Raw genomic sequence first — 57671 nt, forward strand, 5'->3', positions numbered from 1 at the left:
AAACGAAAAAAAAAAGCCGGTTCCATATGGCGATTCCCATCCTCTACACAAGGTAACGCCTAGCCTGCCAGACCGCCCGGGGAAGAATTCAGTGTGCCCATTTTCCAGTATCATACCGCGCTCCTTATATCGGTAACCGTTACTCCCTCCAGCATAAGCGACTGAAATTTCTGAGCAGCCGAAGTCGTTGCACTTACTCCAACCTAGGCTGAGCAGAGCCGCTGGCCTAAGCATGCCCTTCATAGCGAACCGCCAGGGCTGAGCAGAATGGAGAGCTGATTGGCGGAAGTATTCAGCCGCTTTAAATGCTGACTGGCGGCCTGGTAGATCTCGCCGAAATGAACGGGGGAAGACAGGAAAAAGTAATGCGCGGTGATGGGTACATCGACCTGCTGGCGCAGCCAGGCCAGGTAGGGCTCCACTAGCTCGGAGGGGTATGAGCAGAGCAGTTCGACGCTATCGAAGGACACCGTGTTCAGCGTCGCCAGAATCGGGCCTGCCTCAGCACCTGCAACTGCCTTGAGATCATTCCCGCCAACCCAGCTGGCCAATACGCACTGCTTCTTTACCACTGTCCCTGTACTCCCGACCTCCCTATTGCCCATCAACGGGCAGGAGAAAAAATGTGCTCTGGTTCGCGCCTTGGATAGTAACCAATACGCTGATCCGGGTCTTTAACTGCCTGACTGGATGTTCAAGTTGCGCTTTGCCGACAGTGGAACCGTTGATCCAAACGCAGCTCGGCGGGTGAATGGATCACGCTCGCCGCTGCCAGGGGGAGAACAATGAAGGGGCCTTTCGGCCCCTTCTGCACTTAGTTAGCCAATAAGCTTTCAAGCTTCTCGATCAGAAAGTCCAGCGGGCTACGGCCCTCCAGGCGCTTTTCGAACACTTCGTTGCGGTGGTAGGCGACCCAGGTCTCGAGGGCATGCCGGTTATCCTTCTCGTAGCCGGAGCCGAGGACGCAGATAAGCTCGGTGCCATGGGGGTTCTCAAGGTAGTGACTCATAGCTGAAGCCAGATGCTTGAGGTACTTATGCTCGCGGGCCTCCATAGATGGATGCAGAGGGGTCACGTTGTCGCATTTGATCAGTTTCATGATGGAACTCCTCAGGCCTTGAGATTGGCTTTGATCAGGTTGTCGAAGGCACTGCCATCACGGCGGGTCAGGTTGGGCACATAGCGCGAATAGACACGGAACAGCATCTCGGTGGTGGTATGCCCCATCTGCCGGGCGATCCACTCCGGGTTTTCACCAGCCGCCAACCACAGGGTCGCGGCTGTATGACGAGTTTGGTAGGGGCGCCGCCGCCGCAACCCCAGGTGCCGCAGCAGCGGGTACCAAACCCGGTCGTTGATGTTGCGGTATGCGTGCGGCGTACCTTCGCGGGTGCAGAAGACGAACTGCCCACTGCCGGTTTTCTCGCGATGGCCGATGAGCGCCTGATAAACCGGCTCGGACATATCGATCTCACGCTGCGAACCGTCGTTCTTGGTGTAGTCGAGCTTGCCGCCCACCCAGGTCTCACGGATCAAAATCTGCCGCCGCTGAAAGTCGACGTACTTCCACTGCAAACCATCAATTTCGGCCGTCCGCATGCCGGTGAAGAAACGCACCGTGTAGTAGTTGCGGAAATCGTCACGCACTGTGCCGAGGATCTGCAGCACCTCATCCAGAGTGAAGGGCTCCACGTCTGTCTTGGGGACTTTCAGTGATTTGATGTTGAGGTATGGCGAGGTAAACTCGAAGCGGTCAGCTGCCTCACTAAGGATCATGCGCAATGGCGTCATGATGTGGTTGATTCGCGTCGCTGTCAGACTCTGACCTTTCTGCCCGGGGACTTTGCCGAGTGCCGAGCGGAATGACAGAAGTTCTGCTTTGGTGATGGCGCTGACCTCTTTCTTAGCGAACTCAGGCAGCAAATGCTTATCAAGGGTAAGGCGCACGGTTTTGGCGTGCGTATCACGCCATTCGACCCTCATCTCCTCAAACCACAGTTCTGCAAAATCCTTGAACAGTGGTGTTTTCAGCGATGCACAGCCAGCCTGCAGCCGACTGATCTCTAGCACTTTGCTGCTTTGGGGGAAGTAGGTGGCGTAGTCGAAGCTCCCAAGGGTAATTTCCGCTTCGATGCGCTCCAGGATCTTCTCGAGCTTTTTCCGGTTAGCGGGCGTATCAGGCAGCGTGGTCTGCTCGCGGCAGCGCTGATCCAGGTAGGTGAAGTCAAAGAACAACTTCTCGTTGTCGGCGCGGGCACGAATCTTACCCATGGCAGATGCCCCCGCCGGCCATAGGAACCAGCCCGGAAGTCCGCGAGAATTTCTGCATGTCTTCTTCGACGGCTTCCCAGATGAAAAGGATCTTGCGGCCGCCAAAGGGGCGGAAGTAGTGGATCCCCTCGAGCAGGACTGAATCTTTCAAGCGATTACGGATGGTGCGCGCGTCGTACTTCATGCGCGTGGCCAACTCTTCGGTAGTCAGGTATGTGTGAGACATGGCTATGCCCTCTCTGCTAAATTGAACGTCAGCGGATTCTTATGAGCTTCTGAAAACTCATAATGATCTCCTGCAGATCAATATAACGCTCATTTTGAGCTTTGCAAGGGCAAAATGATCTTCTGAAGATCATTTTTCGGAGATTAGAATGGTCAAGTGCCATTTATCTCGCTTACTGGGCGAGCGGAAGCTGAAAATCAGTGACGTAGTCAGGGACACAGGGATGAATCGCGGAACCCTCACGCGGCTCTATCACGAGACCGCGCAGCGGGTGGAGCTCAAGGACCTAGAAACGATCTGCCAGTACCTGAACTGCCAGGTGGGCGATTTGCTGGAACTGCAGGATGATCCGGAGGGCTGAATGCCCACCCTTTCATGCTCGGAAATGCCAGTCGATCGAAGTCATCAGAAAGAGGTAGCGCAATGCTGCGCCGGAATGATGGTTCCTTTCCTGATCAGTGAAACCCGCACCTGTAAGGCGTAGCCTAGCGCGGATCCCGAGGTGCATATTCTCAACAAGCCTGTTCTCGGGCACCTGCTCTATAAACTTCAAACGGGGCTTCCGTAACACTTTTCGCCAAAGGCTTTTGGTTCGCTTGGGTGTGCGCTCATCGTAAATGATGAACTCAATATCGGCAGAAGGAATGCGCAGCTCAGACAGCACCCATAGGTACTCTCGAACGCTCTGCTCATCCTGCCCAGAGTGGAATCGCAGCGTGGTATCGCTCGCCCAGCAGCGCTCGACGAAGTCATCCAGAACCCTGTTAGTTTTTGCCTTATATCTGCCGTCAAGCAATCGGTAGAGCCGGTCAGCGTAGGCAGCTACGCCAGCTAAACCTCCGTGTCTGGGCGGCCTGGGCACCAGCTCAACTTTACCGTTCGGGTCGCAAGTCGCCGAACCGCTAAGGCGGTGCTTACCAAGCTGACGGATATACCTTGCCCGCTCCAGCATGGCCGATCGATCCGCATCGGAAAACTCCACCCAGTCCATGTTGACCGACTGTCCTGATGCTTCCGCGTACGCTTGGTATGCGAGCATGGACGAGATGTCATTCATCCTTGTCAGAGCCCTCCCTTCGCCATTCGATTCTATGGGGCTCATCGGGTAGCTGACTTTGCGACGTTTACTGCGTTTGTATACCCCGATACGACCGATGATGCGCCGCATATGGCGGATCTCAGCTGGCAACCCTGGCGCAGCCAAATCTTCTGGCTTACTTGGCAGGCTGACCCCGGCAATTTTTGCGATGACATGGCCAGGGGGCCAAAACTTGGGCTCCCATTGCCAGCACAACGCCGATAGCCAAGACATGCAGTGCACATAGTGCAGCAGCGACGTCTTGGGGCTCGCATGGCCGAGCACAGCGCTGGTGATATGGATTACACGGCGGGTGGCGGCTTTCCGGGAATGGAAAAACGCATTATTTAACCTTTCTGCATCCAGCAACCACGCCATCGTCTGAGATTGCTCACCGAAGAGAAGTCGAGCGTTCTCGCATGCCCCTAACGCTGTGGCGGCCAGCTTGAAGGTGAGCCAGGTTGCAGCCGAGTGCCGCAGGTGGTGGTAGTGCATATCGGAGCATCTTGTAACCCGGCGGAGGGAGGCATGAATTGCAGGTAACAAGGTGGATTCGGAAACCCATCGTGTCTGCAGCTCGGGGATACAGAACAGAAATTCCGAATATGGACTTTTCTCCTCTTCGTCATCACGCAACCGCGCCAGGCGCTCTATCAGCTGCAGCTCATCTGGCTCGAGCAACACATGGAGTGGCAGCGTACGCGTTGAGTTGCGCGTTTTGAGCGCACGCTGAGAATGGGGGCGAATATGCAGAGCCGCGGGAAGGTTGAGCGCGGTTCGCTGCTCAGCCGATAGCGGCTTCAGGTTCGGATGCCGTCTACGCAGTGCAGCTGCACGTGCGGCAGAGAGCGTCGGTAACTGCAGATCGCGGCGCAGCAACTTCAGCGACTCATTACGCCGCAATCCCAGTCGGTATCCGAAAATCACCACAGCCTGCGCGACCATAGCAATACGCGGTGAGCGATGGCTTAGCGGGCCTGTGGCCAGGTCTCGCAGCACCTGACGATATTGCTCTTCATTGATGATCTGGGCATCAACGAACTGAGGCGTTTTCCCAATACCCAATGCGGCATAGGGGCTGATTGGTGGATAGGAGAAGCTGTTTTGCAGGTATCCATGAAACTCCAGCAGGCCCTTGGCTAGGTTTCTCCTCATTGGCGCCGTGGGTTGTACCTCCAGCAGCGTTTCATACAACTCCTCTAACGCGTCCGGCGGAACATCTAGAATCGACCCAACAGACAGCAAATTGTCCAATCCTATACCGACGTCTCTAACATAGTTGGCAACCGTTTTGGACTGCAAAGGGTTGCCATAGAACGAGCGGCCATGAAGCAGAAACGATGCCCAACCGGTGATCAATTCTTCTAGCGTCGTAGGTACCTGCTCAACCTCCAGTACCGAAACCCGTCCTCTACGGACCTGCCGACATAACGTCGTCAGCCATCCCGGAACTCGTTGTTCGGGCCTACCCAGCCGATGCTTTTTACGTTTGCTTTTTTGTTCATGATTTGAAGACGATCTGTCACCTTGCAGATGCAGCCATGAGTCCGCCAAGACAGAATGCGTCACGTAACCGTATCTGGTGGTGTAATTGATCAACAGCTGCGGTAGCTGCGTTTGGCGCTTGATACGCAGCAGCTCAAACAGTCGACTGAGAGACGCGGGTTGGCTCTGATTATCTACCCCACCTACGGCCAATGCCGCCTGAATACAGTGAAGTTTTCCGTCCCTCTTGGACAGATAAGGTCTCAATTCACTTAGATCTGGAGCGCAACGGGACAACAGTGCCAGTGTCATCGGATCTGGGAACCATTGCCTACTCTCAGCCTCGGATTGCCCACGGATTGAAAGCTTGAGCCGGAACTCTGGTATCCCAGATACCCAAATAATCTGACCTACATCAAGCTGGGTCAGCGCATTTAGCTGGGGGATGTCCATCAGCGCGCCATAGTAGGCGGCGCTCAGCAGGAGTAGCCCAACCCGGCAGTGGGGGGTGAGTTGCTCCAGGTCGTGTCTCAGCGCCCGTTCCAGCGAATCGATCACGTCTCGACTGGCTGAGATGTTCTCTGCTGTATACAAGTCGGGATTGATTGGATTTGCGGGACGCCGCGTGTCGATCGCTATGTGGGCAAGCGGCAGGCTCGGGTTGAATCGCCGCGCCCGGCTTGTTACGTCTCGCAGTGCATTGCGTAATGTCGAGCTTTCAAGCTGATTCTCAAGCTCCCGCATCTTTTCGACAGGAAAATTTCTCAGCGAACGTTTACCGCAGAGCCATTCTCCGATGACATTGTTGGAGTCTCTGCAGCGCTCCTTGAGCGTCTGAAGAAATTCGCTCTTCCATTCTGGATCGTATTTTTCAGGACTCCAAATTGCTGACAGCATTTCCTCAGAAAGGGTCGAAATGGTCATTTAGCCTCCTTAACTAGGTGGCTGTTGCGAACCATCCAACCGAGCTCTCTCATCAGCGGCAATAAATACGCATGGAGGCTCTGGACATAAGCGCCAGGACAAAAGCTTGAGAACGACTCTTGGGGCGCCTCGCCATGCAGCCAGTGCCCCATGAATGCGGCAAGCGTTTCAGGCGGGCACCCACGCTCTGCGAGCTCGGTCCTCAGCAACTTGCGGAAACCGTTCACTGGATGGGGTGTAAAACCAACCACCTGCCGCATATATGCGTCGATATGTGACGGACGGATTTCCTCGTAGTACAGCCGATTGTCATCAGCAAACCACAGGAAAAAACCGGACCTAGGAGGAGTCTGTGCAGGTAGGCCGTATTTGAACTTCACACGAATTGCACAGCAGTGCGCGTCGTATGCCTCTAGCTGCCGACGCAGTAGCTCAGGCATCACTACCAGACGGCTCATGTGACCGTCATCTGCGCCTTTATCGCCCAGTGCGCCGTGGCCACTTCGTTGCTCGAACTCTTCCACTGCTTTTAGCGGGTTGCGGATGGCTCGACACGCGGTCGCCATTAGGAACATGAGGATGGTCCAGAGCGTCAGGCAGTTGTGCCAATGAATCAGCTCTTGAATATCTTTTCGTGGGCGTTTGCGCAGCACTGCGAGCAATGCTTCAAGATTGTTTTTCACAGCGCTAAGTTTCAGACAATTTCGGGCACCAACCGCCATCTCTGAAGAGCTAATGACGTTAGTAACTGGCGCCTCCAAACCTACTGTGCCGTAAATAGCGGTTAATACATTTCGCACTGAATGACAATAGAGGCTGCGTAGGTGATCAACGCTGTATTGGGTGTAATAAAGCGCAGTATTAGCCGACAGGCAAGGCAGCCCGGACAACATCGTGGCCGCAACCACATCGTGTGTATCGGTGATTATTTGGCGATGTAAATAGGAACGAATCTTGTGAACTGTATATCGCGGGTCACCTCCCCCCAATTCTTTCAAGAGGACACGAACTTCGCTCTCAATTTTCTTAACTTTCCCGGCAAATACGGCCGTTCCGGTCGTAGATGGCAGCGCTCTGACTCCCAATACTAACGTCGCGGCTCCCACCATATCCGGTACTGAAACTGCCGCCCCCCTCTTTCGAACCGTTTCAGGGGGCAGTTGCTCCTCCGCAGCGTAATCTGGTGTAGGTATTAAAAACCTGAACTCAGCAGACTCCAAGTCTTTAGCAGGTATAAGCTCAAACGCCACCCGCGGGCGCGCGCCGCCCTCAGAGATCTGTAGTTTTGTGCAATCCTCAAGTGACCTGCCGAACCAGAGCATGAGATGTAGGGCGAGTAGCGCCTCCATGCGCGTACGGATGCCTACCTGCTCTGGCAGTGGCGCTGTGCGGAACCGCTCCCGGCACTGCAGAAATTCATCAGTGACGCTGAACAGGAGATTTGCTAATTCGGGCAACGTCAGCAGGTTGAATCCGAACGGTAAGAACTGCCGAGCGCGGGCAATATGGGCGAGGATTCCCTGATGGCTGAGCAACTCGGCGACATAGGGCCTGACTTCGCCGCCGGTATCGATCAAACAGAGTTCATCTGGCGCAGTGATTTCGCCGTCGGGCAATTCTTCGTCGAAATCATGGTCTAACCGTGGAACAACAAAACTAATATGGCCTGGCAGTAGATCGGGATCGTCCGGATCATCAAGAGGGAACTTGGTTACCCCTTGACTTACTACCACACCTAATCCGGAGCGGACTGGCATCCTGCCTCGATGATTGCCACCACCACCACGACGCTCAGGTGGCTGATCGCCCCCGCAATAACGAACTAGCCGGGTAACAGCAGGAAAGGCATCAGCATGGACGTCGACTGAAATACTGGGATCGAAAACTGTGCAGCTCCGCATAAATATGGCTGGACTAGACCAAATATTTAGCTCTGCAGGGACGGTCAGTAGTTCCTTCGCGCAAAGCGTACGCAGCTTGAGATATGCATTGTATTTCTGGCCGCGAAGGTCCGATGCACCAGAGCTCTCCTGATGCGCCACCAGTAGCTGTCCTACAAGCCGGTAGTAATCTGGCGCGCCATCAACATCGGCCGGCTCATGCCATAACATTGCATACGGGAAAGCGTAATCCTGGACGCCCTGTCCAATGATTGGATTACGCCTGCGCGCCTCATCTCCGGAAAAAAAACGAGGGCCCAGGGCTGAGATGAACCGCGGATTGCTCCTATTAGAAATTATCCAGTGACACTCATGCCGCCAGACCACGGGATCAAAATCACCGACGAACAGAACCGGCGGCTTTTCCATTTCATTCAGCGCGTTTAACAACCCTTGGATTATTCGGGGAAAATCTATGAGCTGAGGATGAGCATCTATAAATTTCAGAATCTCTGTTATGACAGTTACGTCACGCCCGGACCCTGCTGCCAGCTGTAGCAGCTCTTTGAATGTGGTTTCGCAGCCGGCATCCCTTGGCTGGCTTAGTGAGTTCGACATCAGCTAGTCCTATCGTGTGAGTACTAGCTAATAGTGCTAAGCCGAAGTCCCCCAATTCGGGCATGCCATGGAAATCCAGAAGCTGGTTCTGATTTTTCAGAATCGGCTGACACCACACCTGGTTTTCCGCGCATGCGCGGAAAACCAGGTCGATACGCCGAGTATTCTCACACGGATTCCGCGCATGCGCGGGTTGGAAGCGCTGCAGCTTCCAAAGTCGAGGCCATCCCCCTCCAGGCACTAGACATAGGGCCGCCCGCTCACTATTCGATAATATTTTCGGTGCCTAGGCATATCGAACTGGAATCGGTGCACTTGCTCTGAGCACTACCTCATAGAGCGGTGAATTTCTCGCCTGCTCAAAATGGAGGAAATGCACATGCGTAAAAGCGACTGGAAAGCCCAGGTCGGCCAGTTCAGCGACCGCGAAATAGCGAGGAGGTTTGGGGTGGGAGCGACTACCGTCCGCCGGTATCGAAAGGCCAACGGTATCGCCGAATTCAGCTTCAAGCTAGAACTTACACAATCGCTGATTGAGCGGCTGGCAGTACAGACGGACTACAGCCTATCCAAAGACCTCGGTATTCCCGCAAAAAGCATTAAGGAGGCTCGAACTGAGTTTGGTATTCCGGAGCCAAAACCCCTCCGGCCTAAGTTCCAACCACTTGAGGAAATTTGGAACGAGCAAACGATTGCGCTTCTTGGCACTATGCCCGACTACGAGTTAGCCGATAGGCTAAAAGTTAGTAACTACCCGATCAAATCCAAACGAAAAGAGCTGGGAATAAAAGCGTTTGAAAAACCATATCCAAAAATCACTGCTAAAATTGCAGCCGAGTTTGGTTTGACCTCTGACCGAATTTTAGCCGAGCGCCTAGGCGTTTCCCCAAGCTATATCCGTAGGGCGAGACTCAGATGGTTGGCAAAAGACGAATGACCTGTATAATTTCCATTAACTAGCTAACCCCAAAGCGCCGTATATTATGCTTTGCATAGCGGCGCGACTATCAGGTTATCCAGCCCTCTTCAGGAGCACCTAGTTTAAAAATTAGCGCCCTGGCTTATGCAGGTACAGTGCATCCATTAATGTCGAGGCAGTTTTAATGAAGATCAAGCCGATTCGTACTGATGGCGACCTAGCTACCGCTTTGGCGCTTATGGAGCAACTGTGGGGTGCCCCGATCGGTACGCCAGAGAGTGATGCGCTAGAAGCGCTCGCAGCGTTGATCGAGAAATATGAAGACGAACACTATCCGATCCCACCTTCTGATCCCGTCGAGGCCATCAGATTCCGAATGGAACAGCATGGGCTCGGAGTGATCTAGCGCTCCCTGGGTATTCGCTCCAACCGACGCCATCCAGCCGCGCGAATCCCGCAATCGACAAGATGCTAGAAGCCTAGGGTTCGTAAGCCTCGCGATGGAGTAACAGGCTGATCACGACGTCCGTGATGACATCCATTTGATGTTCTCACTTCAAAGCAACCTACGGCTGCTTTCGGCCAAAAGCTGCCTGTCGTTGAGTGCAATTTTTGACTCATGGCTGCCAGCAACGGCAGCAGTTAAAATGCTCAGAGACGATCACTCAACGAGCAATAGACCTAGTTTGTTCGACCGAGCTAGATTAGTAAAAGCTCTTTCACTTTTTGCTTGATTTCAGCAGGGCTTTCTTCAAATCCGTATTTACCGGCATTATCTTTAGAAGAGTTATATCCCAAGAAATAACCATTGTATTGAAAGTAGTTAGTGTCAATTTTTCGCCTGCTTGGCTTGCCTTTTTCCAGCATATCCAGAAGCGTTTTTAAGTGTGAGCGTGTTAGCCAGAATTTTAGAAGTAATCCGCTCCCTAGCACTTCAGTGCCGATCATTGGAGCTGCTTGAAAGCCCAAGGCCTAGCTCAGGGCTAGTCGTCTACACCAGTTCCGCTATGTATGCTGAAGGGGGCCCAACCACTCTACCTGACCAGCAACCTCAAGCGCTTCGGCGAATTCAACCTCAAGCTAAACCGGCCACCGGAGCCCTGGATCAAGGACTCGGTGTTCCAACAAGCTGCCGGCTCGCTGCGGGTGATCAGACCTAGCCAGCTAGATACCGAGAAAACGCCATGATCAACATTCCTCCCGCATCCTTCCGCCTTACACCGTACGGCGAAGTGGACGCCGTGGCGTTGGAAAACCTGCGCGACAGCTTCGACACCTCTCAACTGCTCCGGCTGGTTGATCGCTTGGACGTCTGCTTGGTGGAACTGGGTGGAATCACCTCCATTCGCGACGAGCTACTGAGATTGCATGCGATGGCTCTGACGATAGTTGAGGGCATCGCTCTTACGGTGCCTGCCGAGAGTGCTTGTATCTGGACAGAAGCCCAATCTCTACAGATGGATCTTGAGGCACTGGTTTCTTGGGCGCGCTCCGCTCAGCTCATCATTGCGCCGCTGATCAATCTTGCTCCACAGCACGAGGCATGAGCGCTCTCGCCGATTTCGACGAGGCTCAACTGTTTCTGACCATGGCTGGAATCGCCCGTAAGTAGATCAATTCACCAATCAGTTCTACGAGTGTCTGAGTAATCACAGCCGCCGCGGCCAGCGCGCGAATGGACTCCGGGAGCGCTAGGGCCAGGGGAAGCACTACAAGCGAGTTGCGAGTGCCTGAGCTAAAGGCCACTGCCCGTGCGGCAGAAGCCTCCAAGCCAAATAGCCGGGAGCTGAGTACGCCGAGGGCGGGAGCGAGTAATAGAAACGCTCCGTATACCGGAAGCAACGGCGCCAGGATGTCCAGTTGGTACACTACGGCCGCGATCTGCGAACCCACCACCACGATTAGAACCAGGGCCATCGCAGGCACTGGCAGCCAGGCCCAACCTGCGTTCCATGCGCGAACCAGCTGAGATCGGCGCCCGCCAAATTCGGTGAGCACAGCCGCTACCAAGGGTAGGACGATCAGTAACAGGAATGCTTCTGCGAAGGGCCACAGCTCGATCACTGTGCCGGCTTCGGAACCAAGGATTAGCTGCAAGTAGAGGGGCAGCAGCAGAAGCTGGAGCAACAGCAGCAATGGCGTCGCCGCGAGCACCAGACGAGAGTCCCCTTTGCCCAGGTGGGTGAAGACCACCACGTAATCGATACAAGGCGTCAGCAGGACAAGCAGCGCGCCGACCAACAAGGCCTTGTTCGATGAGAGCGGCCACGTCACCAACCACACCATTAATGGCACCAACAGGAAGTTGGCCAGCAACAAGGCACCGACGAAGCGGCGGTTGGCAAAAGCTTCTCGCAGCTCCAGAAAAGGAATCTGCAAAAACATGGCATACATCAGCACGGCAATCGCCGGTGTGATGGCTATGGCCGTCAGTCCGGTGAATTGCGCAGAGCTCAAACCTGCAATGGCAGCGGCCACCACCGCCGCGAAATAAAATGCTATCTGGTGTTCTTCCAGCCAGTCCCGCGACATCTGATATCTTCCCTTGTTGCGCAAGGGCGACATTCTCGCACTGGCATCGGATTTAACCCAGCGTTGAGGCTGGTTACGCAGCGGGCTGCCTGGTTGCTTTTCGCTTGTGCCAGTGGGCGAAGGTTTACAACGCTCCAACAAGTCCTACCGAGAAGAGGAAGCATGGTGTTTCGAAAAAACCGGATGGCGGGTCTGACGCAAGTGTTCTTCACCGCCAGGAGCTAACCGAGATGAATCCTCAACCTTCAGGCATGACCTGGAATCTCCTGCTGCTAACCTGGCTGGTCGCACTGATATCGACCCTGTCCGCGCTGTTCATTGGCGAGGTGATGGGCCAGGCACCCTGCGTGCTGTGCTGGTTCCAGCGAGCCTTCATGTTTCCGCTGACGGTGATCCTGGCCATCGCCTGCTACCGCTCGGATTTCACAGTCTGGCGTTATGCCCTACCGCTGACCGTTATCGGTGCGGCGCTGGCATTTGTTCATACGCTGCTCTATGCAGGGCTGATTCCACAGCCGATCCAGCCCTGCACGGCCACCGGTCCATCCTGCTCAGGCGCCGGAATGACCCTTTTCGGCGTAGTGCCCCTGCCGGCGCTCGCCTTGTTAGCTTTTATCCTTATCGGCATCCTGCTCATTATTATCCGTCGGAGAACCGCCCCATGAATCGCCGTTCCGTGGTCCTGATCGTCAGTGTCGTGATCCTGGCCGTCTTTGCTGCCGCTGCATTCTTCTATTCCCCCTCCCAGTCGCCTCAACAGGCCCAGGCTCCCGGTTCGACCGCCCAAGAGGCCGCGACACAAACCAAACAAGGCGGCGGCCAGTTGGTTCGCTTCCACTCACCGGTGTTCGGCCCGGCGCAGGCCCCAGTAACCATCGTCGAATTCTTTGACCCTTCCTGCGAGGCATGTCGCGCCTTCCACCCCTATGTGAAGCAGATCCTCGCCGAGAACCCGGAAGACGTGCGTTTGGTGCTGCGCTATGTACTGTTCCATCAAGGCTCCGAAGAGGTGGCGCGGATGCTGGAGGCGGCGCGTAAGCAAAATCTCCATGAACAAGTGTTGGAGGCTGTGCTGGAGGCCCAACCCGGTTGGCACGATGACCCCAAGGTAACGCAGGCATGGGCTGCCGCAGAGCGCGTCGGTTTGAACTTGGAGCAGGCCCGCCAGGACATGCATACGCCTGGCGTCAACGCCGTGCTGGAAACGGACATGCAGGACGTTAAGGCCGTTGGGGTTCGTGGCACGCCGACCTTTTTTGTCAATGGTCGTGCGCTCAGCGAGTTTGGCCCGGAGCCGCTGCGCCAGTTGGTGAACAGCGAAGTGGCCAAGGCACGGAAATGACACTATGAGCGCGCTGGAAAACCGCGTGCCACCGCTGCTCGTGGCGGGCCTGATGGCTGTGCTGATGGGTTTGTCGGGAACCAAATTGCCGGGCTTCGAACTGGCATGGACCGCGCGCCTGACCTTCGCTTTGCCAATACTGCTCCTGGGGCTCGGCGTGTGCCTCGCCGGCGTCCTGTCGTTTCGCCGCGCGCGTACTACGGTTAATCCATTGCAGCCGCAGCAGGCTTCTGCATTAGTGGAGGCTGGCATCTACCGGTACAGCCGCAACCCCATGTACTTAGGCTTTGCCATTATCCTGGCGGCTTGGGCGCTGGTCTTGGCCTCGCCTCTAACCCTGCTTGGCGTAGTTGCTTTCGTGCTGTACATGAACCGTTTCCAGATCCCAGCCGAAGAGTGGGCGCTGGAAACATTGTTCGGCGAATCATTTGCCCGCTACCGTGCACGAGTCCGCCGCTGGCTCTGAGCGTCCGCGGCGGTAGCGACTGGCGGGGCTTGCTCGTCGCGGCAGCCTGCCGAAGGTGCCACGACCTAGCCTGATCTCCTCGTGACGAGCTGCTTTGGCCACATGCCGCTAGCATGTCTCTGGTCGAAGACATAGCGCCAACGAGTGATGTCGCAAGTTCACTCCGTTGATATCGAGATAACTGTCTAGCAACAGCGGTGAGCGCAAAGCAGGCTTATGCTTCGCTGCGATGACTGTCGGCCTGCCTGGTGTCGATACAAACACTGCCGTCTAGCTCCATTTCAAGTGTCGAGTGGCTGACTTTGAATCGCTCATGAAGTACACGTTTTAAATCAGTCTTCACTCGTTCAATTTCGGGCAGGCTAGCCTTCTTGATGACAACGTGAGCTTCCAATGCAGTTGAATGTTCGGCAATTTCCCAGACATGTACGTGGTGAACACTCACAACGTCGTCCACTTGCTCCATGACATTGATTATATCAGTGATGGAAACTCCTTCTGGTGCGCCCTCCATTAACAAGTGAATGGTTTTAGGTAGCATGCTAAAGCCCTGCCATAGCACGTAACCAGCAATCATCAGCGTCAGTACAGTATCTGTCCAATACCAGTCATACAGAAGGATTAATGTTCCGGCAATAATAACACCGACGGAGGCCAGCGCATCCGACACATTGTGCAAGAATGCCGCCTTTATATTCATGCTATTCTTAGACATTGTGTAGGTGAGCAAGGCCGTGACGACATCTACAATCAAGGCTATTCCCGCCACCACGACCACTGTCCATCCTTCAATGGGCTGTGGGGCAAAAAACCGACCTATAGCTTCGTAGATGAGGTAGAGACCAACGATAATCAGCGTGACCAAGTTAATCAAAGCCGCTATGGTTTCACTGCGTCGGTAGCCGAAGGTTTTAAAAGCATCTGGCGGTTTGCGACCGATTTTACGTGCGATGAGCGCAATAACCAGTGATGCGGCATCGCTCAAGTTATGTAGCGCGTCAGCTATGAGCGATAAACTGCCAGAAAGTATTCCTCCAACAACTTGTGCCAGAGTTAGCACAGTATTAACGCCAATGGCAGGGCGGTTTCAGGAGCTGAGTGCAACACGGTTATTGAATTGAAGCTGGAGCATCATGCCGCATAGCCATGGCTTCTTGCATCACCTCGCTCATGACTTCAATCGGGCATTTGAAGTCGAAGCGCTTGCGCGGGCGCATATTCAATTGCAGTGCAATGGCATCCAGCTCTTCCTGGCTGTGTACCGACAGGTCTGTGCCCTTGGGCAGGTACTGGCGGATCAAGCCATTGATGTTTTCGTTGCTGCCGCGCTGCCAAGGACTGTGCGGGTCGCAGAAGTAGATCGCCACCCCGGTCTTCTGGGTGATCTCGGCGTGCCGCGCCATCTCCCGCCCCTGGTCGTAGGTCATGCTCTTGCGCATCGCCAGCGGCATGCGATTGAGCGCCGCGCTGAAACCTTCCATCGCCGAGGTCGCCGTCGCGTCGTTCATCTTCACCAGGATCAGGTAGCCACTGGTGCGCTCTACCAAGGTGCCTACGGACGAGGCGTTGGCCTTGCCCTTGATCAGGTCGCCTTCCCAATGGCCCGGCATCAGTCGGTCTTCGATCTCCGGCGGGCGCACGTGGATACTGACCATCTCGGGGATCTGGCCGCGCCGATCTACACCGCCAGAGCGCGGCCGGCGGGCCGTCTTGCCTTGGCGCAGGCAGATGATCAGCTCCTTGCGCAGTTCGCCGACCGGCAGGGCATAGATCGCGTTGTAGATCGTCTCGCGACAGACGTAGGCATCTCTAAGGCTGGAAATGTTCATGCTGCGCAGCTTGCCGGCAATCTGCTCGGGAGACAAACGCTCACGCAGCATGTGGACCACCAACTCGAAGCGCTCACTGCCCGGCAGCAGCTTGCGCTTGGGCCGGCAGGCTTGGCGCCGAATCCTCATCTGTTGTTGGGCGCTACGGGCCGCGTAAGCACCAATGCCGTCTTGATTGCGTCTCAGCTCGCGGCTGATGGTCGAGGGCGATCGGTTGATCAGGCGAGCAATCCCGCGCAGGCTGAAACCTTGGGCTTGACCGAGTTGAATGGCGGCGCGCTCTTCGACGCTGAGTTCGGAATAGGACATGGGGCAACACCGTACCGGAAAGGTCAGGTGTTGCACTCAGTTTTTGCGGCCGCCCAGCGATTAAACGCTTATCGCCTATGGCTTCGGTGTTATGGTTATGTTCGTGAGCCATTGGTTTTTAACCGTCCTTAAATAACATAAGACAAGGATAGGGAGCCCAAAAAAGTAATAGATAATACTAGCACCAATACCATCTGGCCTTCCAAACCACACTGACAGAAATGCGACCACTCTCAAGCGAGTTCGTGCATTATCGTCTGAAACTTGCCGATAACTGGCCGATCCCTCTCAAACGTTAAACGACGTTGCTCGCTAATGATAGATGATGCGGCGTCAATCCGAAGATGACAAAATTGTAATCTTCCAATCATTCTTTTCGTAGGATAGGCCCTTGCAGATTGGTGCGCCTCGGTGCTGACATGACGAAGCAAGGCGCTCATGTCACCGCGCAATGGAAGCATTACATTTCAATAATGTAATGCTTGGCTCATGCTGCTGTTAACTTCAATCACGCAAAATTCATTCGAACCTGCAGGGCTCAGCGAGAAAGCTCAGCAAGCCACCTTTGAATTTAGCGAGGACTGCCCTATGAATCTGTTGAAAGCTATTGTTGTTGGTTTGGTAATCTGCGGCTCCGCATTGTCTTATGCAGAAGATGGTTACGACCGCTCAATTAAATTTAATGAAAAATTCCGAGCAGATCAAAAACGAATTCACGGAACCGAATCCGCCAAACGAAAAATAGACGAATTACAGATTAAGGATACCCGCCAAGATCAGAACAATACGGAAAGCAAGAAAGAAACCAAAGCTGACTAACCGCTTCATATCTGAACGATATTCGCCTCCGGCAGCTTCCAATCTCCTTTGGAAGCAGTTGCACTCTAAGCGCCCTTCGGGGCGCTTTTTTGTTTCCATAACTTGCCCGCAACATCGCTACCAGCGAATCGCCCGGAATTTATATAAGCCGTTTCGTTTAAGTCAGGCCGCCATTGCCTGATCTGTTGTTATTAGCCTTCGCAAGGATCATGTCCGAGTGAGCTGAACAGACGCTGTGGCGTACAGCGCACCCATGTCTGGGTCGCTATCTCAAAGGCCTCACGGTTCGCCCATGATTGACGGTGTCAGCTCGGCCTTGCACAGCCCGCTGATCGTTCCAGCCAGGGCTTTGTCGTAGCTATCGCCCTTTGCTGCCGACCGGGGCAGGTCAGTCGCTGTTTGCATAATCCTTCGTCAGCTCACCGTGGGTGAAAGCCATCAGGTCAAGGACGCGTATGTAGCGAAAGTCATACGCACTAAGCGCTGAGCAATTTTTTATTTACCGCTTAGATGCATCAGACTGCGCCACAAAGGCTGTGCTGTCCGCTGCGCCGCTAATGAAACTGCGCTCCGATAATTAACGCGCCCCGTTCTCGCTAGCTAGCAAGAACGGGGCGTTGTGTGCCGCCATCCAATCTCTAGCTTGTTCTGTCAGCGGCCAACGCGATTTCTTGCTCCTCCAATTCGTCTTCGCGTCGATGAGCCATCTGGTAGAGCAACGGCAAAACTAATAGCGTTAGCACCGTTGAGGAGAGAATCCCCCCGATCACCACCGTCGCAAGGGGACGTTGTACCTCTGCACCGGTACCCACATTCAAGGCCATTGGAACGAACCCGAGTGAATCCACTAAGGCTGTCATCAATACCGGTCGTAGCCGGGTAAGGGCACCTTCGCGGATCGCAGTGTCCAGAGGTAAACCTTGCTCCCGTAGGCTACGGATGAAGGAGATCATTACCAGGCCATTTAGAACGGCGACGCCTGACAGAGCAATAAAGCCAACACCTGCTGAAATGGACAATGGGATATCTCTGAGCCACAGCGCAACAATGCCTCCGGTGAGCGCAAATGGAATCCCTGTAAAGACCAACAAACCGTCTTTGACATTGTTGAACATCATGAAAAGCAGAATGAAGACCAGGAGCAGCGCCACGGGGACGACAATCTGCAGCCGCTTCGTTGCCGATTCAAGCTGCTCAAAGGTACCGCCCCAGTCGATCCAATAACCTGCCGGGATATCTACCTGGGCCTGGATTTTCTGTTCTGCCTCAGATACGAATGATCCAATGTCACGACCACGGACGTTTGCACTGACGACAATTCGCCGTTTCCCTTCTTCTCTACTGATCTGATTCGGACCGGGGGCCAAATCCAGGGTGGCCACCTCGCCGAGGGGGATATAACTTATGGTGCTGTTTAATTCCCTTGGAAGGGCAATTGGAAGCCGCTCAATTGCGGCGAGATCGCTGCGTATCTCGTCCGGTAAACGAACCACGATATCGAAACGCCGATCTCCTTGAAACAAGGTGCCTGCCTCTCGGCCACCGATAGCTACTGCAACCGCTTGCTGGACGGTATCTAGACTCAGGCCGTATCGTGCGATCTGATCGCGATCGATATCAATCGTGAGCATGGGAAGGCCAGTCGTCTGCTCGACCGTAACCTCTGAAGCGCCTGGTACTTGTCCTAGCACCTCGGATACTTCCGCCGCCGTGCTGTTAAGAACGTCCATGTCATCACCATAGATTTTCACGGCTACCGCGGCACGAACTCCGGAAATCAGCTCGTTGAAACGCAGCTGAATCGGCTGGGAAAACTCGTAGTTATTGCCCGGCAACTCAGCGGCGGATGCTTGCACCTCGCTTAAGAGCTGATTACGCGACTTGCCTGGATCCGGCCACTGTTCTTGTGGCTTCAGCATGACGTACCCGTCAGAGATATTTGGAGGCATAGCATCCGATGCCACTTCCGCAGTGCCAGTTCGCGCAAATATGCGTTCAATCTCCGGAAACTCATCCATAAGCTTTCGCTCCAGCTGCTGCTGCATCTCTACAGACTGACTAAGACTGGTAGCTGGTACACGAAGGGCTTGGATAGCGAAGTCTCCCTCGTTGAGGCTAGGCACGAATTCACTGCCCATACGTGACCCTACGAGGCCAGAAAGTATGACTACAACTACCGCAAAGGTGAGCACTGCTGGCTTGTTGGCCATTACCGCATCGAGCGCAGGTGCGTAGGCCCGTTTAGCATTGCGGATTAGAAAGTTTTCCTTTTCCGTAACCCGCTTACCGATAAAGAGCGCAACGGCCGCCGGGACGAACGTCACCGAAAGGATTATCGCCCCGAATAGCGCTGTCACTACGGTAAACGCCATGGGCGTGAACATCTTACCTTCTACCCCTGTAAGGGCGAATATCGGCAGATACACGATCATAATGATCAGCTGCCCATACAATAGAGGCCGACGCACTTCCTTTGCCGCAGCGAATACTTCATGAAGCCGTTCGGACAGTGTTAATGCCCGTCCGTGATGGGACTGAGCGTGTGCAAGTCGACGCACGCAGTTCTCAACAATCACCACGGCTCCATCGATAATGATGCCGAAATCCAATGCGCCTAGGCTCATCAGGTTGGCGCTGACCTGATTGGCTACCATGCCGGTGAACGTGAAGAGCATAGAAAGCGGTATCACAAGCGCGGTTAGGATCGCCGCCCGGATATTGCCTAAGAAGAGAAAAAGTATAACCACAACAAGAATGGCACCCTCAGTGAGGTTCTTCTTAACGGTGGATATAGCTTTGTCTACGAGTACAGTTCGATCGTAGACAGTAATTGCCTTTACGCCTTCCGGAAGCGAAAGGTTTATCTCTTTCATCTTGTCGTCGACAGCCCTTGAAACTACTCGGCTATTTTCACCGATAAGCATGAAGGCCGTACCTAGTACCACTTCGCGGCCATTCTCGGTGGCTGCGCCAGTGCGGAGCTCCTTTCCAACCTCGACCGTCGCAACGTCGCGGATACGCACTGGGGTACCGTCAACGTTGCTAATAAGGGTATCGCGGATGTCCTCCACAGACTGCATTTGTCCTGGAGCGCGAACAAGATACTGCTCGCCGCGCTTTTCAATATATCCGGCACCTAGATTGTTATTGTTTTGCTCAACCGCCTCGATCAAATCTTGTAGTGTTAGTCCAAACGACCGCAAAGTGTCTGGGTTGGGGGCGATCTGATATTCCTTTGCATATCCTCCGATCGTATTGATCTCAGTAACACCAGGTACATTTCGGACTTGCGGTTTGATGATCCAATCTTGAATCTCACGCAAGTCAGCAGGGGTATACGGCGTACCGTCCGATTTGGTGGCACCTTCCTCAGCTTCAACCGTCCAAAAATAGATTTCGCCAAGCCCAGTGGAAATAGGGCCAAGTGTTGGAGTGACGCCATCTGGGAGCTGATCTTTGGCCCCTCCCAGGCGCTCGTTCACAAGTTGGCGGGCAAAATAGATGTCAGTGCCTTCCTCAAAAATAACTGTGATCTGAGAAAGTCCATATCGAGACAAGGATCGTGTCTGCTCGAGCTTGGGCAGCCCAGCCATTACCGTCTCGAGCGGGTAGGTAATACGCTGCTCCACTTCCAGCGGGGAATAACCTGGCGCCGCAGTGTTGATTTGCACCTGTACGTTGGTGATATCCGGGACAGCATCGATAGGCAGCTTTTGGTAGCTGTAAGCTCCTAACGCTGCCATGCCAAGCACGGCTAGCATAACCAACCAGCGATGCTCGATAGAAAAACGAATGATACGTTCGAACACGATTCTATAACTCCGTATCAGTGAGCATGCGAGGCGCTGGCTTTGCCAAGCTCGGACTTGATGATGAAGCTGTTATCCAAGGCATAGCGCGCTCCGGGCTGGAGGCCTTCCTTGATTTCGACCGCGTCACTATCGCTGCGGCCACTCACGATTGGCTGAGCAGCAAAGCCATGGTCGGTCCGTACAAACACCACCGGCTTTTCTTCCAATGTGTGGATCGCATCAGGACTTACTGCGACTGGCACGGATGCTTCGCCAGCGCCTACCTGCACTTTGACGAACAGGCCGGGGCGCCAAACCCCTTCAGGGTTGGGAAGTGTGACCCGGGCGGTAGCGGCGCGGCTTTGCTGACCAACAAGTGAGCCGACATAAGAAACGGTTCCATTGGCACTGGACTCGAATGCTGTGGCCTCGATAACGGCATTGCTGCCTACTCGTACCGCGCTGAGTGCATTGGCAGGAACGCTGATATCTGCCCACACGGTGGAGAGATCGGAAATGATGAATATCTGGTCATCGGTATTGACTGACTCACCGAGCGTGATGTCCTTCTCAACGATCATCCCATCGAACGGCGCCCTGAGTTCGTAGCGGCTCAATGCGTCTGGCTTGCCAGCATCACTGCCAAGCGCTTGTAGCTGTGCGTTTGCATTCGCAACAGTCAGCTCTGCTTCCCGTAAAGCCTGTTGTGCCTGTAAATAATCCTGTTCCGCAGAAATACGCTCTTCCCATAGCTCCTTTTCGCGTCGATAGGTTTTTTGAGCCAATGCAAGACGTTTTTGCGCCGCGTAGAACTCGCTTCTACGTTCCGACAGGTCTGTACTCGCGATCACAGCAAGTACTTGCCCCTGTTTCACCTGTTCGCCCAAATCGACTTTGACCGCTTCAACGACACCTGAGAGACGAGGCACAACTTGCGCTGTGCGGTCTTGGTTGAATGTAATTTCGCCAGGCAGCTCAATTGCGCTTTTTATCTTTGCGGGCTGAGCAGTTGCCAGTGAGATGCCGGCGGCTAGGATTTGTGTCTCTGAGAGTTCTACCTCTGCTGTTTCAGTATGCTCCGCTCCCTCGGGCTCATCTTCATGCTCATCTTTCTCTGCCGCACCGACCTCGTGATCGCTATCGGCGCCTCCTTCATCATGGCCATGATCTCCTTCGGCTTCTGCATCCTCATCCGAATGCCCTTCATCCTCATGCTCCGATTCGTCACCATGCTCGCTATGTGCGTCGCCCGCATCGGGCACAGCTGGACTACTGCGAAGAAGCAATCCGCCAAGCATAAGTGCCACGCTTAATATGACGACGATCCAAAAAATCTGCTTCTTGTGACCAGCCAAGGAAGATGTATTCGATTTACTTTTCATATGGATTCCTATGGCTGAGTGGCCGAGGTGATAACGGCCGACCCATCTCCGACAATTCGCGAGATTTCTGCCGCCGCCTGGTTAGCTTGTGATAGCGCAGACAGGTACTGAGATCGGGCTTGGAAAAGCGTGCGTTGAGCATCCAGTACGTCAAGGAACGTGAATTTTCCAAGTTCGAACCCCTTGCTGGCAGCTTCATAAGCGCTTTGGGCACTGGGGAGCATATCGTTGCGCAACAGTTCAAACTGCTGGCGAGCAGTGCGCAGCCGCATGTGCGCTTGGGAAAGTTCGCTTTTCAGGCGTATATGGACGGCGTTGAGCTCGTCCTGCGCCTGGTAGGCCCGTTCCTGCGCTGCTCCGATGTTGCCTTGGTTTCGATCAAACAACGGCAGGGGCATCGAGATACTCACCAATCCCAGCGTGCCGTTATATTCATCTGAGCGTTGGGCACCTACGCTAACCGTCACGTTAGAAAAGCGATTCGTCCTTTCCAGCTTTAACGCAGCCCGACGTCTTTCAGCCTCCCGACGCGCGCGGGTTAGTTGGGCGGAATCGTTCAAACGGCTATAAAGCTCAGCTAGCTCGGGAAGAGGAGGCACTGCCTCTGCCGGCTCTTTTACTCGCTCAAAGCGTGGCTGTGGATTTCCCCAGTTGGCCGCCAGCCGAGTGCGCGCAGCTTCGAGTTCAGCTGTGGCCTGGGCAAGCTCTACTTGCACTCCAGTAGCCGCAACCCGCGCCCGGGTTTCCTCTACGGGAGAAACCATGCCGGCCCTCACACGTCGATTGGCCACGTTCACTGCTTGCTTCGCAAGCTTTGAAGCAGCCTGAGCGAGGTCCAGCCGTTCTTGAGCAGTAAGCACATCGTAGTACGCGCCCATCACTGCCCCCCTCAGTCGAGCTTGGGCGTCCTGTAGGTCAGCAGCTGCTACGTCCAAGGCTCGTTGCGCCGCCTCAATACGAGCCGAACGTTTACCACCCAGCTCTATTTCTTGGCTCAGTTCAAGCGTGGTCTCCGGGGCATCGCCCCGGATTCCCTCCTGGCTAGCGGACAATATTGGATTCGGACGTGCTCCGGCTTGGCTAATTAATGCGCGAGAAGCAGCCAGCTCACGTCTTGCAACAGCCAGTTCAGGGCTTGCAGAGCTAGCGAGTTCCAAGGCGCGTAGAAAGCTTATGGATTCGACAGACTCAACGGGGAATGTATTTGACACACCGACAGGTAAGGTCTGTGTGAAGGTCGGCAACTCTAAGGGTTGCGCAAAGGCGAGATTGCACGACAACGTCGTCAACCCCAGCGAGAAAAGAGCTTTTCGCACCGAAATCTCCTAAAAAAAGGGAAGGTTCGGTGAGACGTCAGATACAGATAAATGGCGCTTACTGGTTACTTTGGCGTCCCACCGGTTTTGCACCGATGCGCCAATTAGGTTTCTCAGGACGCCCCGCTTCAGCCGATGCGTAGCTAGCAGAAGGAAACGGTTTCAAGCTCATTGATAATACCGAACCAGGACAGATCCCTTTCGTTATAAGCGGCTTGATATGGTCGCCATGAAAGACACAGTCTCCATCCAGACTGATTTTTTTTGCGGCTTTTGACGATCCTTCCTCGTCAGTACCCAGAGACTCGTGCGGATGTTCGTGATGTCCAAGATGATTTGCTGCCGAACCATCCTCATGACTGCAGCTCGTGCTAACAACTGCCCATGATGATTGCAATGGGAACAAGGCTAGCAACATCAGCAAAACTATTTTTCTCATCCAAGGCAAAACGATGACTTCCTGGTTTAGATGTCGAATCCAATCATAAGAACTACCCCCGCCAAGACGCGAAACACATGCGCCTCTACTGCGATAGTGATTCGCCCTGAATTTAGTAGACAAATACACGAAAGCGTTTTTATCAGCCTTGCCAAGCCGGCGAGATAGCTGATGGCTATGGGGTGGTGACTTTAAATAAGTGTGGATAACGACCTGGTGACCGCAACATTACAAATCTGTAATCGAAGGAGTGCGCGATTGGGCTTCCTCAGATTACAAAATAGTCATTTGCCGCTAATCCTGCCGTCATCTCTAGGGGAAGAACATGGCCAAGCGCTAAAAACAAAAAGGCGAAAGGCGTCATTCGAGCACTGACCTGCCGTACATAAGGAGCATCATCATGAGCAAAAAGGCCGTTTTTTCGCTGACAGCCCTTTCACTGGCATTGGGCAGCGCCCCGGTCTTTGCCCAATCGGAAACAGCCGAGGGCTTCATCGAAGGCAGCACGCTATCGCTGATAAATCGCAACTTCTATTTCAATCGGGATTTTCGCGACGGTGAGAGTGCCGCCGGCAATGGCTACTCCGAGGAATGGGCCCACGGATTGATGGCCTTCTTCGAGTCCGGATATACCCAAGGCTCGGTAGAGATTGGCTTCGACGCTTTCGCCATGCTCGGCCTCAAGCTCGACTCCGGTTCGGGGCGCTCCGGTGTGGGCGGCAGCATCGACCTGCTTCCCCACGACAGCGCTGGCGATCCTGAGGATGACTTCACACGGGTGGGGGGCGCGGTGAAAGCACGCTTGCTGGACACCGAGATCAAGGCCGGCGATGTATTTCCCACTACACCTGTCGTGCACTTCGGCGACTCTCGGCTGCTGCCGGAGTCTTTCAAGGGTGTCACCGTTGTGAACAACTCGCTGGACGACCTCACCCTTCAGGGAGGCCGCTTGCACGCGATGAGCCAGCCCAACACCAGTAACATGAACGAAGACTTCGTCACCTTCTACGGCGGGGGCGTAGACGCGCCTTGGCTCGGCTACGCAGGCGGTGACTACAGCGTGAATGAAAATATCAGTCTTAGCCTGTACACCAGCCGCCTCAAAGATGCCTGGAACCAGCATTACTTCGGTGCGTCGGCCACCTATCCGCTCTCCGATATCGTCGCGCTGCTGGCCAGCTTCAACTATTACAAGGCAACCGACGAAGGCCGTGAGTTGCTGGGCGAGTTCAACAACAACATCTGGAGCTCCAGCCTGGGTGTCGCCTTCGGCGCGCACACCGTCACGGCGTCGTATCAGCGAAACAACGGTAACAACGACTTTGACTACTTGCGCCAGGCGGACTCGATCTACCTGAACAACTCCATTCAGTACAGTGATTTCAACTCACCTAAAGAGCAGTCCTGGATGCTGCGCTACGACCTGAACATGGCGGAGTACGGCATACCCGGGCTTACTTTCATGACCCGCTACGCCCGCGGTTGGGGCGCCGATTACAGCAACGCGAACGAGGTGTACATGCGCCAAGACGATAACGGTGCGCCGCTGACGGGACAGAACCGCTGGGAACGCGACGTCGAAGCCCGCTACGTTGTACAGACTGGCTCTCTCAAGGATTTGTCTCTGCGGGTGCGCCAGGCTACCACGCGGGCGACTGCTTTCGAGTCCGACCTCGATGAGGTCCGATTCATCGCCGAGTACCCTCTCTCGATCTTGTGAAACACCATGAGCAACACCACATCTTCTTTAGTTTTGCTCCCTTGGTTTGAAGATGTGTTTCAGGCGCCCATCAGGGCGCCTTTTTTCGTTTGGTGCACCCGCTCGCGCTGCGGGTCAACCAAATGACCGGTAGATTACAAATTCGCAAGATAGCCCTCACAGGGCTTTTACCGCGTTAAAGTGCTTCCCGCTTCCCTGGGCAGATCTTTTCGCCTCTGCCTTTCACGCTAGAGCCAAGCCGCTTTCGTCTTGACCTAGTTACTACATGGATTTTTTTGGTTCCGCTTACCGCGCACCTCCTTGCCGAGTTACCTGAAAACATGCGCATCCTGGTTGTCGAAGACGAGATCAAAGCTGCGGAATACTTGCAGCAGGGTCTTATCGAATGTGGTTACTTGGTCGATTGCGTAAGTGATGGCCTCGATGGGTTTCACCTGGCACTGCAGAACGACTATGACATCGTGCTGCTAGATGTGAATCTGCCAACCATGGATGGGTGGGAGGTTCTCGAACTCATCAGGCGGCGTAAGCAGACACGCGTCATCATGCTGACTGCCAATGGCCGCTTAGAGCAAAAAGTCCGCGGCTTGGAATCGGGCGCCGACGACTATCTGGTCAAGCCGTTCCAGTTCCCCGAGCTGCTTGCCCGTATCCGGACACTGTTGCGGCGAGGCGAGGCAGTCACACTTCCGAGCAACCTGCGTGTAGCCGACCTCGAACTGGACCCGGCCCGGCATAGGGCTTACCGGAGCGGTCAGCGTATCGACCTCACCAGCAAAGAATTTGCGTTATTGCATCTGCTCATGCGCCGGACTGGCGAAGTCCTCACGCGTACGGAAATAACTGCCATGGTGTGGGACATCAATTTCGACTGCGATACCAATGTGGTGGATGTTGCGATTCGTCGCCTGCGGATGAAAGTGGACGAACCCTTCGGCGATCGCCTGATACACACCATCCGGGGTGTGGGCTACGTGCTGGAGGCGCGGCCTTGAAGCCACTCAGCCTCGCATCGCGTCTCGCGCTTCAAATCACACTGACCGGCGCCGCTTTGGTCGCGCTGCTGATTGCACTGAGCTACTGGGTACTGGTGCGCCAACTGGAACTGCGCGCCCAGGAGGAAGTGACGGCCAAGCTCTCTCAGATCGATCATGGACTCCTCGAAGACACCAAAGCCCGTATGGGCCGCTCCTGGCAACACGCATTGAGCGATACCGTACTCGGCCATGACAACCTTTCGATTACGGTCATCGGCGATACAGCGAAATCACCCATTTTCAGTATCGGCCGATTCGCCAATGCGCCGCAGCAGCTGGATCTCGTGAGCAGGGACGGCGACTATCTTGGCTGGACAACGAAAGATGGCGTGCAGATGCTAACCGGGCGCAAGCAAATCCAAGTCCCGGGACTGGCTTCAATGACGCTTTTACTTTCGCAAGATCGCAGTGCCGATCAACGGCTGGTGGCTGCATTCCTGCGCTCGGCCTTAGTGACCGTGCCGATGCTACTGATATTGATCGGATTGGCTGGATGGCTAATCGCCCAAAATGGCTTGCGGCCGCTTCGCAAGTTCCGGGCCTTGGCGACTAAGGTATCTACACAGGATCTATCACCTCGAATCCGCACCGATCGGCTTCCGCAAGAGCTCCAGGCATTGGCGCACAGCCTCAACGTAATGCTTCATCGACTCGATGACGGCGTTCAGCAACTGTCACAATTCTCGGACGATGTGGCTCATGAGTTAAAAACTCCGCTGAACAACCTGATAGGCAAGGCGCAGGTGACTTTGGTGCGTGAGCGAAGCAAGGAGCATTATCGGGAGGTGATCGAGTCGTCGGTTGAAGAACTCGAACGCATGGATCGAATCGTGTCAGACATGCTGTTTCTCGCCCAGGCCAGCCACGCCAGCCCAGCACTGAAGCTCGAACAATTATCTTTAGGAAGCGAGGCGAGGCGCGTATGTGAATACTTCGAAGTCCTTGCCGAAGAAGCGGGAGTCGCTACGACAGTAACGGGCGATGCCATGATTTTGGGAAATCGACTTATGGTCCAGCGGGCCATTTCCAACCTGCTATCCAACGCGCTGCGGCATTCAAATACTGGCAGTACGGTCGAACTTAAGATCCTTGAGGAGGACGTAGACATCGTCTCGCTGGCTGTCACCAATCATGGCGCGACTATCGAATCGGATCATCTCCCACATCTGTTCGACCGCTTTTACCGCGTTAACGGCATACAACCTCACGGGGCAGGATTGGGGCTAGCGATTGTCCGCTCAGTGATGAACCTCCACAAAGGCCACGTGGCCGTCGCCAGCAAAGACGGTCGGACCACGTTTGAACTCACGTTTCCTCGGCAGGCCTGACTCAAAGTGATACCGCACGGAGACAGCCATCACTACGAAGGGGCAAAAACCACAGGGACAAACAACCATTTCGAGGGCATGCGCGTTGGCCGGGTAACCAGGCCCGCAAGCCCCAACGCCGTTCATTTAATGCATGCGTCCTCGCTAATTCCGGCGAGAATGCCGCAAGCCTCAACTTCCCGCCCATCGTTGCAATTAGCCCGCAGTGAAACGAGTTGTCGTTCGAGTGATTGCAGAGCGTGTTGGCGCTGATGGAAAATTGACCCACCCTGCCGATTGAAATTTGACCCAGGGCGGATTGCTGATTTTGTTACCAGCAACTGTGGATAAGTCTACCAGCGCAGCTGCTTTTGAACCCACTCCCTCGCTGTCCCAGTTCAGCTGTTGAAGACCTGCCACATGCAGCCATGCAGCAGGCCGTCGTCACCATGAAATCAGAACGACTCATCGTCCTCCGGTTCCTGGCCGCCCTTACGCTTTCGCTCCCGTGATTTGATCTTGGCCTGGGCCGCCAAGCTACTGTGTTGCAGGCGATAGGACTCGTTACCGGTTTCGACGATGTGGCAGTGGTGGGTCAGCCGATCCAGCAGGGCGGTGGTCATCTTGGCGTCGCCGAACACGCTCGACCATTCGGCGAAGCTCAGGTTGGTGGTGATCACCACGCTGGTGTGTTCGTACAGCTTGGACAGCAGGTGAAACAGCAACGCACCGCCAGCCTGGCTGAACGGCAGATAACCCAGTTCGTCGAGGATGACCAGATCCATGCGCAGCAGTGCCTGGGCGATCCGCCCGGCTTTGCCGTCGTGTTTTTCGCGCTCCAGCAGATTGACCAGATCGACCGTGGAGTAGAAGCGCACGCGCTTGCCATGCCGGGTGATGCCGGACACGGCCAGCGCGGTGGCTAGGTGGGTTTTACCGGTGCCTGGCCCACCGATCAGCACCACGTTCTGCGCGGTGTCGGTAAAGGCCAGGCTGGCCAGCTCGCTGATCAGGCGTGCGTCGGCGCTAGAGGCGTTGAAATCGAAGCTGGCCAGATCGCGGTGCATCGGCAGCTTGGCCATGTTCATCTGGTGGCTCACCGAGCGCATGGCGCGATCTGTGTGCTCTTGTTCCAGCAGGTGTTCGAGCAGCCACTTGGACGAGGCTGTGTTCGACTCACCCTGTGCAGTTAACTCCGCCCAGGCCGTGGCCATGCCGTGCAGGCGCAGCTCCTTGAGTTCCGCCATCAAATCACGCATGACCGACCTCCTCGGCCTGGCCACGCAGGCGGTCGTAGCGCGCCGTGTTAGCGACGGGGGCTTCCTTGAGCGACAAGTGGGTTTCGACGCTGGGTGGTGGTTCGGTCGCGGCCAGGCGCGCCACGACATTGAGGATGTGTTCGGCGCTCAGGCTGCCGCTCTCCAGTACCAGCTCAACGGCTACCAGCACGGCATCGAGCCCGGCGACCGGTACGGCAGCCAGAACTTGCGCCATGATCCGGTCACCGCCGGCATGACGCCCCAGACCGTGCTTAAGCTGACGCAGCGGCGCCGGCAGATCAGCAAAGGGCGCGCCGTTGCGCAGCGCACCGGGCTTGCGTTCGATCAGCGGGAGGTAGTGCTGCCAGTCATAGCTGACCTGGTCGCGATCCAGCAAGCGGACATGGCTGGCGATCAGCGCGTCGTCAGCCACCACCTCGATTCGCGTCGGATACAAACGGCTGCTGACCCACTTACCCGCGTACTCACACGGCACCGAGTAGCGGTTGCGCCCGACGCTGACCAAGCAGGTGCTGGAGACCCGCGCAGGCCGCTCGACGTAACCGTCGAATGGCGCTGGCACAGGCATCAGTTCAGCGCGCTCCAACTCAAGCACTTCGGCCACACTCAGCCCGCTGTATTGAGGGTGCGTCAGCTCGTTCCAAAGCGCGCGGCAGCGCTGGCCCAGCCAGGCATTGAGTTCCTCGAAGGAGTGAAACTGACAGTCCTGGGCGTCTAGCCAGATACGCCTGCGGCTGTCTTGCACGTTCTTTTCAACGATGCCCTTTTCCCAACCAGCGGCGACGTTGCAGAAGTCCGGATCGAACAGGTAATGCGCGCACATCACCGCAAAGCGTGCATTCACCGCCCGGCCTTTGCCCTTATTGACCTTGTCGACGGCGGTCTTCATGTTGTCGTAGATGCCCCGGCGCGGCACGCCGCCCAAGGCGCCGAACGAGCGTGTATGGGCGTCAAATAACATCTCATGGCCCTGGCTCGGATACGCCACAAGCCAGAACGCACGGCTGGCACACAGCTTCAGATGTGCCACCTGCATACGCCGGTAAATGCCGCCGACCAGCAAGCCTTCCTCGCTCCAGTCAAACTGAAACGCCTCGCCAAGAGCAAAGGTCAGCGGCACAAAGGCCTGCGACGCCTTGCCCTGTCCCCCTCGCCAGGCACGGATAAACGCGGTGAGCTGGCTGTAGCCACCGTCATAACCATCGGCTTTGATTTGCGCCAACAGCGCCTTGGCACTGCGCCGCTGTTGCTTGGGGCGCAGCGAATCGGCTTTTAGCGCCTGCTCTAGCGTGACGTGAAAAGGGCTGAGTTTGTTAAAGATCGCGCGGCGTTGGTACACCGGCTGCTTGGCCTCAGGTGCTCTGACCCACTTGCGAATCGTGTTGCGCGCCAGCCCGGTGCGCTTGGCTATCTCATGCAGCGACAGCTTGTCGCGGAAATACATCCGCCGAATTTTGCCCATCATTTCCATACTGATCACCCTGTGTTCTCCTGCTCAAAAATTGAGCAGAAGCAGTTGAACACCTGGGTCAGTTTTCAGTCGGCAGAACAGCCTCTACTGGGTCAGTTTTCGGTCAGCGGCAACAAGACGTGCTTTCCAAGCTCTCTTAGGAACCCTTCTATGCAAGGCAGAATTCCAACAATTGCCACGCCGTACAGACCCAGACAGTATGCCTTTACAGCCTCAATCAGCTGTTCTTGATACTGAGCAAAAGTGATGCGCTGAGACCATGCCCCACAAATCAGGTCGGCCATTCGTGGGGGCGTGTACATTTCCAACAGCATATTATTCGCGTGAGCGTACCTTTCCTCTTCACTGTTGCTTTTCGAGATTTTTCCGCCGTATTCAGATAGAAATCCAAAGCTATGATATGGGGGGAGTACTATCTCAGTAGTCGCAAACGTATCTCTGTACCAAGCTAGCCCAGAGCCCACTTTGATTTCCGAAAGATCTCTTGGAAAAAATGCACACTCACCAGATGAAACAATTTTATATCCGCGAATATCCCGAAAACAGCTCAGCTTCGCTTCCTGCAAACTATCAAACTCATGCTTCCCTCGATGTAAGCAAGCTTCTACTGCTTTTATTCCTCGCCCCAGCGCCATCGATTTTCTGCACTGCTTGTAAGCCTTAGCGAAGTCCATAGCTGCCCTTGTTATTCGACCCACTGATTCGATCGAACCTACCTGACAACACCTAGCCACGCAAACCATCTGCCGGCGCAGCCCGGCGGTAATGACTGACACGCAATTATTAGACGAATTTGAACGTCAGCTTCTGGCCGGTTAGCGACCATTGCTCTGGCTAGCCATCCTTGTCCTCCCACACGTGGAGGACTTGCCATGAACATCATCGCTACCTGGAGCCGTCAGCCCTGGAACAAAGGGAAATTGGTCGGGCAGAAAATCCCGCTCCGACTGAGAGATATCTGGGCGATCCGAGTAAGGGGTCATGCCGAGATATAAGTAAAATTCACTCACTTCGCACGTAACGTGTTGATGCCAAGAGAATTTACCAAATCGACCGCACAGCCTCTGATCGTGGACTATCTTTTCTGACTCCTCAGAAAAGGAGTTCCTATGGCTTCATTAGAGCGTACGGCGTATCCCACTCTGCCAAAGGCGTATTCAAAAGCAGAGTACCTGCGCTTAGGCTTTTGCACGGTTCGGTATTCATCAAAATGAAGCGGCCGAGCATCGAACAATGGAGGCATAGGCTAGGCCAGCAGGCGGTATCTGCGCGAGCTACTTTTCCAGCAGCTCGCTTCAACATACATACGACCTGACATACCAGAGAACCTGACAGAAATGTAATGGTTACTTCAGCCTTTGGTCAGGACGCTTTGCATATATTGGCTGTCAGACGCTGCAAGCATTGAAAAACCGCAAATGTCCCTGCAATAGGCCAAGTTCGTCGCTAACCAATCCATAAGGTGCCCCGTATGTCCTCTCAGCAGTGCCATCACCAGCCCGACCAAACGAAAGGTACTGCAGCACTCACAGACCCCGTCTGCGGGATGAAGGTGGAAGAGGATAGCGAGCATCAAGAGCATTATCAGGGAAGCACTTACCGCTTCTGCAGCCAGGGTTGCCAGACCAAGTTTCGTTCCGACCCTGCTCGATATCTCGCTGCACCGCAGGCTCATGGAACCTCCTCTCGGGCATCTACCCCACCCGCACAGAAACCACCCGCCGGTGATGCAACGACAGAGTACACCTGCCCGATGCACCCTGAGATCCGCCAAATGGGTCCAGGTGATTGCCCTATCTGTGGGATGTCATTGGAACCTCTGATCCCTGAACTCGACGAGGAGGAGAATCCCGAACTCAAGGACTTCTCGAAGCGATTCTGGTGGTCTCTGCCCCTGACCGTAGCAGTAACCCTGTTGGCAATGGCGGGACATGCGATACCGCTGTTTCACGGGGCTAGCCAGAACTGGGTTGAACTGGCCCTCACGACCCCGGTTGTCTTGTGGGCAGGCTGGCCATTTTTCGCGCGCGGTCTCGCCTCGGTCAAACATCGCAGCCCAAACATGTGGACCTTGATCGGGCTTGGCACGGGGGCTGCCTATATTTACAGCGTCGTAGCAACCCTCTTACCGAGCATATTTCCAGAGTCATTCACAGTAGGCGGCCGGATAGGCGTTTATTACGAAGCCGCCGCGGTGATCATTTCATTGACTCTGCTGGGCCAGTTGCTGGAATTGAAGGCCCGCTCGCAGACGTCCTCGGCAATTAAGTCCCTGCTTGGCTTATCACCTAAAACCGCTCGCCGTATCGCCAAAGATGGTTCCGAGGAGGACATCCCGCTCACACATGTTCATGAGGGCGACCATCTGCGCGTTCGTCCTGGTGAAAAGGTACCCGTTGATGGAGAGGTATTGGAGGGCGAGAGCGCCGTCGATGAATCCATGCTAACGGGCGAGCCGGTTCCGGTGACGAAGCGGACAGGCGATTCGCTTATCGGCGCGACGATGAACACGAGCGGCTCGCTTGTCATGCGAGCCACCAGGGTTGGCTCCGGGACTATGCTTTCACAAATCGTCCAGATGGTTGCGAATGCACAACGCTCCAAAGCACCCATGCAGCGAATGGCAGACACGGTTGCAGGTTATTTCGTGCTGACGGTCATCGGTATCGCCTTGCTGACATTCTTTGCATGGGGCCTGTTCGGGCCTGACCAGGGCTGGGTATTCGGCCTGATCAATGCAGTTGCGGTTTTGATCATTGCTTGCCCTTGCGCACTTGGCCTGGCAACGCCTATGTCGATCATGGTTGCCACAGGCAAAGCGGCTGGAAGTGGAGTGCTTTTCAGAGACGCAGGCGCCATCGAAAATGTCCGTAAGGTAGACACGCTGATTGTCGATAAAACAGGAACCTTGACCGAGGGCCGACCTGTCTTCGATCGGGCCATAGGCGTCACGCCGTTTGACTCGCAGGAAGTCATCCGTTTGTCTGCCAGCTTGGATCAAGGTAGTGAGCATCCCCTAGCCCACGCGATCGTAGACCATGCCAGAAGCGAAGGTCTCCAGCTGGCGAAGCCAGAGACCTTCGAGTCAGGGTCAGGGATCGGAGTCCGTGGTCTGGTGGAAGGCAAGCAGCTACAGCTAGGCAACACCGCGCTTATGGAAGATGCGGGTGTGAGCGTCGAGCCGTTGAAATATCAGGCAGAAAAAATGCGCGAGAGCGGTACCAGCATTGTGTACCTGGCTGTTGATGGGGCACTTGCCGGCTTGCTGGCCGTATCGGACCCAATCAAACCGACTTCCAAGGAAGCTGTAGCGCGGCTCCAAGCGGAGGGCGTGCAAGTCATCATGGCCACCGGCGACGGGCTTACCACTGCCCGCGCGGTGGCTCGTGAGCTATCGCTCGATGAGGTGCATGGCGAAGTGAAGCCGCAGGACAAGGAGGCGCTGGTGGTTAAGCTACAAGCCCTAGGTAAAGTAGTCGCCATGGCAGGCGACGGAATAAATGATGCGCCGGCGCTCGCCAGGGCTGATGTCGGCATAGCGATGGGCACGGGCACTGACGTCGCCATGAACAGCGCCCAAGTTACGCTCGTTAAAGGTGACCTGATGGGGATACTGCGCGCGCGCACGCTTTCGGTGGCGACGGTTCGCAATATGCGTCAGAACCTTCTGTTTGCCTTTATGTACAACGGGTTGAGCATCCCGATTGCCGCAGGTCTGCTCTATCCGTTCTTCGGACTGTTGCTGTCTCCGATGATTGCTGCCCTGGCCATGAGCCTCAGCTCAGCATCGGTTGTGTTCAACGCACTCCGGCTCCGTCAAACGCGTGTAGTTTGAAGCCTGTCGGCTTAGGCTTAGGCTTCGGTTGCGAAGCGACCGATTGCCTCATTGATTGCTCATGAATTGCCCCGTAAGCTGGAAATATGACGTCCTACATGCGCTCCTTCCTTATCCTGCTGCTAGTGCTTGCGCTTCAGATCAATGGGATAGCGGAAATGCTCATGACGGTTGGATCGTCCGGGCATCACATGATGTCCGATATGGAAGGTGTGGGCGCCATGACGACCGACCACGCTTCGATGGTTGGCGCCGATGACGGTGCTGAACACGAGTGCTGTGAAGCGAATGAGCATGGAACGGCGACCGTCTGCAAGACGGGCCAAGAATGCAAAACTGCAAGTATCCTTCAGCTTGTCTCAATAAAAGCCCAGCTGATGCCTGCTGCTAAACCCGTGACCACTCCCTATAACGGCCTGATCCCCTCTAGCCTTTTAGACGCCGTCTGGCGTCCACCCCGCGTCTAATTCCGATCAAATTATAGGAACCGCCCGAGTGAGCATTCGGGCCGGCTACTGCGCGCCTTTGGCTCGCATGAAAGATCAGGAATCCTTCGCAAATGAAACCCCGTATTTATTGGGCGCCGCCGTACGTGGCCGCCTTGATCATGGGCGCGCTCTCGTTTCCAGGGTTAGCGTCCGCTTTGACCTTAGAACAAGCTCTGAGCGTGGCCGAGCAAGACGCGCCTTCGCTGCATGCGCAAGCCGCCAACCTGGTGGCCGCACGCAGCGCTGCAATCCCTGCCGGCGAGCTTCCTGACCCTAAACTTAAGCTTGGACTGCAAAGCGTGCCCATCGAAGGTGACGCTCGCTGGCAGTTGGAGCAAGAGGCCATGACCATGCAAATGGTTGGGGTCATGCAAGATGTGCCAAACCGAGCGAAAAGGCGCGCTCGTGTCGAGGCCGCGCAGGCTAGTGTTGCGCTCGCAAACGCCCAGCAAACGGTTGAACGTCTCGGTGTGCGCCAAGCAACCGCCGAGGCATGGATCGCTAGCTTCGCGGTCGAGCAGAAGCTAAGCCTTTTCAAGCAGCTTTACAGCGAGAATCAGCTCCTTTCGCGGGCTGTTCAGGCCCGCATTGCTGGCGGCAGCGGACAAACCGCAGACAGCGTACTTCCGAGGCAAGAGGCAGCATTGCTGGCTGAACAAGAGGATGAGCTGCTGCGTAACCAGGCTGTTGCGCGGGCCGGCCTCCGGCGCTGGATAGGCGAGCTAGCAGGCCAGCCGCTTACAGGTGACTGGCCGCAATGGCTTGCCGCCGTTGATAACTATCAGCACAACCTGAACCGGCACCCGGCGTTACTCGCCTTCGACCCGATGACTCGTGAAGCGGAGGCAAAGGTTCACCAGGCCATCGCAGAGAAAACACCGGATTGGAGTTGGGGGATCGACTACCTGCGACGTGGCCGTGAGTACGGCGACATGGTGAACCTCAGCGTCAGCTTCGACCTGCCGCTGTTTACCAGCTCTCGGCAGGATCCGAAGATCGCGGCCGAACGAGCTCGCCTTGCCCAGATCGAGGCTCAGCGCCAAGCGACCTTGCGCCTGTACAACCAAGAGCTGAGTACTGACCTCGCTGAGTATCAGCGTCTGGACCGCGCACTCATCCGCCTCGACAAAACCTTACTACCCCTCGCTGAAGAGAAGGTCCGCCTTGCCATGGCCGATTACCGCTCCGGAAGCGGTGAGCTGACCGCTGTGATCGAAGCGCGACGACAGCTTGTGGAGACCCGGCTACGGCGTATTGACGTCGCCCGCGATCGATCGTTGAGCAATGCCCGCCTGCATTTCGCCTTTGGAGATACCCGACCATGACATTCCAACACAAGCGGCTGGTACTCGCCTTCAGTCTGCCTCTGATGATTAGCGCTGCAGCGCTAATCGGTCTGCCTACCGCAGCCTTCGGACAATCGCCTGCAGAAGAAGACAAGGAAGTGCTCTATTGGTATGACCCTATGGTCCCCCAGCAAAAGTTCGATAAGCCGGGCAAGTCGCCATTCATGGATATGGAATTGATTCCACGCTATGCAGATGAGGGAAGCGACGGGGCATCGATCAGTATCGACCCGAGCGTGACGCAGAATCTCGGCGTGCGCTTTGCAACCGTAACGCGTGAATCGATCAGCCAGTCGCTCGAAGCGACAGGCGCATTGATGTTCGACGAGCGAGACGTGGCGGTTGTGCAGGCGCGTGCCGGTGGCTTTGTCGAGCGCGTTTACGACCGAGCACCGGAGGATGTCATCGAAAAAGGCGCGCCGTTAGCCGATCTGCTGGTTCCCGAATGGGTTGCCGCACAGGAAGAGTACCTGGCGCTCAAAGGGATTGGCGAACCCCAGCTGCTCGCAGCGGCTCGCCAGCGGTTGCGCCTTGCTGGCATGCCGCCAGAAGTCATAGTGCAGCTAGAACGAACTGGTAAAGCGCGCCCTGTTTGGACAGTGAGGAGTCCAATAGGCGGCGTGCTGAACAGCCTCGACGTTCGCGAGGGCATGACCGTATCCACTGGTGCGTCTCTGGCACGTGTTAATGGGCTGGAAAAGGTATGGTTAGAGGTTGCGGTGCCTGAGGCGCAGGTTGCAAATGTGGCGCCTGGGCAGCTGGTCAACGCGCGCCTCCCGACCTTTGCAGGTGAAGTTCTGGAAGGGACGATCCAGGCCGTACTACCACAAGCCAACTTGGATAGCCGTACTGTGCGCGTCCGGGTTGAACTGCCTAATCCGCAACAACGGCTTCGTCCCGGCATGACGGCCGAGGTGACGTTGAGTCGCAACGTCGAAGATGTCTTGGTCATCCCGTCCGAGGCGGTCATTCGCACCGGTCGGCGCGCATTGGTGATGCTGGCCGAGGATCAAGGCCGTTACCGCCCGATTGAGGTTCGCACAGGCCGGGAATTCGATGACCAGACAGAGGTGCTTGAAGGGCTGGAAGCCGGTCAGAAGGTCGTGGCGTCCGGTCAGTTTCTCCTGGATTCAGAGGCGAGCCTACGCGGGCTGACCGCTCAGGGTTTGGAGGAGCCTGCAACTTCTACAGAACCTGCGCTGCACGAGGCTGAAGGTACGATCGTCAGCCTGGAAGATGGCATGGTTGGCCTGTCGCATGGGCCGTTCAAGACGCTGAACATGCCTGGGATGACAATGTCCTTTCCGGTTGCAGATCAATCGCTCCTAACAAAGTTGCAGACCGGCGATCACGTCCGTGTCGGCGCGCGTGAAAGCGAAGAGGGCCTGGTCATTGAGCACATCGAGAAGCTGGGGGGCCAGCGATGATCGCAGCCATAATTCGCTGGTCAGTGGCCAACCGCTTTCTGATCCTGCTGGCTACTGTGTTCGCGGTGGCTTGGGGTGTCTGGTCGGTCAAAAACACCGCTGTTGATGCATTGCCAGACCTTTCCGACGTTCAGGTCATCATCCGCACGCCATACCCCGGGCAGGCGCCCCGGATCGTTGAGAATCAGGTCACCTACCCACTGACGACGACCATGCTGTCTGTCCCCGGCGCAAAGACGGTCCGCGGCTACTCCTTCTTCGGGGATAGCTACGTGTACGTCCTGTTTGAGGACGGCACCGACCTCTATTGGGCCCGTTCTCGGGTGCTGGAGTACCTGAGTCAGGTGCAGAGTCGGCTTCCCGCCGCCGCCAAACCCGCTTTGGGCCCTGACGCCACAGGTGTCGGCTGGATCTACCAATATGCTTTGGTAGACCGAACGGGCAAACATGACCTCTCGCAGCTGCGCTCTTTGCAAGATTGGTTCCTGCGCTATGAGCTCAAGACACTGCCCAACGTGGCGGAAGTCGCGCCCATAGGCGGGATGGTCAAGCAGTATCAGGTCGTACTGGATCCCGTGCGCATGGCAAGCAGGGGCGTGACGCAGCAGCAGATTGCAAAGGCGATCGATGAAGCCAACCGTGAAACCGGCGGGAGTGTTCTGGAACTCGCAGAAACCGAGTTCATGGTCCGTGCGACCGGGTATCTCAAGACACTCAAAGACTTTCGAGCCATTCCTTTGCGTCTCGACGGCGGCGTGCCTGTGACGCTAGGGGACGTTGCGCATATCCAGCTCGGCCCGGAAATGCGCCGGGGCATCAGCGAGCTTGACGGTGAAGGTGAGGTAGTCGGCGGCGTGGTGATCCTGCGGAGCGGCAAGAACGCTCGGGAAACCATCGCTGCCGTTCAGACCAAACTGGATGAGCTGAAAGCGAGCCTGCCCCAAGGCGTCGAAATCGTCACGACGTACGACCGTAGCAAGCTGATCGACAGTGCCGTTGAAAACCTCACGCACAAGCTCATCGAGGAGTTCATTGTCGTTGCGTTGGTTTGCGCGATTTTTCTGTGGCATCTGCGCTCGTCGTTGGTCGCCATCGTGTCGTTGCCGATCGGCATCCTGATTGCTTTTGTGATCATGCAGCGGCAAGGCATCAACGCCAACATCATGTCGTTGGGTGGCATCGCGATCGCCATCGGAGCGATGGTCGATGCAGCAATCGTCATGATCGAAAACGCCCACAAGCACATTGAGGCCTGGCACAAGCGGCATCCTGACTCCACCTTGAAGGGCCAGGAGCACTGGAAGGTCATTACTGACGCGGCTGTTGAAGTGGGGCCGGCACTGTTCTTCAGCCTGCTGATCATCACGCTGTCGTTCATACCAGTGTTCACCCTGGAGGCGCAGGAAGGCCGGCTGTTCGGTCCACTGGCGTTCACCAAAACCTATGCAATGGCAGCCGCCGCGGGCCTGTCTGTCACGCTGGTTCCGGTGCTCATGGGGTATTGGATCAGGGGCAAAATCCCTGACGAACACCGTAATCCACTCAACCGTGGCCTCATCTGGATCTACAAGCCGGCCCTGGACGCGGTACTGCGCTGGCCCAAGATGACTCTGCTGGTGGCTGTTCTGGTCTTCCTGACAGGCTTGTGGCCGGCCTCTCGCCTTGGTGGGGAGTTCTTGCCCCCGCTGGATGAAGGTGACCTCCTTTATATGCCCACTGCGCTTCCAGGCCTCTCCGCTCAGAAGGCTTCTGAGCTACTGCAGCAGACGGACCGGCTCATAAAAACGGTTCCAGAAGTTGCACACGTGTTCGGTAAGGCTGGTCGAGCCGACACCGCTACAGATCCCGCCCCGCTGGAAATGTTCGAGACGACCATTCAGTTCAAGCCGAAGGATCAATGGCGCCCTGGGATGACGCCTGACAAGCTGGTTGAGGAGTTGGATCGCACCGTACAGGTACCTGGATTAGCCAATCTGTGGATCCCGCCGATTCGAAACCGTATCGATATGCTGGCGACGGGTATCAAGAGCCCGATCGGGGTGAAAGTGTATGGCACTGACTTGGCACAGATCGACAAAGCCACCCAGGCAGTGGAAAAAATCGCCAAAACGGTGCCTGGGGTCAGTTCGGCACTTGCTGAGAGACTGACCGGCGGCAGGTATATCGATGTGGATATCGATCGTGTCGCCGCCGCACGCTACGGCCTGAATATCGCGGACGTGCAATCGATCGTGGCCGGTGCCATCGGTGGTCAAACCATTGGTGAAACCGTGGAAGGGCTCGCCAGGTATCCGATCAACCTCCGCTATGGCCGCGAGTGGCGCGACTCGATATCCGATCTGCGCAACCTACCGATCTACACGCCGCAAGGCAGCCAGATCACGTTGGGGACCGTGGCCAAAGTACAGGTGACAGACGGACCGCCCATGCTTAAAAGCGAAAACGCAAGGCTGTCGGGCTGGGTTTACGTCGATGTTCGTGGCCGCGACATGGCGGCTGTGGTGGGCGATCTGAGGGAAAAGATCAGCAAAGGGGTCCAGCTCGAATCCGGCATGAGCATCAGCTATTCCGGCCAATTCGAATTCATGGAGCGAGCTAACGCGAAGCTGAAGCTCGTCGTGCCGGCTACCTTGCTCATCATTTTTGTCTTGCTCTACCTCACGTTTGGGCGCTTTGGGGAGGCGTTGCTGATCATGGCCACGCTGCCATTCGCCCTAACCGGTGGCGTCTGGTTCCTCTATTTGCTCGGGTACAACCTATCCGTAGCGACAGGAATCGGTTTCATCGCACTGGCAGGCGTTTCTGCTGAGTTCGGCGTCATTATGCTGCTGTATTTGAAGAACGCATGGACAGATCGGGTTAACGCTGGAGCCCATGGCGAAGGCGTACTGCTCGACGCAATCCGCGAAGGCGCTGTGCAGCGGGTGCGCCCCAAGGCCATGACCGTAGCAGTGATTATCGCCGGTCTGCTGCCCATCCTCTGGGGTAGCGGAACCGGCAGCGAAATCATGAGCCGCATCGCCGCGCCCATGGTGGGCGGGATGATCACCGCCCCTTTGCTCTCCCTGTTCGTTCTGCCGGCAGCTTACCTGCTGATGCGCCGCCGGCAATTGCGAGTTACCACCCAGCAAGCAACCAACCCCACTGGAGAACATCCATGAACATTAAGCACATCACCCTTGCCTCATTCTTCCTGGTGCCAGTCGCCTATGCCGCCGACAAGGAGCCAATGGACGGCATGCCGATGGATCACAAAGGCATGAACATGCCAATGGACCAGAAGTCGGCGGGACAGACCGCTACAGCCACAGGTACGGTCAAGAAAGTAAACACCGAGAGCGGAACCGTCACCATTGCCCACGGCCCGGTCGAAGCGTTGGGCTGGCCGTCGATGACGATGGGCTTCAAAGCAAAGCCTGATCAGCTCCAAACGCTGAAAGAAGGGGACCAGGTCGAATTCGAGTTCTCCTCGAAAGGTATGGATTCCACCATTACGCGCATCGAAAAGCAGTAAAGAGCAGAAAGCGACCGCCGCAGGCGCGGCGGTCGTACCAACACGAGAATGAAGCGATTACCGCTTTGTAACCTTGGCAACAGCTTCTTGTAAGTAGCAAGCCTTTAATCTACAGGCATCAACTAACCAAGAGGTGCAAACCATGAACCGCATAACCAAAGTAATCGTTCCTTTTATTCTGACCGTTGCTTCCTCGCTTGCAATGGCCGAAGGCGGAAGCGAACGTACGCTGAATCGCTTAAATGACTCGGCAGGAGCAAAGCCCACCCTTAAGGAGCTTGTCAAAGAGGGTCAAGTGCTGAGCATCGCACCTGCAGGGGCGACCGGCACGACTCGAATGATTCAAAACTATAGAACTAGTGCCCAAGTCCAGACGTATGAGATGAAGGTCAAGACCCCCGACGGGAAGATCCATACGGTAGAGTTCCTGAGCACCCCAGTTGGCGTGAACAATGGCTAATCTGCCAAGCTTAATATCCGAGGGATAGTTAGATGAGCAGCATAATATCCAAGATTAAAAGCGTACTGCAGCGCAATCCGGTCGTAACGGGGTTAACCGCAGCTGTGGTTGGCTACATGCTACTGAACCAAAGCACTGCGGCGTTGGCAACAACGCTGCCAAGCCTGCTCTTTCTCTTGCCCTGCTTGTTGATGATGGTCGTATGCATGAAGCATATGTCTAGCGGTAAGTGCGACAAGCCCAAGGAGCCCAACGTTGGCGAAAACACCTTGTTAAGCAAAAGCGAATAACCCACTGAACTTAGAGATTTAACATGCGAAAGGCCATCACCGTTACAGCAATCGCAATCACCTTGGCGAGCGGACTGAGTTTCGCAGCGGCAGATAAAGCGGACCAAAGCCATTCAGAAACCGGCATGATGAGCGGCGACAAGCATATGGAAATGATGGGTGACATGCGTGGAATGATGAAAGAGTGTCGTGAGATGATGGGGGCCGCCAAAGCCGACCACTCGCAAAATGGCGAAAATCCAGACGCAGCATAGGATATGAGGGTGTGAGTAACAATGATCGAAGCAGGTGGGGGGTGCCCCACCTGCTTTTTTGTGCTTGATGGCCTAACCAGGACCGTACTGATGGGAAAAGTGTCACTGACGAGCAGAATGGCGATAGCTTTCATGCTCGTGGTTACGGTTGTGCTGCTGGCGGCCGCAATCAGCTTTAATTATTTTTGTCAGCTCCATTTCGAACGCAAAGATGCACAAGTGCTTAATGAAAAGGCCGCTGCAGTAGAGCGTACGCTACTCAACAGCTCAGCATTCGGGCCTGAGACCGCTTCAAGGATCGATGCCGTTATTGAGCACTCCTTTGGCTTCGCGACTGCGGTTGTAGTAGACGGTAAGACGGTTTACTCCCATCACAATCTGTCTGAGAGCTTGCTACCTCTTGTCACAGACATCCAAGAGGAACGCTGGACGGTAAGTTTCGGTGGCCACCAGTACAGCGGAATTACCAGAAAAGTAAATCGGTGGGTAGAAGGGCAGGACACTGTTATCTATTTGGCTTTGGATGTAACGCACCGAATCCACTTCTTCGATATGATTCAGCAGTGGTTTGCTTATACGCTTGTCGTTAGTGCACTTCTGAGTGGCGCGTTAGGTGTTGTTCTGATCAGGAAAGGCTTAAAACCAATAGACGAACTGTCCAAGACTTCTTCTACAGTAACCGCCCACTGCTTAGATACCAGAATTCCAACCGAGTCGGTGCCAGGCGAGCTGCATGAACTCGTAGACAACTTCAACGAAATGCTTTCGCGCTTGGACGACTCTTTTCTCAGATTGTCAGGTTTCTCAGCGGATATCGCGCATGAGCTAAGAACGCCGCTGAACAGCATGCTTACCCAAATGGAGGTCGCGCTCTTGCGCGACCGCGAGAATACCGACTACAAAGACATTTTGTATTCCGCCCTCGAAGAACTTAGGCGCATGTCAAAGATGGTCGATGACATGCTATTCCTCGCCAAGGCGGACAACGGGAAGATTACGCCCAATGCCGAAGATGCCAGCATGGCTGAGATTACCGCGAGCGTTATCGAATATTACGAGCTTGCAGCCGAGGACAAAAAGGTAGAAATCGCGCTTTCAGGCGATGGATCGGTACATGGCGATAAATCGATGCTGAGACGGGCCGTCTCAAACATAGTCTCTAACGCAGTTCGATATGCAGAGGAAGGCAGCACCATCAGCGTTGAAATAAGCGAGAGCGGTGGCTCGGTTTGCACAGCCATATCCAACCGAGGCACAACGATTCCAGCCGAGCTTCAGGCCCGAGTGTTTGATCGATTCTATAGGGTCGACACCGCAAGGCGCGAAGGAACCACCATGAATGCGGGCCTCGGCATGGCTATCACTCGTTCGATAGTCGAAGCGCACAAAGGGCGCATCGCTTGCGAATCAGCTGAGGGGCATACGACTTTCACAATGACGCTTCCAAAGCTTATGTCTAGTTAATGGCAGAGTGCCAGCAACGACCCTGACCTACGCTCATAGAAACGCCAGGCTGAACCGAAAGAGGCCGAGACTTTCGAAGCTGTATGTTTGGTTCTGGAGGTTCCCGTGCAAGCGTCCTCATCGAGAAAATGCGGTACGACAGCCGCAGCGCTCAACGAAGCGTGCTTCTGCGTAAGCCTAGATCAAGCTGCGCTCGTAAACTCATTGACCGAACAGCTTGGGAATTCAGAGCTGTCGGAGCTATTGAAGTCACGTTGCCCTCATGTGTTTGCAGCACGACCGGTCTTTGTTTCATCCTTGCGGCTGCGCCAGGTTAATGAGGTTATTCAGGCCATCGAGCAGACCGTGAGCTCGCCCGGTTGGCGTGAGCATGCTCTGGATTCTGCACCTCCTATTGCCCGACACGATCCTCGGGGCGCGCGCGGCGTCTTCTTTGGCTACGACTTCCATCTGGATGATGACAAGCTTGGGCTCATCGAAATAAACACAAATGCGGGCGGAGCGATGCTAAACGTATTGCTCGCCCGCGCGCAGCGTAGTTGTTGCAGCGGCGTAGTCGGGCTTTCGCCAGGTCAGGAAGGACCCGGCGGCTTCGAGCGTTCGATTCTGGATATGTTCGCCCAGGAATGGTCTACGAGCGGCGAGCCACGTCCGCTCACGCGCGTGGTGATCTTGGATGAAAGCCCACAAGCCCAATACCTGTATCCGGAGTTCCTTCTTTTTCAGCGGTTATTCGAGTCAGCAGGAATCGACTGCCTAATCGCAGACCCAGCCGATCTGGCCTTTCACAACGAGTCCCTCTTGGTCGACGGAAAGCCTGTGGATCTCGTCTACAACCGACTCACCGATTTCTATCTGGAAGGCGACAATTGCAGCGCGCTGCGCAGCGCTTATTTGGCTGATGTCGTGACGGTAACGCCACACCCTCAGGCCTATGCCCTTTACGCCGACAAACGCAGGTTGGTTGACCTAACCAACGCACGTTTTTTGGAAGAGATTGGCGTTGATCAGCAAATCCGAACCGTATTGGCCCAATACGTCCCGCTTACCGTTCCTGTCGGGCATGGTAATGCAGAGCACCTGTGGCAAAACCGCCGTAGCCTCTTTTTCAAGCCTGTCAGCGGGTATGGTAGTCGCGGTGCATACCGAGGAGACAAGCTCACCAAGCGCGTTTGGGAAGAAATCGTTGGCGGAAACTACGTGGCCCAGTCCCTTGTAGCTCCTGGCGAGCGTAGAATCGTCGCCGCCCCTCAGGTACGATCGATGAAGTTTGATCTGCGCGCTTACGCTTATGCTGGCGAGGTGCAGTGGAACGCTGCCAGGGTCTACCAAGGCCAGACGACCAACTTCAGAACAGAGGGGGGCGGTTTTGCTCCCGTTTTTACCTTAGGCGAGGAAGAGGAGCGAGCCGGTTCTACAGAGCAACGGTCGCACGCCTCGTTCATGTTCTTGCTCGACGAAACCGGCGCCGTAGAGGAACTGCCGCACCCGCTATATCTGGCGCTGGTTCGAGCCGAAATGGCTACTTCTAAGCTTGCCGGTAAGCGTTTCCGATTGGCGGACTGGTATGTGGCAATGGAAGATGGCCATCCTTCCGAAGTCATCCGAGAATTGTACGGCTGGGTTGCTTTCGACGCAGATGGCGCCTACCACCCTGAAGTTGGCCCACCAGAAAATGGTCAGCCAAATAGTATTGGCAATGTTGACTCATCTGCCCTGCCAACACCGGAAGAACATGATCGAATCGAAGGTCTGTTGTTTCAAAGTGAGTGAGGTCCCGCGCGCCACGAAAGGCGCGGCTTGGGACAGAATAACCTCGCCGCTCAGTTTTGGAGCCAGCTACACCCAGCCGTCTTAGCCGCCACACATCTAATGTGCGAATACTAACCCTGCGGTCACACTCGACAAGAACGTGGCATATGCTGGGTGCTGAATTGTTCTCTCCGAGTGTTCTATTGCTCACGATAACTCTTTGGGCTTGCTAAGCCGAGTAGTCGGGTCTCAAGGCTTGAAGGCCATCTTAGTGGGCCCGCTCTTTCGCGCAGTGGTCCATAGCGCGACGTTGGTATTGTCTGCTTATAAGCTATTAGCGATTGATTAGTTCAGGGGAACATTACGCGTAGTACAGCGCTGGCAGCGCTTTAAGCCGGTCTTAAAGCGGTCGATGATTACATTTTTGTAAGCTTCTCAAAAAATCGAAACCTCATCATCTTCGGCTTGTCCGTTTTTAGGAGAGCATTCGAAAGCCACTTCTAAGCAGGGCTGCGCGAACACGTTGAGTCGCCGATCCAGCAGCAATCATTAAAGAGGTCTAACTATGCAAATGTCTTACTGGCGCTTTGCAGCGATGGTAGCCACGTCTACGATCATTATGTATGGCGTGATGTACTTAAATACTTACTCGTTCGAGCATGTTTTTTGGAGCGAGACTCGCGCTTGGATGGCATTAGTGATGGGCGCGGTAATGGCAGTAGTCATGCTCGCATTCATGCTCAACATGTATAAGCGTAAGTCAGTAAACCTAGCGATATTGGCAGGAAGTGCAGTAGCTTTTACCATTGCACTATGGCTTGTACGTGGGCAAGCGACGGTAGACGACACGGACTACATGAAGGCCATGATCCCCCACCATTCCATAGCAATCCTAACAAGTGAACGAGCTCAGATTTCAGATCCTCGCGTCCGCAAGTTAGCTGACGAAATCATCGACGCTCAGCGCCGAGAAATCGCAGAAATGAAGTCCCTGATCAATGAACTAGAAAGGGCAAATTGATTCCCAGAAACGGTGTGTCCACAGCCCAGGGCATGACGGTGGCGACATTGATGGTCTCGCTACCGCTCAGGCGAATCTCCTCAGCGATTGCCGCGCCGAGATTTATGACGCCACCTTTGGTCGCTGCGGAGGAGGCATGATAAGCCAGCGGTATCTCGCTCTCGACTGAGCCCACGTTGACAAGCGTGCCGAAGCCTTGAGCTCTGAACTGGCGCATGGCTGCGTGGCTGCCATAGATCATGCCCTTAAGATTGACATCCACGATCCGCGCATGGTCCTCGACGGGAACGTCCTCGAAACGACCCAGCGCTCCGACCGCAGCGTTGTTAATCCAAACGTCGATCCTGCCGAAACGCTCGATGGCGGCTCGTGCCAAGTCCTGCATCTCGTTCGGGTTGCTCACGTCGGTGGTCACCACCAGTGCCGATCCTCCAGCCATGCGTATCTGCGCGGCCAGTTCTTCGAGCACGTCGGTCCGGCGGGCCGCTAGCACCACGTCGCCTTGCAGAGCGGCAAGCTTGAGCGCCACGCCGCGGCCGAAGCCACTGGAGGCACCAGTGATGACAAAGGTTTTGCGAGCAACGCTTGGCTGGTCGCTTGGTTTCAGGCGCGGGGAAACGGCGCAGCCACTGAGTTGCAGAACGGCGAGCAGTACTAGCAGCAAAGCCAATCGCTGCGATGGGAATATTCGCAAAACCATTTTCGTTTTCTCCCAGCAAAATAAGGTCGCATGGCCCGCTTGGTTGTTGTTGGACCGCCTTTTTGCCAGGAGCTTTCATGCTAATTCACTCAATTAGTTTTCAGCGCTCAATCGGGAGACAGTGGCAAGAGAATAGACCGTTACGGTGGCGATCATCGGTGGCTAAGTAAGAGTTGCTAGCGCGTAACTATCGTATTTCGCTTTGGAATGAAATGCTGCTGGACAGGGATTGATTCGCTCTTGGCAGTTGCGGGTATCGTACGCACTTTTTCGATATGTCATGGAGGCGCGAACATTAAGCGCACCATGGCTTTTCTTATTCTTCGAGGGGCTCTGACACTCCCAATTTAGTAGTGCCAGAGCAGTGAGTTACGGATGTTATCCTGCCATACGCTCACATTCCTCAGCGCAGTTCATGCACGCCTTCGCACACTCTTGGCAATGATCCATTTCATGCTTCGCGCATTCCTCTCCGCATGCACGGCAGATCTTGGCGCAAAGGGCGCAGAACTTCTTAGCATATTCACTTTCGCGGCTCATCAGTGTGGCAGCCAACCTGCAAATGTCCGCGCAGTCGCGGTCAAGCTCGATGCAGCGAGCCATCATTTTTACATCATCCTCGCGTAGGCAAGCAGAGGCGCACATTTCGCACACTAGGGCACAGTTCGAACAAGCTTGGATACAGGATGCGAACATTGAGTTTGTCATTTACGTTCTCCAGGGTTCGATAGTTGTATTTCGTCGTTTGGTTACTGGCCGATATGGCTCATCAGCCTGTTAGCAGACACTGAATTACGACACGCTCCTACCGAGCCCGTTTCGAAAAACCTCATTACAATGTTGTAAGGTAAGTCCAACCGCACCGGGGATCTGCGGGCGCAGTTGGTGGCGATGTGGCCGTCAGATTGCCTGTACGGCTTCGCTAGTCTGTTCGAGATGATTGAGTTGAAAATGAGGGAGCTCCCTGTCGCCACGACTGGAAGCATTCGTTGGGGAACGGCCGGAGCGCAAGCCGCTTAACTAGGTAAGTTACTGGCCTTGCGGCCTAACTTTTAGGAAGGAAGCAATTGCAAAGCCCTCCGGTACCGTTGCGTCGACTAGGATGGCCTAGGGCCGATCCTCTGCTTGCTGAACCGCCTTTCTTAGAGCCTCGATCAGAACCGCATAGGCACACATATACCGGATGTTAGTGCTCGTGTTGCTTCCCGTCTGCGTGCACATGGTTTTTTGAAGGGGATTTGCCTTCCGCATCGGCACTGTCACTGCCATTGCTGTGCTCAACCGCCTGGGGCTCCTCGGACGCATGATGGTCATCGCTTTCGTTATTACCATGATGACCGGAGCCTGATTGGCCGGATGCTCCACCTGTGCTGCTGGAGCCATGGTGATCCGAGCCGCCACTGTCGCCCTGATGGTGGTCGCCCGAGGCCATCTCGCCGTGTTGCTCACTATGCCCAGCTGGGGTCTCCCCACCACCATGCTGGTGACCACCGCTAGACGCAACGAGTGCTCGATACGCTCCTTCATCTAACTCAGGAAGCTTCTGCAGAAAAGCCACCATTCCCCAGATGTACGGGTCAGCCATGCTTTTACCCCACGCGGGCATCCCAGTGGCCTTAATGCCATGCTTGATGACCCAAAATGTTTTTGCTGGGTCATCGTATGGCCCCGCTTCAGCCAGGCTGGGTGGAGCGGGATAAAGGCCATTGCTTAGCTCGGTCTCAGCCATGCCTGGCGCCAAATGACAACCCACACACATCGAGTCGTAGTTCCCCGCCCCGGCGCGGATTTGGTCTTCATCGTCGAGAGATGGCACGACTATGTCTTCGGAGCGAACCTCAATCGAGCGATTGCGAGCAGTTTCCAGGAATGCGTGCACGACTCCCGTATGAGGATCATCCGCGGCAACGTTTATTAGTCCCGAGAAAACAACACCGGCCACCACCAACAGGCCTAGTGCGCAGAAGGCAGCGAAGCTAATAATTATTCTTTTCATCTAGGGTCCTTAAAACCAAAGCCTGATGCCAGCAACGAACCGCGCCTCATCTACGTCTTCGCCTTCATCTCTCGCCATATCGGCGGTATTACCGTATGCCCGGCTCCACGTGACGCCGATGTACGGTGCGAACTCACGAACGATTTCGTATCGGAGGCGGAGCCCCACCTCTGTGTTTGCGAGACCAGCGCCTACTCCGCGCGCAGGATCGTCCTTGCCATAGAAATTGAGCTCGGCAGTCGGTTGGAGGATCAGCCGGTTAGTGAGGAGAATGTCGTACTCGCCTTCAAAACGTGCTGCTGTCTGCCCACCTTCACCGACGAAGGCGGTGGCTTCCGCCTCAAAGTTATACAGAGCCATCCCCTGGACGCCTAAAGCCGCCCACGTCTGCGGCGACTCGGGCTTAAAGTCCTGGCGAACACCTGCTACCACATCCCACCAGGGGCTGATGGCACGCCCGTAGAGCGCCTGAATTTCCGCATCTTCAGTAACGCCATTCGTTCGCTCACCTTCCGAGCGAAACCAGAACCGATTGATATCGCCACCAACCCAGGCAGTAGCTTCCCAACTGAGGGTGCTACCTTCATTTGCGTTCTGGTACTCAAGTTGATCTAGCAGAAGGAACCAGGCCAGATACTTGTCATGGACTGTATGACCTTGAAGACCAGGGAAAGCCGCTTCTCTATCCGCATCGGTCAATACTGGAATGAACGAGGGATGAACCATGCCGGGCATTTCGAGCGTATCGTCATGCTTCATTTGGCCATGGTTCATCGTGCTATGGTCCATCGCACCATGACCCATCGCAGAATGGTCCGTTTGCCCACCGGAGCCATGATTCTTAGCTGCGGGCTTCGCTGAAGATGCAGGGGCTTGAGCTGCCTCAGCAGGAGGGGTTTGATGCATCGAATGATCCATCATCTCGGCAGCGTTGGCTGTCCCTCCAGCCGCTGCGCTCAACGAAACTCCGAGCGCAATCAGAGCAAAGCGAGAAGGTCTAGTGGTCATGGTGCGAATCCACCTCAGTATCAGTGGCCTTGGGGTCATGATCCATCTTGCCGTGCTCCATTTCTCCATGGTCCATCGAGCCATGATCCATGTCGCCGTGGTCCATTTCTGAGTTAGAGGAGCCTTGTGTCTGAGATGCCGGCTTGTTGCCTGAATTTTGCGACGAAGCCGATGGTTGCTTGTGCTGATCATGCGTTTGCTCTGCAAACGCAGCTGATATATTCATTACGCCCAGCAGACTGAACATTAACGCGCTGCCGATAAGAGTTTTACGCTTCATAAAATTTCCCATATAAAGTTCCTCTTACTCGTCCACTCGGACTTCACGAAACATGCCCATTTCCATGTGAAGCAGTAGGTGACAGTGATAAGCCCAACGCCCGAGTGCATCGGCTGTCACGCGGTAGCTGCGCTTCGAACCTGGAGGCATGTCGATCGTGTGCTTGCGAACCATGAACTTTCCATTCTCATCCTCAAGATCGCTCCACATACCATGCAGATGAATCGGATGGGTCATCATGGTGTCGTTGACCAAAGTGATGCGTACCCGCTCGCCATATTTGAGCCGCAGGGGCTCCGAATCAGAGAACTCTATACCGTCAAATGACCAAGAGAACTTCTCCATGTGGCCGGTGAGATGGAGTTCGATCGTCCGACTGGGCTCACGGCCGTCCGGATCGGGGAAAGTGCTTCTCAAGTCGCTATAGGTCAGGACTCGGCGGCCGTTGTCTCGTAAGCCAATACCGGGATCGTTCAGCCTATGAGTTGGGCTCATGGTCTGCATGTCCACCAGTGGGTTATTGGACTCTGAGGGCGGGTGCGATTGCATACCTGCGCTCATCCCAGCCATTCCAGAGTGGTCCATCCCGGACATCCCACCCATTTTGCTGTGATCCATGCCGGCCATTGCGCCCATGTCGCCCATCCCTTGCATGTCACCGTGGTTCATGCCGGACATGTTGCTATGGTCCATCGCGCCCATGTCGCCGCCATGGTCCATGCCCGCCATACCGCCCATGCTGCCGTGATCCATCCCCATGTCGTCCATGGTGATTAGTGGTCGAGGATCGGTTTCTGGAACAGGAGCGCTCAGCCCTTCGGCAACCGCTAGCGTGCCACGGGCGTATCCTGTGCGATCCATCGATTGGGCGAAGATCGTGTAAGCCTCCTCGGTCGCAGGCTCGACAATCACATCGTAGGTTTCTGCCACGGCAATGCGGAATTCGTCGACGCTAACTGGGTTGACGTATTGGCCATCGGCTGCGACTACAGTCATCTTCAGCCCTGGAATGCGGACATCGAAATAGCTCATGGCCGAGCCGTTGATGAACCGCAGACGAAGCTTCTCGCCGGGCTTAAAGATGCCGGTCCAGTTCCCGTCGGGTGCTTGGCCGTTCATTAGATAGGTATAGGTGTAGCCGCTTACGTCGGCGAGGTCGGTGGGACTCATTTTCATCTGAGCCCACATTTTCCGATTCGCAATCGTAGCGGCCCAGCCGTCTTCGCTCACGTCGTTAATGAAGTCTCCGACAGTGCGCTTGTGGAAGTTGTAATAATCGGACTGCTTCTTGAGCTTAGAAAGGATTCGAGCGGGATCCTCATCGGACCAATCAGTCAACATCACCACATAGTCGCGGTCATAGCTGAACGGTTCGGGATCCTTCGCATCGATGACCAAGGGACCATAGACACCAAGCTGCTCTTGTAGGCCTGAATGACTGTGGTACCAATAGGTACCGTTCTGTTTAACCTGAAACTTGTAGACATACATGCCATCGGGAGCGATGCCGTGGAAGCTCAATCCAGGCACGCCATCCATGTTGGCCGGCAGGATCATGCCGTGCCAGTGAATCGATGTATCTTCGCTCAACTTATTCCTGACGCGCAGCGTGACGGTATCCCCTTCACGCCAACGTAGAAGCGGCCCTGGGATGGTCCCATTGATAGTCATCGCTGTCCGGGCCGCGCCGGTGATATTGACCGGCGTCTCCCCAATCAGCAGATCGAACTCCGTGCCGGTTAGTACGCTGGGCTGGCCTGGGCTACTCACTGCCCAGACCGGAGCTCGCCACAAGCCAAGACCGCCAAGGAGGCCTGCGGCAGTCAAGCCTTTAACAAAGGTTCGCCTAGAGGTTTTACGTTGCATGTGTACGTTCCAATCAAGCTAAGGAGCCAAGCCGAAACCAGCCTTTAGGGTTGGTGTTGCCAGCGTTAATCGATCTTAGAAGCTCGCGCACGGTCTGTCTTATCAAGCGACTCGCCATTATTCGTAAATATGGCATGCCGAAGAAAAACGCGTGATTACATTTTTGTAAGTTTAAAGCGCCCCGAAAACGTCTGCGATCAGAGTTCCGGTCACTTTAGCTGGCTTTACTTAAACCGCGGGCTGGATAAGAGCCGCTAAAAAGGTCCGGCCATAATCTAGCAGTTCATTAGCAGTTTGTTGCTCATTCACTGCTTTTCAGCGGATCTTTCCAGGCTTTGCGGGCAGTCTAGAAGGCCTCATGAGATTGGATAATTATCAAATCTTAGCCGCTCAAGAGGGTTGTAACCTACTAGCCAGTATAAACTTGGTCTGCTCGGTGCGAAGATATTAGGTTAGGTTTTTGACGAGCCATGGTTCGAAGTAGCTATAACGGCTTCGCCGGTTCTACAAACATTTCTGCCTATACCAGCACCGTGGCAGCTATAACATCGCAGAAGCTGCCACAGTTAAGAGCTGCGCAGTCAAATCTGCGTACGGTTTCGCTTCAGCAATTAGCATGAGCGTGCTTCGCTGAAGTTTCCTTCGCGGCTAGCTCCTGGGCTTGGTCGTTCTGGTCAGCCTGATAACTAGCGATCGCTACTTGGCGAGCCTGCTCCATACGAGCAAAGGTACGATCACCACCACCTTCTGCCATTGCATAGGAAGAGCTTGCTGCGATGGCGAGCAGTACAGAAAGGGATTTGAAAAGTTTCATGACTTTTTACCTTTGTTTACGAAGATACGGGAGACCCAGCGCAGCTCCATTAACAGAGGCTTGGGCTTGTGTGTAAGCTAACCGAGTGTCCCTGTCAGAAACCTGATCGAAACATTACGGTTTCGTCAGTAACGCAGAAGAAGTGAGTACAAGCGAAAGCGCAGGTTGCGTGTATGGCATCTTTACCTGCTGTAAATAGGTTCTGTTCCAGCATGCAAAAAAAAAAGGCGCCATCAAGGCGCCAATAGGCCAAAGGAGCATGGAAATGGCCAAAAAGCAGAGTGTGGAGGCAACTGCTGGTGTAGACGTTAACGCTAGAAGCTGTCAGACAGATGATGCGAGCATTACGTTTCTGTAAGGTACTGGATGCAAGGACCGACAACCGCCACACTGTTCTAAATGCTTGCAGGAGTACCTTATGAAGCTTCTTGTTGCTGAAGACGAGCCGAAAACAGGCACCTACCTACAGCAGGGGCTCACGGAGGCCGGCTTCACTGTCGATCGAGTAGAGAACGGGACTGATGCTGCTCAGCACGCGCTTCACGGGGAATACGACCTGCTCATCTTAGATGTGATGATGCCTGGCTTGGATGGGTGGCAGGTTTTAAAGAATGTCCGCGCTGCCGGTAATGACGTTCCAGTGCTATTCCTTACCGCCCGAGACGGGGTTCAGGATCGAGTAAAGGGATTGGAGTTGGGCGCTGATGATTATCTCATCAAGCCGTTTGCTTTCTCCGAACTGCTTGCCAGGATACGCACGCTGCTTCGCCGCGGCAGCCATGCTCCCAACCAAACGATACTCAAGCTCCTCGACCTTGAGATGGACTTGCTGAGACGACGGGTTACGCGATCGGGGAAACGCATAGACCTAACTGCAAAGGAATTCGCACTTCTTGAGCTATTGCTTAGGCGTCGCGGGGAAGTGCTCTCAAAGTCACTTATCGCCTCCCAAGTATGGGACATGAACTTCGATAGCGATACCAATGTAATCGAGGTGGCGGTACGCCGGTTAAGGGCAAAGATTGATGATGAGTTCGAGCCGAAGCTGATACAAACTGCTCGCGGAATGGGCTATCTGATCGAGGCGCCAGGCTTTTAAAAATCACGCTATTTAGCGATTTGCGATATGGCCAATATAACTAGCGGGCCACCTCTGCTAATCCGTGGCGTACTGCTTTGTGCTGCTCGGCGGATCGGCCAATGCATATTCATGCGTAACTTAAGAGGCCTTAATTAGACCTCTTATTGAAACCAGAGGGATCTAAGCTATCACTGGATCCAGCTTTCGACCTCATCCGTTCCATATTCTGCTTTCCAGCCTTTCAGGACCTTGTGATTGCCACCTTTGGTCGCAACTATTTCACCGCTGTGAGGGTTCTTGTATGTCTTGACCTGACGAGCACGGCGTGGTGTCGGGCCTTGCTGAACCGGAGCGCGACGAGTCCCAAACTGCGGGTCAAGAATATTGATCAAACTAGGTAGAGTAATGCTGTATTCACCCATCAGCGAGCGAAGCTTATCTTCAAATTCCATATCCTTTTTAAGGCTCTTGTCGTTTCTCATGGCCTCAAGTTCGGCCATTTGCGACTTCAATTGCTCTTCCAGTTTACGGTACTCTGCCAGTCGGGACATTTATCATTACCTCTAAGGTCAGTGTTTAGACATTTTGGTCCATATGATATCAATACTTTCAACTTCAAGCATGGCGTGACGAAATTCGGTGGGATGTTTGCGTACCCCGAGGCTGCGGGAGGAATGAAGGAGGTCCGCAGGTCGAAGCCCGAGCTCCTAAGTGACCAGCAAATCGCCATGACATGGGTCGGTATGTGTACAGCGAAGGCCTGTGGAGTAACAGACGCTAGAATATTCAAGTGATGCGAGGAAGCAGCCTTCGAAGCGTGGCCCTACGATGACAAAATCTGCAACGGTGGAAGGTTTATCATCCGGCGCGATTCCGAAGAACAGACCCAGCAGACGATTTGCGAGCTGATCGTAAACACTCGCTGGCCTCAGAGCGGGTGCATCCGAATCCCGCGAAACTGCTTACCGTAGTGAGCTTACTCTGGCGGGAAATTCTGGTAGCCAACCGTTTACGCTCTTTGGGTGTTGAGATTTGTCAGAATATTTTGGCAAAAATCCTGCATCTAATCGTTCTCACCATGCGAATTGTCGAAATATTATTATCTCAATGCTAACTTCAAAGCGGGCCCAGCCCCTGATCCAAGGGGCTGAAATTGTCAGAATTATTTGTAAACCACCAAGTGTTCCTCAGGGATAAAAACTGTCTCTGGGGGATAAAACCTGTTTCAAGGTCTGGTCACGAAGGCTAGCTCGTTCGGCCATCGCTATTTCGGATGTGATAGATGTTATCCAGTTTGGTCGTAAGACCTCAGGCAGGCGAGACGATAAATTCGCTTCTAGCTAGAGACAGAATTGTCAGCGGTTCGGTTAGTAGACATTTTCACGATGCCAAATTCGGCATAAACCAGTGGCATATAAATAAGCAAAGCATTGCCAAACTATCCGAACTAAATACTGGAACCACAGCTAATAGCTTAGAATTGTTGCTAAGCTCTTGCACTGGGTACGATGTCCATGCTTATTTAACTACAGGTAAAAACGTAGAATATTTGTCCAATTACAGTTCAGCCACCAGATCCGTTAGAAACTCCTACATAGCTCACCATAGCATTAAAATCTGCCTTAGATGCTCTAAGCACGACATGGAACAAAACGGATTTAGCTATTGGAGAAAAGTGCATCAGTTTCATCGTGTAACTGTTTGCTCACACTGTAATGTACGTTTGGTAGATAAATGCCAAGCATGTGCGAAAAGTTTTTCAATTTTTAATGAAACCGATGACGGTTTTTGGCATAACTGCAAGTGTGGTCTGAGTTTTAATGATTGGGAAGAATTTGAAAATTTTGATATTAATGAGCACCGTTACTCAAGTTTTATAGCGGGTATTTATCAAAGCGAGAAAAGATGGCTAGGCATCGGTTTCGAAGGGCTCGCGGACTACACCACATCACAGCTTGGATATGACAAGAATTATCTACTAGAATTAAAAAAACGAGCTATTTCGGATATCCAGCGAAGCTTAATTGGTACCAAATTCAATTCATTAGAAGATGAGCTTTCTGTTAGTTTGAGGGTGTTACATCTTCTCTTTGGGAGCTTTGAGAAAATGCATGAATTTATTGGCAAAATAATCTTTCTAGATGACTCTGCTCCTATTAGCTCAGTGAATGATAAGAGCAATATGCGGGGCTTATGAAATCGTCGTGTACTCACTCTCGCCGGATGCAGTGAGGCGTATACCAATCATAGTCTTATGCTGCGCAAGGCTTCATTGATCAGAACATGACGCTAGTGATGGATTCGATCTTATGTCTAGCATTGTTATCCCTCAAACCACGCGGAACAGGTATCTCAGTGGGATTGCCGCTCTAAACCTTCCGTCTGCCGCAGGAACTGGGGACTGGCACTTCCTACAAACTTTCTTTGTACAGAGGTCTAGACGTTCAACTGGCTTCATATGTGGCTTGGGTTGCGAAATAGATACGACAGCCTTTCTAGGTGATGTCGGTGTGTTCGAATGCTCTAAGCTGTTAAAGAGCTTGGATATAGAATTCGTAGGCGATGCGGCATACTCTGCAAACCACACACGAGCTGTAGCGGACCTAGTTATCGCTGCAATCCGCATTGGGCGTAATGTGGATCATCTATGCATTGATGATTGGCTACCCAAAATGTCTGATAAAGAAAGACTAATAGCTATGCTGCAGCAGGCATACTCAAATATGAATGAAGAACTGCGGCAAGCTCTCAACGTCTGGGTTCTGAGTAATTTACCTAAATAAATTTGCGAAATTTGCTTAGGGCGGTACGAGGCCGCACTAAGCGATTACTACGCACCTCGGGTGGTGAGGTAAAGGAATAAATACTTCGCAAGCTGACCTTCCGCGCGGTGGAAGGCAGATCGTAGATCTGCTGCCTGCACCGGCTATCTTTACCATGCGTTTCATCTCGAAAGGGTTCAGAACCTACGCTGATGTAACAGACCGAGCTAGACGTCTGACCGGCTGCAACCGGCCAAATGCTGCCTCCGGCAGCTACCGACCAAAGCCTCCACAGAATTCCATCCAAATACTCATTGGCGCCTAGCCCACGGGGCAAACAGGGCGCGCAGCAGGCGGGATAAGAACTTGGGTACATCAATCTCGGCGATCAGCAGAGCTGAAAAGATGAGAGCTGCACCGGCCAGGGTTCTTCCATCCAAGGTTTCGCCAAGGAGCATCGCTCCCGCGAATGCTGCGAAGATGGGCTCGAACAGGTAGGTCAGGGCTACTTTTTCTTCTTCGAGATACTTCTGCGCAGCACTCTGAACCGCGTACATGAAGGCTGTGGCGAGCAACGCGCAGAACAGAACTCCTTCCCAGAAGGAGGAATCCATTGGGGCCCATTCGGCCCTAGCGTCGAAAAGTGCAGCAAAAAGGCATCCAGTAGCGCAGGTAGCCAGCGCAGTGATGACCGTAAGCATCGAGTCGTACTTATGCGAGAAGAAGCCAACCGTGAGCACATATGCGGCAAAAAAGACTGCACAGCACATGATCCAGATGTCACCTGGATTCAGAGTAAGCCCGGCCCTCGTAACGATCAGATAGAGCCCTGTCAGCGCGACGGCGCAGCAGAGCCAGATTCGAGGCTCGAC

51 protein-coding genes and 3 pseudogenes (1 of these 54 running past the window's edge) are annotated in these 57671 nt (G+C 54.7%); 27 read left to right on the forward strand and 27 right to left on the reverse strand.

Annotated features, from left to right (window positions below):
- Nucleotides 1-239: 239 nt before the first annotated feature.
- The 4 genes from F753_RS32090 to F753_RS32105 form a co-directional block, all read right to left on the reverse strand.
- On the reverse strand, nucleotides 240-551 hold the full coding sequence (locus F753_RS32090; RefSeq protein ID WP_023444220.1) for a hypothetical protein: 312 nt from the start codon (nucleotides 549-551) through the stop codon (nucleotides 240-242).
- A gap of 263 nt (nucleotides 552-814) precedes the next feature.
- Entirely contained in the window at nucleotides 815-1099 is a 285-nt protein-coding gene (locus tag F753_RS32095) for a hypothetical protein (protein ID WP_023444221.1), read from the reverse strand.
- An 11-nt stretch (nucleotides 1100-1110) separates the two neighbouring features.
- Nucleotides 1111-2271 carry an Arm DNA-binding domain-containing protein gene (locus F753_RS32100; RefSeq protein ID WP_023444704.1) on the reverse strand — a complete coding sequence of 387 codons (1161 nt, stop codon included), beginning with the start codon at nucleotides 2269-2271 and terminating at the stop codon, nucleotides 1111-1113.
- Entirely contained in the window at nucleotides 2264-2497 is a 234-nt protein-coding gene (locus F753_RS32105; RefSeq protein WP_019341962.1) for a hypothetical protein, read from the reverse strand. The genes F753_RS32100 and F753_RS32105 overlap by 8 nt, the downstream gene beginning before the upstream one ends.
- Nucleotides 2498-2645: 148 nt before the next feature.
- Here F753_RS32105 and F753_RS32110 point away from each other — a divergent pair, with 148 nt between their 5' ends.
- Nucleotides 2646-2858, forward strand: a complete 213-nt coding sequence (locus F753_RS32110; protein WP_019341961.1) for a helix-turn-helix domain-containing protein — start codon at nucleotides 2646-2648, stop codon at nucleotides 2856-2858.
- Between the two features lie 12 nt (nucleotides 2859-2870).
- On the opposite strand, the gene F753_RS32115 is transcribed toward F753_RS32110, so the two are convergent.
- On the reverse strand, nucleotides 2871-5984 hold the full coding sequence (locus tag F753_RS32115; RefSeq protein ID WP_023444705.1) for a site-specific integrase: 3114 nt from the start codon (nucleotides 5982-5984) through the stop codon (nucleotides 2871-2873).
- Nucleotides 5981-8482 carry a site-specific integrase gene (locus F753_RS49505; RefSeq protein WP_081262847.1) on the reverse strand — a complete coding sequence of 834 codons (2502 nt, stop codon included), beginning with the start codon at nucleotides 8480-8482 and terminating at the stop codon, nucleotides 5981-5983. The genes F753_RS32115 and F753_RS49505 overlap by 4 nt, the downstream gene beginning before the upstream one ends.
- A gap of 379 nt (nucleotides 8483-8861) precedes the next feature.
- Here F753_RS49505 and F753_RS32125 point away from each other — a divergent pair, with 379 nt between their 5' ends.
- Nucleotides 8862-9419 carry a hypothetical protein gene (locus F753_RS32125; protein WP_023444708.1) on the forward strand — a complete coding sequence of 186 codons (558 nt, stop codon included), beginning with the start codon at nucleotides 8862-8864 and terminating at the stop codon, nucleotides 9417-9419.
- A gap of 166 nt (nucleotides 9420-9585) precedes the next feature.
- A pseudogene (locus F753_RS32130) lies at nucleotides 9586-9795 on the forward strand (helix-turn-helix domain-containing protein); the annotation flags it as partial.
- 305 nt (nucleotides 9796-10100) lie between these two features.
- Here F753_RS32130 and F753_RS49510 read toward each other — a convergent pair.
- Entirely contained in the window at nucleotides 10101-10349 is a 249-nt protein-coding gene (locus F753_RS49510; RefSeq protein ID WP_101153433.1) for a hypothetical protein, read from the reverse strand.
- Nucleotides 10350-10412: 63 nt separating this feature from the next.
- Here F753_RS49510 and F753_RS49515 point away from each other — a divergent pair, with 63 nt between their 5' ends.
- Together F753_RS49515 and tnpC are read left to right on the forward strand one after the other, a co-directional pair.
- Nucleotides 10413-10589 carry a hypothetical protein gene (locus tag F753_RS49515; RefSeq protein WP_003292677.1) on the forward strand — a complete coding sequence of 59 codons (177 nt, stop codon included), beginning with the start codon at nucleotides 10413-10415 and terminating at the stop codon, nucleotides 10587-10589.
- Nucleotides 10586-10948 (forward strand): Tn3 family transposase post-transcriptional regulator TnpC, encoded by a 363-nt coding sequence (gene tnpC / locus F753_RS32140; protein WP_003292676.1) that lies wholly within the window; start codon nucleotides 10586-10588, stop codon nucleotides 10946-10948. The genes F753_RS49515 and tnpC overlap by 4 nt, the downstream gene beginning before the upstream one ends.
- 25 nt (nucleotides 10949-10973) lie before the next feature.
- On the opposite strand, the gene F753_RS32145 is transcribed toward tnpC, so the two are convergent.
- The gene (locus F753_RS32145) at nucleotides 10974-11933 is read right to left on the reverse strand and encodes an arsenic resistance protein (RefSeq protein WP_023444710.1); all 960 of its coding nucleotides are present in this window, start codon (nucleotides 11931-11933) and stop codon (nucleotides 10974-10976) included.
- 230 nt (nucleotides 11934-12163) lie between these two features.
- On the opposite strand from F753_RS32145, the gene F753_RS32150 reads away from it, so the two are divergent.
- The 3 genes from F753_RS32150 to F753_RS32160 are packed head-to-tail and all read left to right on the forward strand — an operon-like array spanning nucleotide 12164 to nucleotide 13741.
- Nucleotides 12164-12598: a disulfide bond formation protein B gene (locus F753_RS32150; protein WP_031297409.1), complete on the forward strand. Its 435-nt coding sequence runs from the start codon at nucleotides 12164-12166 to the stop codon at nucleotides 12596-12598.
- Entirely contained in the window at nucleotides 12595-13275 is a 681-nt protein-coding gene (locus F753_RS32155; protein ID WP_023444712.1) for a DsbA family protein, read from the forward strand. The genes F753_RS32150 and F753_RS32155 overlap by 4 nt, the downstream gene beginning before the upstream one ends.
- Before the next feature lie 4 nt (nucleotides 13276-13279).
- Nucleotides 13280-13741: a methyltransferase family protein gene (locus F753_RS32160; protein ID WP_023444713.1), complete on the forward strand. Its 462-nt coding sequence runs from the start codon at nucleotides 13280-13282 to the stop codon at nucleotides 13739-13741.
- Between the two features lie 214 nt (nucleotides 13742-13955).
- Here F753_RS32160 and F753_RS32165 read toward each other — a convergent pair whose 3' ends face one another.
- Entirely contained in the window at nucleotides 13956-14816 is an 861-nt protein-coding gene (locus F753_RS32165; protein ID WP_051375861.1) for a cation diffusion facilitator family transporter, read from the reverse strand.
- A gap of 34 nt (nucleotides 14817-14850) precedes the next feature.
- On the reverse strand, nucleotides 14851-15879 hold the full coding sequence (locus F753_RS32170; protein WP_011805384.1) for an IS30-like element ISPfl2 family transposase: 1029 nt from the start codon (nucleotides 15877-15879) through the stop codon (nucleotides 14851-14853).
- A gap of 489 nt (nucleotides 15880-16368) precedes the next feature.
- Here F753_RS32170 and F753_RS0124765 point away from each other — a divergent pair, with 489 nt between their 5' ends.
- Nucleotides 16369-16698, forward strand: a complete 330-nt coding sequence (locus F753_RS0124765; RefSeq protein WP_023444715.1) for a hypothetical protein — start codon at nucleotides 16369-16371, stop codon at nucleotides 16696-16698.
- A gap of 279 nt (nucleotides 16699-16977) precedes the next feature.
- Here F753_RS0124765 and F753_RS49520 read toward each other — a convergent pair whose 3' ends face one another.
- The 4 genes from F753_RS49520 to F753_RS0124775 form a co-directional block, all read right to left on the reverse strand.
- A complete protein-coding gene (locus tag F753_RS49520) occupies nucleotides 16978-17103 on the reverse strand; it encodes a hypothetical protein (protein WP_023444716.1) in 126 nt (41 codons plus the stop codon).
- Nucleotides 17104-17336: 233 nt separating this feature from the next.
- Nucleotides 17337-20507 carry a CusA/CzcA family heavy metal efflux RND transporter gene (locus tag F753_RS32175; protein WP_023444717.1) on the reverse strand — a complete coding sequence of 1057 codons (3171 nt, stop codon included), beginning with the start codon at nucleotides 20505-20507 and terminating at the stop codon, nucleotides 17337-17339.
- A 17-nt stretch (nucleotides 20508-20524) separates the two neighbouring features.
- Nucleotides 20525-21871: an efflux RND transporter periplasmic adaptor subunit gene (locus F753_RS48975; RefSeq protein WP_015275575.1), complete on the reverse strand. Its 1347-nt coding sequence runs from the start codon at nucleotides 21869-21871 to the stop codon at nucleotides 20525-20527.
- A gap of 8 nt (nucleotides 21872-21879) precedes the next feature.
- Nucleotides 21880-23187 (reverse strand): TolC family protein, encoded by a 1308-nt coding sequence (locus F753_RS0124775; protein WP_008569960.1) that lies wholly within the window; start codon nucleotides 23185-23187, stop codon nucleotides 21880-21882.
- Between the two features lie 839 nt (nucleotides 23188-24026).
- On the opposite strand from F753_RS0124775, the gene F753_RS32180 reads away from it, so the two are divergent.
- From F753_RS32180 to F753_RS32190, 3 genes are all read left to right on the forward strand, one after another.
- The gene (locus F753_RS32180; RefSeq protein WP_023444719.1) at nucleotides 24027-25346 is read left to right on the forward strand and encodes an OprD family porin; all 1320 of its coding nucleotides are present in this window, start codon (nucleotides 24027-24029) and stop codon (nucleotides 25344-25346) included.
- Between the two features lie 320 nt (nucleotides 25347-25666).
- A complete protein-coding gene (locus F753_RS32185; protein WP_008569962.1) occupies nucleotides 25667-26341 on the forward strand; it encodes a heavy metal response regulator transcription factor in 675 nt (224 codons plus the stop codon).
- Nucleotides 26338-27711 (forward strand): heavy metal sensor histidine kinase, encoded by a 1374-nt coding sequence (locus tag F753_RS32190; RefSeq protein WP_017246078.1) that lies wholly within the window; start codon nucleotides 26338-26340, stop codon nucleotides 27709-27711. The genes F753_RS32185 and F753_RS32190 overlap by 4 nt, the downstream gene beginning before the upstream one ends.
- Before the next feature lie 122 nt (nucleotides 27712-27833).
- Here the strand turns inward: F753_RS32190 and F753_RS48980 are convergent.
- The 4 genes and pseudogenes from F753_RS48980 to F753_RS49525 form a co-directional block, all read right to left on the reverse strand.
- A pseudogene (locus tag F753_RS48980) lies at nucleotides 27834-27950 on the reverse strand (Cd(II)/Pb(II)-responsive transcriptional regulator); the annotation flags it as partial.
- Between the two features lie 195 nt (nucleotides 27951-28145).
- Nucleotides 28146-28949 carry an IS21-like element ISPst3 family helper ATPase IstB gene (istB, locus tag F753_RS32195; RefSeq protein ID WP_013983804.1) on the reverse strand — a complete coding sequence of 268 codons (804 nt, stop codon included), beginning with the start codon at nucleotides 28947-28949 and terminating at the stop codon, nucleotides 28146-28148.
- Nucleotides 28942-30441 carry an IS21-like element ISPst3 family transposase gene (gene istA / locus F753_RS32200; protein WP_023444720.1) on the reverse strand — a complete coding sequence of 500 codons (1500 nt, stop codon included), beginning with the start codon at nucleotides 30439-30441 and terminating at the stop codon, nucleotides 28942-28944. Before istA ends, istB begins: the two co-directional genes overlap by 8 nt.
- A 92-nt stretch (nucleotides 30442-30533) precedes the next feature.
- Entirely contained in the window at nucleotides 30534-31115 is a 582-nt protein-coding gene (locus F753_RS49525) for a hypothetical protein (RefSeq protein WP_156924027.1), read from the reverse strand.
- A 198-nt stretch (nucleotides 31116-31313) separates the two neighbouring features.
- On the opposite strand from F753_RS49525, the pseudogene F753_RS32210 reads away from it, so the two are divergent.
- The 13 genes and pseudogenes from F753_RS32210 to F753_RS32275 all read left to right on the forward strand — a co-directional run.
- Nucleotides 31314-31418, forward strand: a pseudogene (locus F753_RS32210) (integrase); the annotation flags it as partial.
- A 494-nt stretch (nucleotides 31419-31912) separates the two neighbouring features.
- Entirely contained in the window at nucleotides 31913-34276 is a 2364-nt protein-coding gene (locus F753_RS32220; protein WP_084799364.1) for a heavy metal translocating P-type ATPase, read from the forward strand.
- A gap of 86 nt (nucleotides 34277-34362) precedes the next feature.
- Nucleotides 34363-34743 carry a hypothetical protein gene (locus F753_RS32225; protein WP_003292653.1) on the forward strand — a complete coding sequence of 127 codons (381 nt, stop codon included), beginning with the start codon at nucleotides 34363-34365 and terminating at the stop codon, nucleotides 34741-34743.
- Between the two features lie 92 nt (nucleotides 34744-34835).
- Nucleotides 34836-36089, forward strand: a complete 1254-nt coding sequence (locus F753_RS32230) for a TolC family protein (RefSeq protein WP_003292652.1) — start codon at nucleotides 34836-34838, stop codon at nucleotides 36087-36089.
- Nucleotides 36086-37537, forward strand: coding sequence for an efflux RND transporter periplasmic adaptor subunit (locus tag F753_RS32235; protein WP_003292651.1), 1452 nt, complete (start codon nucleotides 36086-36088; stop codon nucleotides 37535-37537). The genes F753_RS32230 and F753_RS32235 overlap by 4 nt, the downstream gene beginning before the upstream one ends.
- Nucleotides 37534-40698, forward strand: coding sequence for an efflux RND transporter permease subunit (locus tag F753_RS32240; RefSeq protein ID WP_003292650.1), 3165 nt, complete (start codon nucleotides 37534-37536; stop codon nucleotides 40696-40698). Before F753_RS32235 ends, F753_RS32240 begins: the two co-directional genes overlap by 4 nt.
- Nucleotides 40695-41051: a copper-binding protein gene (locus F753_RS32245; RefSeq protein ID WP_003292649.1), complete on the forward strand. Its 357-nt coding sequence runs from the start codon at nucleotides 40695-40697 to the stop codon at nucleotides 41049-41051. The genes F753_RS32240 and F753_RS32245 overlap by 4 nt, the downstream gene beginning before the upstream one ends.
- Nucleotides 41052-41193: 142 nt before the next feature.
- Nucleotides 41194-41511: a co-regulatory protein PtrA N-terminal domain-containing protein gene (locus tag F753_RS32250; RefSeq protein WP_003292648.1), complete on the forward strand. Its 318-nt coding sequence runs from the start codon at nucleotides 41194-41196 to the stop codon at nucleotides 41509-41511.
- 32 nt (nucleotides 41512-41543) lie between these two features.
- Nucleotides 41544-41801: a DUF2933 domain-containing protein gene (locus tag F753_RS32255; RefSeq protein WP_003292647.1), complete on the forward strand. Its 258-nt coding sequence runs from the start codon at nucleotides 41544-41546 to the stop codon at nucleotides 41799-41801.
- A 23-nt stretch (nucleotides 41802-41824) separates the two neighbouring features.
- Nucleotides 41825-42055 carry a hypothetical protein gene (locus F753_RS32260; protein ID WP_003292646.1) on the forward strand — a complete coding sequence of 77 codons (231 nt, stop codon included), beginning with the start codon at nucleotides 41825-41827 and terminating at the stop codon, nucleotides 42053-42055.
- Nucleotides 42056-42145: 90 nt separating this feature from the next.
- Complete coding sequence (locus F753_RS32265; RefSeq protein ID WP_003292645.1) at nucleotides 42146-43519, forward strand: heavy metal sensor histidine kinase; 1374 nt, start codon at nucleotides 42146-42148, stop codon at nucleotides 43517-43519.
- Between the two features lie 105 nt (nucleotides 43520-43624).
- Nucleotides 43625-45292 carry a hypothetical protein gene (locus tag F753_RS32270; RefSeq protein WP_031297418.1) on the forward strand — a complete coding sequence of 556 codons (1668 nt, stop codon included), beginning with the start codon at nucleotides 43625-43627 and terminating at the stop codon, nucleotides 45290-45292.
- A 544-nt stretch (nucleotides 45293-45836) separates the two neighbouring features.
- A complete protein-coding gene (locus F753_RS32275) occupies nucleotides 45837-46292 on the forward strand; it encodes a DUF305 domain-containing protein (protein ID WP_003292642.1) in 456 nt (151 codons plus the stop codon).
- On the opposite strand, the gene F753_RS32280 is transcribed toward F753_RS32275, so the two are convergent.
- From F753_RS32280 to F753_RS32300, 7 genes are all read right to left on the reverse strand, one after another.
- On the reverse strand, nucleotides 46267-46992 hold the full coding sequence (locus F753_RS32280) for an SDR family NAD(P)-dependent oxidoreductase (protein WP_003292641.1): 726 nt from the start codon (nucleotides 46990-46992) through the stop codon (nucleotides 46267-46269). The genes F753_RS32275 and F753_RS32280 overlap by 26 nt on opposite strands.
- A gap of 378 nt (nucleotides 46993-47370) precedes the next feature.
- Nucleotides 47371-47700, reverse strand: a complete 330-nt coding sequence (locus tag F753_RS0124780; RefSeq protein WP_015275568.1) for a four-helix bundle copper-binding protein — start codon at nucleotides 47698-47700, stop codon at nucleotides 47371-47373.
- 478 nt (nucleotides 47701-48178) lie between these two features.
- Nucleotides 48179-48988, reverse strand: coding sequence for a c-type cytochrome (locus F753_RS48990; RefSeq protein ID WP_003292639.1), 810 nt, complete (start codon nucleotides 48986-48988; stop codon nucleotides 48179-48181).
- A 9-nt stretch (nucleotides 48989-48997) separates the two neighbouring features.
- Entirely contained in the window at nucleotides 48998-49996 is a 999-nt protein-coding gene (locus tag F753_RS0124785; protein WP_015275567.1) for a copper resistance protein B, read from the reverse strand.
- On the reverse strand, nucleotides 49986-50288 hold the full coding sequence (locus tag F753_RS32290) for a hypothetical protein (protein WP_023444725.1): 303 nt from the start codon (nucleotides 50286-50288) through the stop codon (nucleotides 49986-49988). Before F753_RS32290 ends, F753_RS0124785 begins: the two co-directional genes overlap by 11 nt.
- Nucleotides 50289-50300: 12 nt before the next feature.
- Complete coding sequence (locus F753_RS32295; protein WP_023444726.1) at nucleotides 50301-52142, reverse strand: copper resistance system multicopper oxidase; 1842 nt, start codon at nucleotides 52140-52142, stop codon at nucleotides 50301-50303.
- A 604-nt stretch (nucleotides 52143-52746) separates the two neighbouring features.
- Nucleotides 52747-52956: a co-regulatory protein PtrA N-terminal domain-containing protein gene (locus F753_RS32300; RefSeq protein WP_023444727.1), complete on the reverse strand. Its 210-nt coding sequence runs from the start codon at nucleotides 52954-52956 to the stop codon at nucleotides 52747-52749.
- 418 nt (nucleotides 52957-53374) lie between these two features.
- Between F753_RS32300 and F753_RS32305 the strand changes: the two genes are divergently transcribed.
- Nucleotides 53375-54055 carry a heavy metal response regulator transcription factor gene (locus F753_RS32305; RefSeq protein WP_014822231.1) on the forward strand — a complete coding sequence of 227 codons (681 nt, stop codon included), beginning with the start codon at nucleotides 53375-53377 and terminating at the stop codon, nucleotides 54053-54055.
- Between the two features lie 170 nt (nucleotides 54056-54225).
- Here F753_RS32305 and F753_RS32310 read toward each other — a convergent pair whose 3' ends face one another.
- Nucleotides 54226-54588 carry a histone-like nucleoid-structuring protein, MvaT/MvaU family gene (locus tag F753_RS32310; RefSeq protein ID WP_014822230.1) on the reverse strand — a complete coding sequence of 121 codons (363 nt, stop codon included), beginning with the start codon at nucleotides 54586-54588 and terminating at the stop codon, nucleotides 54226-54228.
- A 731-nt stretch (nucleotides 54589-55319) separates the two neighbouring features.
- Here F753_RS32310 and F753_RS50165 point away from each other — a divergent pair.
- Nucleotides 55320-56234 carry a TniQ family protein gene (locus F753_RS50165; RefSeq protein ID WP_081262849.1) on the forward strand — a complete coding sequence of 305 codons (915 nt, stop codon included), beginning with the start codon at nucleotides 55320-55322 and terminating at the stop codon, nucleotides 56232-56234.
- A gap of 876 nt (nucleotides 56235-57110) precedes the next feature.
- Here F753_RS50165 and F753_RS32315 read toward each other — a convergent pair.
- A protein-coding gene (locus tag F753_RS32315) for a DMT family transporter (protein WP_003291567.1) crosses the window boundary here: on the reverse strand, nucleotides 57111-57671 show its 3' portion. The gene runs 348 nt beyond the window's last position; the window shows 561 of its 909 coding nt (coding positions 349-909); its start codon lies beyond the right edge, outside the window; the stop codon is at nucleotides 57111-57113.

The organism is Stutzerimonas chloritidismutans AW-1 (genome assembly GCF_000495915.1).
In the GTDB taxonomy this organism is placed as follows: domain Bacteria; phylum Pseudomonadota; class Gammaproteobacteria; order Pseudomonadales; family Pseudomonadaceae; genus Stutzerimonas; species Stutzerimonas chloritidismutans.

What these genes read in the sequence shown, in the direction of transcription:
- F753_RS32095 (WP_023444221.1), bottom strand. Translation starts at nt 1,099, where the DNA reads ATGAAACTGATCAAATGCGACAACGTGACCCCTCTGCATCCATCTATG.
- F753_RS32100 (WP_023444704.1), bottom strand. Translation starts at nt 2,271, where the DNA reads ATGGGTAAGATTCGTGCCCGCGCCGACAACGAGAAGTTGTTCTTTGAC.
- F753_RS32105 (WP_019341962.1), bottom strand. Translation starts at nt 2,497, where the DNA reads ATGTCTCACACATACCTGACTACCGAAGAGTTGGCCACGCGCATGAAG.
- F753_RS32110 (WP_019341961.1), top strand. Translation starts at nt 2,646, where the DNA reads ATGGTCAAGTGCCATTTATCTCGCTTACTGGGCGAGCGGAAGCTGAAA.
- F753_RS32115 (WP_023444705.1), bottom strand. Translation starts at nt 5,984, where the DNA reads ATGACCATTTCGACCCTTTCTGAGGAAATGCTGTCAGCAATTTGGAGT.
- F753_RS49505 (WP_081262847.1), bottom strand. Translation starts at nt 8,482, where the DNA reads ATGTCGAACTCACTAAGCCAGCCAAGGGATGCCGGCTGCGAAACCACA.
- F753_RS32125 (WP_023444708.1), top strand. Translation starts at nt 8,862, where the DNA reads ATGCGTAAAAGCGACTGGAAAGCCCAGGTCGGCCAGTTCAGCGACCGC.
- F753_RS49510 (WP_101153433.1), bottom strand. Translation starts at nt 10,349, where the DNA reads ATGATCGGCACTGAAGTGCTAGGGAGCGGATTACTTCTAAAATTCTGG.
- F753_RS49515 (WP_003292677.1), top strand. Translation starts at nt 10,413, where the DNA reads ATGCTGAAGGGGGCCCAACCACTCTACCTGACCAGCAACCTCAAGCGC.
- tnpC (WP_003292676.1), top strand. Translation starts at nt 10,586, where the DNA reads ATGATCAACATTCCTCCCGCATCCTTCCGCCTTACACCGTACGGCGAA.
- F753_RS32145 (WP_023444710.1), bottom strand. Translation starts at nt 11,933, where the DNA reads ATGTCGCGGGACTGGCTGGAAGAACACCAGATAGCATTTTATTTCGCG.
- F753_RS32150 (WP_031297409.1), top strand. Translation starts at nt 12,164, where the DNA reads ATGAATCCTCAACCTTCAGGCATGACCTGGAATCTCCTGCTGCTAACC.
- F753_RS32155 (WP_023444712.1), top strand. Translation starts at nt 12,595, where the DNA reads ATGAATCGCCGTTCCGTGGTCCTGATCGTCAGTGTCGTGATCCTGGCC.
- F753_RS32160 (WP_023444713.1), top strand. Translation starts at nt 13,280, where the DNA reads ATGAGCGCGCTGGAAAACCGCGTGCCACCGCTGCTCGTGGCGGGCCTG.
- F753_RS32170 (WP_011805384.1), bottom strand. Translation starts at nt 15,879, where the DNA reads ATGTCCTATTCCGAACTCAGCGTCGAAGAGCGCGCCGCCATTCAACTC.
- F753_RS0124765 (WP_023444715.1), top strand. Translation starts at nt 16,369, where the DNA reads ATGCTGCTGTTAACTTCAATCACGCAAAATTCATTCGAACCTGCAGGG.
- F753_RS49520 (WP_023444716.1), bottom strand. Translation starts at nt 17,103, where the DNA reads ATGCAAACAGCGACTGACCTGCCCCGGTCGGCAGCAAAGGGCGATAGC.
- F753_RS48975 (WP_015275575.1), bottom strand. Translation starts at nt 21,871, where the DNA reads ATGAAAAGTAAATCGAATACATCTTCCTTGGCTGGTCACAAGAAGCAG.
- F753_RS32180 (WP_023444719.1), top strand. Translation starts at nt 24,027, where the DNA reads ATGAGCAAAAAGGCCGTTTTTTCGCTGACAGCCCTTTCACTGGCATTG.
- F753_RS32185 (WP_008569962.1), top strand. Translation starts at nt 25,667, where the DNA reads ATGCGCATCCTGGTTGTCGAAGACGAGATCAAAGCTGCGGAATACTTG.
- istB (WP_013983804.1), bottom strand. Translation starts at nt 28,949, where the DNA reads ATGCGTGATTTGATGGCGGAACTCAAGGAGCTGCGCCTGCACGGCATG.
- istA (WP_023444720.1), bottom strand. Translation starts at nt 30,441, where the DNA reads ATGGAAATGATGGGCAAAATTCGGCGGATGTATTTCCGCGACAAGCTG.
- F753_RS49525 (WP_156924027.1), bottom strand. Translation starts at nt 31,115, where the DNA reads ATGGACTTCGCTAAGGCTTACAAGCAGTGCAGAAAATCGATGGCGCTG.
- F753_RS32220 (WP_084799364.1), top strand. Translation starts at nt 31,913, where the DNA reads ATGTCCTCTCAGCAGTGCCATCACCAGCCCGACCAAACGAAAGGTACT.
- F753_RS32225 (WP_003292653.1), top strand. Translation starts at nt 34,363, where the DNA reads ATGACGTCCTACATGCGCTCCTTCCTTATCCTGCTGCTAGTGCTTGCG.
- F753_RS32230 (WP_003292652.1), top strand. Translation starts at nt 34,836, where the DNA reads ATGAAACCCCGTATTTATTGGGCGCCGCCGTACGTGGCCGCCTTGATC.
- F753_RS32235 (WP_003292651.1), top strand. Translation starts at nt 36,086, where the DNA reads ATGACATTCCAACACAAGCGGCTGGTACTCGCCTTCAGTCTGCCTCTG.
- F753_RS32240 (WP_003292650.1), top strand. Translation starts at nt 37,534, where the DNA reads ATGATCGCAGCCATAATTCGCTGGTCAGTGGCCAACCGCTTTCTGATC.
- F753_RS32245 (WP_003292649.1), top strand. Translation starts at nt 40,695, where the DNA reads ATGAACATTAAGCACATCACCCTTGCCTCATTCTTCCTGGTGCCAGTC.
- F753_RS32250 (WP_003292648.1), top strand. Translation starts at nt 41,194, where the DNA reads ATGAACCGCATAACCAAAGTAATCGTTCCTTTTATTCTGACCGTTGCT.
- F753_RS32255 (WP_003292647.1), top strand. Translation starts at nt 41,544, where the DNA reads ATGAGCAGCATAATATCCAAGATTAAAAGCGTACTGCAGCGCAATCCG.
- F753_RS32260 (WP_003292646.1), top strand. Translation starts at nt 41,825, where the DNA reads ATGCGAAAGGCCATCACCGTTACAGCAATCGCAATCACCTTGGCGAGC.
- F753_RS32265 (WP_003292645.1), top strand. Translation starts at nt 42,146, where the DNA reads ATGGGAAAAGTGTCACTGACGAGCAGAATGGCGATAGCTTTCATGCTC.
- F753_RS32275 (WP_003292642.1), top strand. Translation starts at nt 45,837, where the DNA reads ATGCAAATGTCTTACTGGCGCTTTGCAGCGATGGTAGCCACGTCTACG.
- F753_RS32280 (WP_003292641.1), bottom strand. Translation starts at nt 46,992, where the DNA reads ATGGTTTTGCGAATATTCCCATCGCAGCGATTGGCTTTGCTGCTAGTA.
- F753_RS0124780 (WP_015275568.1), bottom strand. Translation starts at nt 47,700, where the DNA reads ATGACAAACTCAATGTTCGCATCCTGTATCCAAGCTTGTTCGAACTGT.
- F753_RS48990 (WP_003292639.1), bottom strand. Translation starts at nt 48,988, where the DNA reads ATGAAAAGAATAATTATTAGCTTCGCTGCCTTCTGCGCACTAGGCCTG.
- F753_RS0124785 (WP_015275567.1), bottom strand. Translation starts at nt 49,996, where the DNA reads ATGACCACTAGACCTTCTCGCTTTGCTCTGATTGCGCTCGGAGTTTCG.
- F753_RS32290 (WP_023444725.1), bottom strand. Translation starts at nt 50,288, where the DNA reads ATGGGAAATTTTATGAAGCGTAAAACTCTTATCGGCAGCGCGTTAATG.
- F753_RS32295 (WP_023444726.1), bottom strand. Translation starts at nt 52,142, where the DNA reads ATGCAACGTAAAACCTCTAGGCGAACCTTTGTTAAAGGCTTGACTGCC.
- F753_RS32300 (WP_023444727.1), bottom strand. Translation starts at nt 52,956, where the DNA reads ATGAAACTTTTCAAATCCCTTTCTGTACTGCTCGCCATCGCAGCAAGC.
- F753_RS32305 (WP_014822231.1), top strand. Translation starts at nt 53,375, where the DNA reads ATGAAGCTTCTTGTTGCTGAAGACGAGCCGAAAACAGGCACCTACCTA.
- F753_RS32310 (WP_014822230.1), bottom strand. Translation starts at nt 54,588, where the DNA reads ATGTCCCGACTGGCAGAGTACCGTAAACTGGAAGAGCAATTGAAGTCG.
- F753_RS50165 (WP_081262849.1), top strand. Translation starts at nt 55,320, where the DNA reads ATGTTATCCAGTTTGGTCGTAAGACCTCAGGCAGGCGAGACGATAAAT.